This is a genomic window from Desulfosporosinus metallidurans (genome assembly GCF_001936615.1).
GTDB lineage: Bacteria > Bacillota > Desulfitobacteriia > Desulfitobacteriales > Desulfitobacteriaceae > Desulfosporosinus > Desulfosporosinus metallidurans.
The window spans coordinates 1-57,671 of the sequence record NZ_MLBF01000018.1 but is presented as its reverse complement, the minus strand read 5'-3'; the positions used below and the strand labels follow the sequence as shown (position 1 = coordinate 57,671).

Here is a 57,671-nt window from a genome sequence, read left to right as displayed (position 1 = left end):
TGACAATTAGCTGTTCAAGAAGGATTTGGCTTCTTTTAGTCGAATAATGCGGAAAGTACCTAAAATGCGGGAGGTCTCGCCAATGTTAATGGAGGAACAAGCCGTCTCAATCACCCTTAGCGAAATTTTGGACAATATGGATAACGCAATTATTGCTGTTAACCCCCAAGGTCTAATTATTTTTGCTAACCAAGCTGTATTTAAGATATTAAAAATCCCAGTGCAGGATATTATAGGTCAGCCTGTAAACACATATTTTCCTGGTACGAGGCTACTCAAGGTTCTTGAAAATGGAATTGCTGAGTTAGGGCAAAGGCTGACACTTAATGATACTGTTTTATTAAGTAACCGAACTCCGCTTTACGTAGATGGTGAATTGGTTGGAGCCGTGGCGGTATTTCAAGACATTACGATTCTTCAAAATTTTCTGGACAATTTAGTGATAGAGCATGAGAAAACTAAACAACTCCAACGTACCCTCGAAGTAGTCCTTAACACGGCTTATGATGGACTTATTGTGGTTAATAAAAAGGGCGTGGTCACGATGACAAATCAGGCTTTTGCCAGATTTTTTTTATCAATCTCCCGATGATATGATTGGCAAGCCTATTACCGAGATTTATGAAAACCCAAAATTCACAGACGTTCTTGAAACTGCCCAGCCAGTACACGGATACATCCATGATTTGAATGGACATGAAATTATTGCCAGCAGAGTTCCGATCATTCAGGATGGGAATATTGTCGGAGCAGTGGGAAAAGTTGTTTTCAAAGACGTCAATGAACTCTACGCCTTAACGAAAAAAGTTGATTCGCTGCGTTCTGAATTGGATTACTATAAAAATACCATGTTACAGAAAAATAGTTCCGCACTGGAGCTCTTAAAGGGGAAAAACCCCCTAATGGTTTCATTGGTTGATACCGCCCTTCGTGTAGCAAAATCAGGTTCTACAGTTTTATTAAGGGGAGAAAGTGGAACGGGAAAAGAACTATTTGCTCAATTGCTTCATTCCGAAAGCTTTCGTAGGCAAGGTCCTTTTATTAAGGTTAACTGTGCCGCTGTACCCGAAAATCTACTCGAATCTGAGTTATTCGGTTATGACGAAGGAGCCTTTACTGGCGCCATCAAAGGAGGCAAGCTTGGTAAATTTGAGCTGGCTGATGGAGGAACCTTGTTTCTGGACGAAATTGGAGATATGGAAATGGCCATGCAAGCCAAGTTATTGCGTGTTATCCAGGAACGGGAAATTGAACGCTTAGGAAGCAGCAAAGCTCGTAAAGTAGACGTGCGATTAGTGGCCGCGACCAACCGTGATCTCGAAGCCATGATTCGGGACAAACAATTCCGCGAAGACCTTTATTATCGTCTAAACGTTGTGACATTAACCATTCCACCGCTACGAGATAGGATGGATGACGTTGAAGGTTTAATTGATACATTCTTAAAGAAATTTAATCATCAGTTTGCGAAATCAGTAACTGAAATAAGCTCAGAATCGAAAAGTGTTCTGATGAAACATCTCTGGCCAGGCAATATTCGTGAACTTGAAAACGTCATTGAGAGGGCCTTCAACATGCTTGACGGCTCTGAAATTCAGCTTAAACACTTACCAAACTATTTGCAAATCTTAGCCGGCCATGAAACGCGTCCGTTTGTCGGAGGCGCGTTAGAAAATATTCTTAATAGAGTGGAAAAAGAGGCTCTTATCTATGCGCTTAATAATGCTAATGGAAATAAAGTTCAAGCAGCGAAAACGCTCGGTTTATCACGGGCTGGTTTATACAAGAAATTGATTAAGCATGGACTACATTAAACGCATGATTTAACTTGCAGAGCTATGCTTGCAAGTTTTTCACCTTTTTGGGAACCATAAACCCATAATGCGAAATTTCTTGTGTAAGTAAACATCTAGCAAGCAGGAATTTGTTTATATGCACAGAATAATGTTTATCATAAGCATTATTAAATGCATTGTCCGGATTAGTCCGGATTATTATGAGGAGGTTACTAAATGAGTTTACGAGTAGCTATTAACGGGTTTGGTAGAATTGGCCGACTTACTTTGCGTGCCGCGTTAAATCAATCTCTTCCCTTTGAAGTGGTTGCCATTAATGATTTGGGGAGTCCGGATTTATTAGCCCATTTATTCAAGTATGATTCAGTACACGGCATACTGCCTAACTCAGTGGAAATTGACGGTCGTACGATGATTATTGATGGGAAACGAATTGAAATTTTAGCTGAAAAGAATCCTCTGGATTTGCCCTGGAGTAAACTCGGGGTAGATCTTGTAATCGAGTCAACCGGTCGTTTCACGAAGCGTGACGCCGCTGCACAACATCTTACCGCAGGAGCCAAAAAAGTTGTCATTTCCGCTCCGGCTAAAAATGAAGATATCACCATCGTCATGGGGGTTAACGACGATAAATATGACCCGTCAAAGCACCACGTTATTTCTAATGCTTCCTGTACAACGAACTGCCTTGCTCCCGTAGCCAAAGTATTACTAGACGCTTTTGGGATTGAACAAGGAATGATGACAACGACCCACTCAGTCACAAATGATCAACGGATTTTGGATCTTGAACATTCAGACTGGCGTAGATCAAGAGCTGCCTATCAATCCATGATTCCAACAACCACGGGTGCAGCCAAAGCCGTCACCCTGGTCATACCAGAATTAGAAGGAAAAATGAATGGACTAGCTGTCAGGGTCCCTACGCCAAATGTATCTTTGGTTGATTTCGTAGCGAATTTAACCAAACCAACAACCAAAGAAGAGGTTAATAACACGTTACGCCAAGCGGCTGATGGAAAATTGAAGGGCTATCTTGAATATACAGAATTGCCTCTTGTGTCTCACGATTTTAATGGTAATCCAGCCAGTTCTATTGTGGACGGACTATCGACTATAATGCTTGGAGATCGCATGGTCAAAGTATTGGCTTGGTATGATAACGAATGGGGCTATTCAAATCGGATTTTAGATTTAGTGAAGCTTATTGTAACGAAGGGCTTGTAGGCTAGGAGGTAATGCACCATGAGAAGGACTAAAATTGTTTGTACAATTGGCCCGGCAAGTGAGTCCAAGGAAAAGGTTCAATCTCTTCTAGCAGCAGGTATGGATGTTGCGCGACTGAATTTTTCTCACGGTACTCACGAGGAACATGGTCGTAGAATTGCTGTACTAAAAGAGGAAGCTGCTAAAATTGGGAAGCATCTGGGGATTCTTCTCGATACTAAAGGGCCGGAAGTACGTACTGGAATGGTTCCTGAAGAGGGCATTACTCTTGAAAATGGCTCAGAATTTAGTCTAGACACAACTCTCGACCTTGGTAATCAACTGCGGGTTGGAATCACGTATACTAATTTGTGGAAGAGAGTCAACCAGGGTACCCATATTCTGATCGATGACGGTCAACTAGATTTAGAAGTGACATCCGTAGATAATGGAACTATTCGAACGATAATTAGAAATGGCGGAATCTTAAAGTCGCAAAAAGGGGTCAATGTACCAGGCGCTCTGATCGACTTGCCCGCTGTGACAGAAAAAGATATAGAGGATATTCGCTTTGGCATTTCTCAAGGAATTGACTTTATCGCAGCTTCCTTTACGCGTAAGGCCGCAGATGTTCTAGCCGTGCGTCGGGTTGTTGAAGAAATGGGAGCCGATGTCCACATTATTGCCAAAATCGAAAGCCAAGAAGGACTGACTAACTTAGACGCCATTCTTGAAGTCGCTGATGGTCTCATGGTTGCGCGCGGGGACCTTGGGGTTGAAATTCCGGTTGAAGAGGTTCCTATTAAACAGAAAGAAATGATTCGAAAGTGTAATGTATTGGGCAAACCTGTTATTGTCGCAACGCAAATGCTTGATTCGATGATCCGCCAACCTCGGCCAACTCGAGCGGAAGCAAGTGATGTTGCCAATGCGATCTGGGATGGAACGGATGCCATTATGTTATCGGGTGAAACAGCCGCTGGCCTTTTTCCAGTGGAAGCCGTTCGCATCATGGATAGAATTTCCCAAAGAACTGAACAAAACTATCTAAATAATCAAGCAACCCGACATTCTCAGCTTAACGTAGCCGAAGCAATTAGTTTTGCAAGTTATACAATAGCTAAAGATCTCGAAGCTGCTGCAATTCTTACCCCTACGCATTCAGGTTTGACCTCACGGATGATTTCTAAGTATCGGCCAATTGCCTTGATCGTCGCCGCAACTCCTTTTGCTTCCACAGCTAGGAAATTATCTCTGCAATGGGGTGTTCAACCCCTTCTTGTCCCGCAAAGTTCAGGAACGGATCAAATGTTATCCGTTGCTGTCAATACATCCTTAAATCAAAACTATATACATGCTGGTGATGTGGTGGTCATAACGGCGGGCGTTCCCATTGGTAAGGTTGGCTCCACGAATATGATCAAGGTTCAAATCATGGGAAATATTTTGGCTAAAGGGACTGGAATTGGGCGTAAGTCCTATTCTGGCTTTGCACGCAAAGTTCAAATTCCGGAGAAAGATACGTTCAATGATGGAGATATTCTTATTGCGCAGAGAACCGATGCGAACTTTGTACCCCTTATTGCGCGAGCAGGTGCGTTAGTCGTCGAAGAGGGTGGTTTAACCTCACACGCGGCCATTGCCGCCCTGCAATATGGGATTCCAGCGATCGTTGGTGCTCAAGAAGCTGTTTCCAAGGTATCGACTGGCCAGACTTTGACGGTTGATGCCCTGACCGGTGTCATGTATGAGGGCTCGATAAGTATTCTCTAGAAATAATGAGAGGAGGGAGATCGTGAGTTCTGAAAGGCAGGATGAGATTCATTGCTTACTCCAAGAACATGGGAACTTAACCGTGATAGAATTAGCGCAGCGGTTTAAGGTATCTGAAATGACAATTCGGCGTGATCTCAAGAACCTTGCTGCGTTAGGTTTAATTCAACGCGAACATGGACGAGCGATCTACCCTCCTGTAACTCCTATGGATACTTTGATAATGATGAGTATGGGAGAGGCTGAACGTGAAAAGGCCAGAATTGGCCATTTAGCAGCAACTCTAATCTCTGAAGGAGACTCCATAATTTTAGATGCCGGGACTACGACCTTAGCGGTAGCACAAGCGCTGACAACAAAATGCACTGTGATTACCAATTCTTTACCAATTGCCAGCGTTCTTGGTAATCGAGATGAAATCACATTACTCATGACCGGGGGAGAAGTACGACGTAACACCTTTGCACTTGTCGGACCGATGACACGATCCGTTTTTACAGGTTTTAATGCGGACAAATTGTTTTTAGGAGCTACTGGAGTGAACATCGAACGTGGTTTGTCTACTGCCAACATGTTAGAATCTGAAGTTAAACAAGCCATGCTCAAAGTAGCCAAAGAAGTTATCCTAGTTGCCCACAGTGCTAAAATAGGTCAAGTTTGTTTTCATACATTTGCTCATTGGGACAGCGTGCAAACACTCGTTACCGACTCCGGATTATCGGTATCCATTAAGGATGAACTAGCACTCATGGGCGTTAAAGTCTTACTCGCTTAGAGTCAAGGTCATGCTCTGTTCATTTGTTCAAGGCAATCGAGCTATGGTTTGAGTAAAAAATAAAGCGTACAGTATCTCTATCTACTGTGCGCTTTATTTTTTATGCTAGATTGCTAGAATTTAACGTTTAATCCGTTTACTTAGGGAGATCGAATGTGTCTTTCCTGTGACGTTTAAATCCTTTAAGTTGGTGCGTGAAACTCCCTGTATTCGTCATTTGATCGTCAATGGTATCCTTATCAATTGTACTATGAGCACGGTCATTTAAAACGTCAATCATTCCCGCTTCCTGTAACTCGCTAGCAATTTCAAAGAGCGAATCGCGTTTATTCTCTGGTAAACGATTTACAAACCGATTTATTTTTACAGGGGGGACAAGATTTCGGATTTTTACTCCTCCGTACTTCAAAATGCGTTCTGGCAAAGAGATCCTCCTCCTTGAATTAAACGTTTCTCATAACTTGAAGTTATTATTTGCTTATTCCGTGAAACAAATACATGAATCACATTATCTAAATCAATTCAAATTTAATGAAGGTATTTTTATTTTATTGTCGAATAGAAAGATATTAAGAGAAAGACAGTAAAAGTGCCGTCTGTTCTGACCATAATGGGTAAGAACAGACAGCACTTTTGCCTTTGAACGGAGGAAATATCCTTGTTAGTGACTGACGGTATACATAGGATTGAAGGGGTAAAGGGAGCGAATGTTTATCTTGTGACGGGTTCGCAACTATTGTTGATTGACACCGGGTTTCCTGGTCAAGAACACAGAATCTGTAATTATTTAAACTCAATTGGGATTGAACCCACAGCACTGAAAGGGATTGTTCTGACTCACCATGACGTCGATCATGTCGGAAGCGCCCTAAGAATGCAGCAACTTGCCAAATGCTCCATTTATGCGCATTCTTTAGAAATACCCTATATTCTTGGTCAAGTGAATCGTCCCGGCATTAAACGCTGGTTACCGATGGCCACCCGCCTGCTCTACGGAAAGCTGATTTCTCCTACAGAGCTGCATCCGTTAACGGGGATCGAATTTGAAGACTGGGAAATCATCCATACACCCGGTCATACGCCTGGCCATATTATTCTCTACCGTAATGGCGTCGCAATCGTAGGAGACCTCTTTCAGGGTGGAGAGATTCGCTTAGCTCCGAGTATTTTCACCTGGAACACAGATAAATTGCGAGAATCTGCCCAAACAGTCATTGAACGTCCTCTGCGCTGGATTTTACCCGGACACGGTCCTGCAACGCCTGCTTCAAGTCATTGGCTTGAGAAACTGCAGAACTCTCTAAGAAGGATCAGCGGTTAACCCTTTGTTTATATCTTATTGTATAGGAAGATTTTCGGTAATTATAACTTTGTTCAGAGTATCCTTGACTTGTCCGCGAATAAATGTTAAATACTCCTGGCGCAAGGCCTCTTGTTCATCTCGCTCCCATGCTTCAAGGCCATTGGACCTTTGTTTTCGTGCTAGCTCGTTTATTCGTTCGATAAGTACATTAATGGGTGGAGTGGTCAAAGTGAAAATTCTCCTCTCGTCATAGTCTGTTTGAAGGTCAACAATTTTTTACCACATTATAGCATATCAGCAAAAATAATGACAGATTTGTTCCTATGCTGATGAATGAATGCTATAATAAACGGAAAACGTCTAAATAAACGAATGGGGGATAGGATGAAAAAGTTAATATCACGTGTAACTATTCGGATCGAAGCATTCACTTTAAATTTTAAATTATGGAGTTCTAGACTTCTACATAGACTATCATGGAAATCACCTACATTTATTGTTGGAACGATTTCGTTTATTATGGTCATTGGAAGTGCCACAGTATACCTTAGTAGTACAGCTTCTGCTGCCTATCTTGTCGTCAACGGTCAAAAGACAGGAATCGTCGGGAGTGTCGAAATAGGTCAACATCTTGTCGATGAAATTTTGGCTAAACGCGGACAGGCCATTAATAAGGCTGCTAAAACGAATGACCATATTGAGTATCAACTAGTACGAGTCAAAAAGGCGGAACTCTTAGGGGAGATGTCCACTAAGATTGAACTGGAAAAAAAGCTTACCTCCTATATTGATGGGTATGCTTTAGACATCGCGGGAACTCAGATCGCTATTTTGCCTAACCAAGAAGATATTCAAAAAGTTCTTAAAACATATCAAGAATTCTATACGAATCCAAGTGACAATAACAAATTAACCTCAGTAGAATTTAGTGAATCCACTTCTACTAAACCTGTCGAAGCGCAACCAGATCAGGTCAAACTACCCGATCAAGTTTTGAAAGAGCTAAAAGATGGCAAGATAACCACAACAGAATACACGGTTCAAGCGAATGATTCTTGGTGGCTGATTGCTCGCAAAAACGATATGAAAACTAAAGAAGTTTTAGCCAGTAATCCGGGAATGACGGAAGATAGTAAACTTCAGGCAGGGCAGAAAATCAAACTTGTGTCGGTTACTCCGTATTTGACCGTCATGAGTAAGGGGATCTTAACCAGTACTGAAATTATCGCATTTGATGTAGTTACAAACACGGATACAAAACTTGCCAGAGGAGAATCAGTTGTTAAGGAACAAGGTAGTGATGGGGAAAAATTGGTGACTTACTCCTATCTCCAAAAGAATGGAAAGGACATAACCAAACAAGTCATTAACGAGAAAGTGATCAAATCACCCGTTTCCCAAGTGGTTGACAAAGGACCAAGTAGCACGCCAGTTTCTGTGGCTTATTCCATATCCAGAGGGTCAGGGAGCACTTCGGGGATTGTCTGGCCTTTGAGAGGTTCTATCAATTCGTATTACGGATCTCGCCATGGTAGCTTTCACACAGGAATTGATATTGGTGGGGATGTTGGTGATCCTTACACTGCCGCAGCCTCGGGAACAATCGTGGCCGCTGGATGGGGTGGAGGATACGGTAACATGATCCTCATTGACCATGGAAACGGTGTGATGACACGTTATGCACATTCATCACGACTACTAGTTTCTGTTGGCCAAAGCGTAAGTCGAGGGCAGACCATTGGCTTGGTTGGCACAACCGGGAACTCGACAGGCCCACATTTGCATTTTGAAGTTATTCTCAATGGGGATACTGTTAACCCCTTAAGCTACTTGCATTAAGATAAGAACGACCATCCGCTGAGATGTTTATTGAAGCAATAAACATCTCTTTAAAATAAGAATCAAGATAGTTATGCCAAGTTTAAGGAGGACCTTTAATGGGATTATCTTCAAAAACCAGTTTGCGAGTTCGATATGCTGAAACTGATCAGATGGGTATTGTTTATCACTCCAATTATCTGATATGGTTTGAAGTTGGAAGATCCGAACTTTTCCGGGAACTCAACCTTCCTTATACGTTATTTGAGGAACAAGGGTTAGGCTTGGCGGTCGTAGAGGCTAATTGCCGTTATCGGAAACCAACTCATTACGATGATGAGCTGGTTATTGTTACTGAAATTAAGAGCATTTCCTCGAAAACTGTAATCTTTTCATATCACGTCTATCGCCAAGAAACCCTTTTGGCAGAAGGAAAAACCGTACACGTATTTATTAACAAAGAGGGTCGTTCAACCGACGTACGTGAGTACGCCATCTGGCCACGTTTGCAATCCGTTCTTGAAAATCAAAAACTTGCTGACAATCGTCCTTAAGAGATACAAATCTATTGTGCTTCTTCCTGTGTTATGGTATTATGTATACATAATACAAGGAGAGAAGGGATTCTATGTTTCTTGTAACTTGGATTGAAGGCGAAGAAGTGAATTATCGACTCGTAAAGAAGCAAGAACTTCCAAAATTGATGACTACCCTAGGGCAACATGCGATCATCCAAAGATTAGCATCTTAATCTAAGGTCTATTTCATAAAAGCAGACAGGTATAACTTACGAACAAATACTGATAAAATGCCCATTCTAACGATGGGCATTTATTTTTTGAAGCATTTGGCAGGATAATCTTAGTTTGTCTCGAATAATACTAAGGTTGTATCGTCTTGAGGAGGTTACACCATGTCATTTATTGTTCTTGTTGATAGTGCGTCCGATATACCCTCTGAACGAGCAACTGCAGAAGGTATAGTAACCGTTCCTATGACTGTAACTATTGATGGTAAGACCTTGTTTGAAGGGGTCGACCTAAATACCAAAGATTTCTATGCGCAATTCGATGATTTCATAGAATTACCAAAAACATCCCAGCCCAATCCTAGCACTCTTTTGGAACATTATGAAAGAATCTTGTTTGAGGGACATGAAGTAGTGGCGATTCATCTCTCTTCAGCTTTAAGTTCCACTGTAGCGACCGCTCAAATGTTATGCTCTATGACCTCAGCTCCGGAACGTGTGCATATTATCGATAGTTTGGGAGCTTCATTTGGGTATGGGCTGCTCGCACTTTTCGCTCAACAAATCCTGAGATCAGCAATATCTTGGGAGGAAGCTGAAGCTAAAATACTCTTATTTCGCAAGAGTATGCGTTATGTTTTTACGTTGGATACGCTTGAATACCTCGTTAAAGGGGGAAGAGTGAGCAAAACGGCTGGGTTCATTGGTGGATTGTTGGATGTTAAACCTATCTTGCATATAACGCCGGATGGAAGAATAGAGCCATTTACCAAAGTTCGCTCCCGACGCGCAGCTATTCGCAAATTAGTTGACACAATGGAACAAGATATAACTTATCCTGAGCAACAAGTCATTGGGATCTCGCATTCGGCTTGTTTAGACGATGCAAATAGTCTGGCCGATGAAATTCGTCAGCGATTCAAGGTGAAAGATATCTGGATCAGCGAAATCGGTTGCGTTGTAGGAAGTCACACAGGTCCAGGAACTCTTGCACTTTTTTACCAAAGTGAATCACTATTGAAATAGGAGGATGCACTTCCTTGAAATTCATCACTGCCTTGATCATTGCCATTTTATTGTTTGTCAGTGTGACTCCCACAGCATTTGCTCAAGAAGCTTCCGCTGCAAAAGTTCCGCAGGTACACGGAGAGGGGGCTTACTTGATTGATGTACAGTCAGGGCAAACCCTTTTTATGAAAAATCCTGATGAGCCATTGGCTCCAGCAAGTACAACTAAAATAATGACTGGACTATTAGCGATTGAGCGTGGAAATTTGGATGACACTGTCACAGCGAGTTCTACTATGCTTAATAATAAGCTTGTCTATGGCACTCAAATTTACCTTGTGCCCGGTGAAAAAATGTTATTGAAAGATCTTTTGTATGCTATGTTTTTGAATTCCGCAAATGATGCCGCTGTTGCAATAGCTGAGCATATAGGAAACGACCTACCGAACTTTGTCAAAATGATGAATCAACGTGCTGTCGAAATTGGTGCCACACAGACCCATTTCCTTAACCCGAGCGGTCTAACGGAAACCGGACACGTCACAACGGCTCACGATCTCGCGCTTATAGCACGTGCCGCCTATCAAAATCCTCTGTTCGCACAATATGTCCGAACTAAATCTCATACCATTTCTAGATCAAGCTCGGATGTTCCGAAGTTAATGATTAATGAAAACAAGTTGCTCTGGAGAGATTCTGAGGTAGATGGCATTAAGACGGGCTATACGGCTGTAGCCCAGAACTGCCTTGTCGCTTCGGTGACAAGAGATGGACGTCAATTTATTGGAGTGATACTTAAGTCTCCTGGTCGTGAAATATACACTGATATGCAGGACATGTTTGACTATGGGTTTACTCAATTTAAAGATAGTGTCTATAAATCTTCTGGCTCGGTTATGTCAACGATATATGTGAATAATGAACCCGTGAATCTAATTCTGGATCGCCCTATTTATGTCACGCAAAAACTCAATGAACAAGCTCCTGTTTTAAATTTGCGACTAATTCCGAACTATACCAGTGCGCTTACCTCGGTAGAAGAGGGGCAAGTTGTTGCCCATGTCGAAATTTTGAACGGAGAAACACGTCTAGATAGTGTTCCCTTAAAAACTTCGCGAACAGTTCTGCCACAAGCTCCTAATAAAATTGTGCGTTCAAATCCTATGCCTTGGATTTCTGGTATAATAGGTATCGGAGTCTTTATAACACTCTTCAATAAAAAAAGATACGCCGCTCGCTATAGGAGCAGAGAAGCATTGCTACCGAGTAGAAGGGAGTCTAATTCGTGAATCAAGTTACGAGACTATTCTTCAGTCAGAGTTTGAAGTTCATTGCATTCTGGGTTATTGTTGGTGGCTTCATCTTTCTTATTGGGCATTATATCTATTTATTCTTGCCGTTCATCCTTGCGTTTATTATGACCGCGACTATTAATCCTCTGCGAAACTTTTTAATACGTAAAGTCCGTATCCCTCAAGGGCTTGCTGTTTTAACGGCAATGGTCGTTGAAATTGGGGGATTAGGTGTGATTATTGCTCTCTTGGTTATTCGCCTAATTCGAGAAATCCAAGATATTTATATACACTGGCCTCATTACAATCAATTGTTGCAACGTTTTCTTTCTCATTGGCTAACCAAAGTAGAAATTTATTATTTGCAACTACCGGGCTCCAATAATGAAACCATCAAAAATACCGTCAATAAATTCATTAACTCCATTCCCGCAGTGCTAGCCGATATATTATCGTTTGCCGCTAAAATTCCTGAAATCATTATCGTTATCGTCATTGCTCTTGTCGCTACTTTTTTTATGTCTAACAGCTCCAAGCGCTATCTCAACGAATTTTTGCATGTTTTCCCCCAAGAATGGCGTGAACACCTTAGTGAATTAGGACGGGATTTCTCGCGTGCCTTTGCGGGTTTTGTTAAGGCGGAATTTATAGTATTCCTGATTACTCTGTTTCTTTCCATCGCGGGGTTATTGATGTTCCACACCAAATATGCGATTATTTTAGGAACAATAACAGGGATTTTTGGGATACTGCCTGTTTTAGGAGTCGGCATTATCCTTATACCTTGGTCGATCATAGCCTTTATAAGTGGGCATAGCCTTTTGGGAATTGAACTTATACTTCTGACGACTCTGGTTACTATAGTTAGACATATTATTGAGCCTAAAATTCTGGGTGACAACGTAGGACTTGACCCACTCTTCGTTCTCATTAGTATGTACATTGGACTTGCTTCTACAGGTGTGATTGGATTAATCTTAGGTCCGTTTATTCTTATAGCTTATCAAGCTTTGCAAAAGGCCGGGGTTTTTCGCAATCTCTAAGGGAGAAGTAAGTTCTTAACAAAGCTGTTCAGACCTAGCTCTGACAGCTTTTGTTTGGCTTTTAAACGTTATTTACCGTATAATAAGCCATGAAGATTAAAAGGCATATTTAGGAGTTGACTTTTCTTGGAAAATGAGAAGAAGGTTGTTACGTTAACATACGGTTGTCAAATGTCTGAACGCGATGCCGAAACAATAGCAGAGATCGCCAGCCAAGCTGGATATTCGCGTTCAGAAGACCTTGCAACCGCAGACCTAGTGATTATTAATACCTGTTGTGTCAGAGAAAGTGCCGAAAATAGAATACTTGGAAAGATTGGAGAACTAAAGAAACTTAAAGAGAAAAATCCTAACTTAAAAATTGCCATCAGCGGTTGTATGGTCCAACAACCGGGTGCTTTAGAACGGTTGCAGAAACGAGCACCACACGTGGATATTTGGGCAGGAACTCATAATTTGCATAATTTTCCTTCCTTATTATCTCGAGCAGAACAAGGAAAAAAAGTTGCAGAAGTGTGGCAAGAACCCAAACTTACTTTAGAATCGACGCCACTCGCAGAGCAAGGCAAGTTGCAGGCGAACGTCAATATCATGTATGGGTGCGATAATTTTTGCTCCTATTGCATAGTTCCACACGTACGTGGCAGGGAAAGGAGTCGTAAACCCGAGGAAATTATTCAAGAAATTGAAAACCTTGTAGCAAGTGGATGTCGTGAAGTAACCTTATTAGGACAGAATGTGAATTCTTACGGCAAAGAGTTTTCACCTGCCTACGACTTCGCCGATTTGCTCCGTGCTGCGGATCAGATCCCACACCTACTGCGAATACGCTTTATCACCTCTCATCCTAAAGATTTATCCGATAAACTGATTGAAACGGTTGCTAAGGGTGAGAAACTATGTGAGCACTTCCATCTTCCGATTCAATCAGGCAGTAATTTGATTTTACAGCGCATGAATCGGAAATACACCAGGGAATACTATTTAAGCCGAGTGCAGAAAATCCGTGAACTCATACCAAATGCGAGTTTGACGACGGATATTATTGTGGGTTTTCCTGGTGAAACGGAAGAAGATTTCGAGCAAACGTTGACTATAATGAAATTAATCCATTATAGTCAAGCCTTCACCTTTATGTTTTCCAAACGTTCAGGAACTCTCGCCGCCACTATGGAAGATCAGATTGCTCTAGATGTAAAGAAGCGACGTTTGCAGAGGCTGATGAGTGTACAAAACCAAGAAAGCCAAGATTGGCGGCAACGTATGGTTGGGAAAACCTATGAAGTTCTTGTCGAAGGTCCCAGTAAAACGAATCCTACACGTTTAACAGGACGAACACGCGGGAACGAACTCGTGGTTTTTAAGGGCAATTCTAATCTTGCTGGATCGTTAGCAGACGTAACGATCATTGAAGCAGGAACTTGGACTTTAGTTGGTGAATTAGAAGAATCTTAATAAATCTATACCTAGAATAGGTTGCAGGAATTAGGCGTTCCATGTAGAATGTAGTATGTGGAGGTGTTAATAGTGAACAGTGAAATCATTGAAAAAGCTCAACTCCTAGCTGATGCGATTGCACGTAGTTCTGAACTTGCAGAATTACACAGCATGGAGGATGCTATGAGTGCAGATGAGTCTGCCCAACAATTAATTGCAGAGTTACAGAAAGCCCAAGAACGCTTCATGGAGATGCAGCAAAATGAAAATGGACCTTCTGAAATGGATAAAGATGCAGTTGATGAAATCGAAACCAAAGTAAGCTCGAATCCTGCCATTGTTGCTTATATGGAAGCACAAGACAAATTTACGGTCATGTTAGATAATGTCAATGCCATTCTAGCCAGTGCTATCGCTGGCTCTTCCGACGGTTGTTCCTGTGGGGATGATGGTTGTGACAGTGGTGGATGTAATAGTGGTGGCTGTGGCAGCGGCGGCTGCGGGTGCGGTGCACGCTAATCCAAGACGAAAAAGACGTTATCAAAAAGGGAAGGGCTAAATCTGTAGCTCTTCCCTTTTAGGATTTCGATGATTTGGGTTGAACTAATTCTTAGAAGGGGAGACTTCAAGGTATGACAACCCCGATGCTGAAACAATATCAAGGAATTAAAGCAAAAGCACCCGAGGCTATTCTTTTTTATCGACTCGGTGATTTTTATGAAATGTTTGGAGAGGATGCAGAGTTAGCTGCGCCCATTTTACAAATTGCCTTAACTGCTCGAGATGCAGGAGAAGGAAAACGTATACCCATGTGTGGTGTTCCTTATCACGCCTTGGATAGCTATTTATCAAAACTCGTCAATGCGGGGCATAAAGTTGCTATCTGTGAACAGGTTGAAGATCCAAAAAATGCTAAAGGGATTGTCAATCGAGATATTATTCGTGTTGTTTCTCCTGGTACGTTGACAGAATTGGTGTCAGAACGCGCTAACCGTTATTTAGCCAGTGTGTATTTTGCTCAACACTGGGGGCTTGCTTTTCTGGATTTGTCAACGGGCGAATTTACAATTTTTCAAACTCCAGAACTCGATAGTCTTCTTGCTGAACTGTCCCGGATTAACCCGGCGGAACTCATACTACCCCCTGACCTTAGTAAAAAGCCTAAGCTATGGATGGGCTATTATTGCACAGTGCGCGAACAAAAGACGTTTTGCGGTCAGGACTTGAAGAATCGCTTTTCAGAACAGCTTGCTTTGTTTACAGAATTCCCTGTAGCCACCCAAGCAGCTACGGCTCTATGGTCCTATGTCTTGGAAACGATACCAGGCTTAGATCCTACTCATATTATTTCAATAAAGACTTACCGTTCAGAGCAATGGATGTTTTTGGATCAATGGACACGTCGCAATCTTGAACTCACTGAATCCCTCCGTGATCAAGGGAAAAAAGGAACACTTCTGTCCGTTCTTGACGTAACCCAAACCGCTTTGGGGGGGAGACTCTTAAAACATTGGATTGACAAGCCCCTGTTGGTTCGTGACGTGATCGAAAGACGACTTAATTCGGTGGAAGAATTGACGACGGACTCCTTTCTCCGTAATGACTTGTATAAACTTCTTTCTCAAGTGTATGATCTTGAACGTCTGATGGGCAAGGTTTCTTATGGAACCGCTAACGCCAAGGACTTATTGTCCTTAGCGCAAACCTTAGCTCTTCTTCCTGAGCTTTGTAAGCTCCTAAACTCGAGTTCTGCAGAAACTCTTAAAAGTAATGCACCTCAACTAGAGGTAGAAGGGCTTGGGTCATTCGTTACTACATTGAATGATGCGCTTAATCCTACTCCTTCGTTATCCCCAAGAGACGGCAATATCATTAAAACCGGGTATTCCATAGAAGTGGACGAATTACGTTCTATTTCGACTGGCGGCAAAGAATGGGTCGCCCGGCTGGAGAATGCTGAACGTGAGCGTACTGGAATTCGGTCCTTGAAGATTGGGTATAATAAGGTTTTTGGTTATTATATCGAAATCACCCATACGAATGCCCATCTTATTCCTACTAACTATCAGCGTAAACAGACCCTATCCAATGCTGAGCGCTTCATCACACCAGAACTGAAAGAGTACGAACAGAAAATCATAGGGGCTGAGGAAAAACTTAAAGAGTTAGAATACGAACTTTTCATAGCTCTTCGGGAAACAGTTCGCACCTATACTAAACCCATTCTTCAGGTTGCTCACGTTTTAGCGGAACTTGATGTTTTTGTCAGTTTGGCAGAGGTCGCTGTCCGTCACCATTATGTCCGTCCTCAGATTAAAGATGATGGTCAAATTCTCATCACTGAAGGCCGACACCCAGTTGTGGAAGAAATGCTTGAACCCGGTGTATTTGTTCCCAATGATACGCATTTGACGAAGAGTCATCATTTAGCACTCATCACTGGGCCCAATATGGCAGGAAAATCAACGTATATGCGTCAAGTCGCCTTAATTGTCCTCATGGCCCATATTGGCTCCTTCGTTCCGGCAAAGAAGGCTTGCATCACTCAGGTTGACCGAATTTTTACGAGGGTTGGAGCATCGGACGATTTGGCAGCCGGGCAAAGTACGTTTATGGTTGAAATGAAAGAAGTCGCTCACATCTTAAATTATGCTACCGAGAAAAGCTTGATTATTTTAGACGAAATTGGACGGGGGACAGCAACCTTTGATGGACTTAGTATCGCCTGGGCAGTTACTGAGCACTTGGTTCAAAATCCAGCATTCAATCCTAAAACCCTCTTTGCTACGCATTATCATGAGCTTACGCATCTCCAAGATGATTTCCCGGGCTTATTCAACCTTCATGTCGGTGTAAAGGAACGGGGAGAAGACATCATTTTTTTACATAAGATCTTATCCGGCAAGGCAGACCGAAGTTATGGTATTCAAGTCGCGCGCCTTGCCGGACTCCCGCAAGGACTTCTTCAACGCGCTAAAACCCTACTTTTGGAATTAGAATCGACCGAGCCAACACATGCAATAAGTGATTCGCCCAATGTTGTTACTCAATTTTCGCTCTTTGATGTGCCCCAAACTCATCCGCTCTTGCAAGAAATTAACCAACTTCCGCTGGATGACATGACTGCACGTCAAGCCTTACAATATCTCTTTGATCTGCGTGAGCGCATTCAATCCTCGGAAACAATTTAGTTAGAGCCACTGCGAAGTCGAGGTATGTAGTTCGTATAAGGGGGGAGTAACTATGCCCAAACGAGTAGGTATCGATGTGGGAGGTACCTATACTGACGCCGTGTTTATTCATAATAACCAAATCGAACATACAGCCAAAGTGCCAACACGGTCCGAAAATTTAGTAGAAACACTCTTAGATGCCTTTGATGCATTAAAGATCCCTAATGAACAGGAGATCGAACAGATTTCAGTGAGCACCACCCTTGTAACGAATGCGATTCTTCAAAACCGAATTTCGAAGGTTGATTTGCTCTTGTTTTCTGCCAATGGGATGAAGCTAGATGCACTTCCTTGGCCAGTTAGCTATCGAGAACTCTCTGGGGAAATAGATTTTCGGGGAAGAGAGATTGAACCTCCTGATCGAAGGGAATGGGAAAAACTCCAATCACTTGGTGTTGGCGATCCTGGTTCACATGTCGCAATTGTAGGCAAATTCTCTCATAGGAACAGTCTTCATGAAGAAGACCTCGCTGCCTATCTAAGACAACGTAATCCTAGGTTGCAAATTGCCCTAGGACACGAGTGGGGACAAGCCAATTTTTATAGGCGTAGCCTGACCACGTATCTTAATTTAGGGGTATCCGATTTATATCATCAATTCGCTCAACAATTACAAACCGCAGTAACTGCTCGAAAAATTAAAGCGCCAATTTTTATTTTAAAAGCTGATGGCGGGATTTTACCACTTTCTAAGCTTCGCCCTATTAATTCCGTATATTCTGGACCAGCGGCAAGTGTCCTCGCCGCTTTGGCCCAAAATGAACCTACTTCTTCTTCGATTATTGTGGATATTGGCGGCACGACGACAGATTTAGGTATTAGCCTTTCAGGTATGCCTTTACTCAGTTCAAAGGGGGCCCAGATTGGTCCTTTTTCAACCCTTGTTCGTTCACTCGCGGTTCGTTCAATTCCCGTGGGTGGGGACTCCGTCATCCGAGCCACAGACCAGGGCTTTGTTCTTGAAAGTTACCGCCTTGGCCCAGCCTATTGTTTGGGTGGGAATGTAGCCACCCCGACAGATGCGATGCGTTACCTCGAACTTATAGACTATGGAGATGGGCGACTGGCTGAAGAAGCTTTGGCCTCAATCCTACCACAGGAACAACGTAAACCCCAATTCCTGCGTGAGCTTGCCACAGCGATTATCGATACGCTCGTCGAACGAATTACAAATGCTGTTGATTCTCTTAAGCGAGAGTGGAAAGAAGAGCCGGCATATAAAGTTTGGGAGGTTCTTCATCCCCAAGAAACTCAGACATTTCATACGTTGGTCAGTGGTGGAGGTGCTCGTGGAATAACAACGGCATTGGAAAAACGTCTTGGCAATCCTGTGCAGCTCGGAGCCTTTCCGGAAGTATCGAATGCTCTTGGAACGGCAATGGCCAGACCTACGTTCGATTGCACACTTCACCTTGACACGTACATGAAGCACTATCGGATCGAAGAAACTGGTGAACAGGGAAAATGGAAGGGATCTCTGAGGCCTTATAAGGAAGTGGACGGGTTTCTGGACACTCTTGCTCAGCAACAAGCTGCACACTATGGAATCAAACTACATGACTTAGAAAAAGAGACGTTCGATTTTTTTCCTATCGTGCAGAATTATAAAACCGTAGGTCAAATCGTCCGTGGGGCCGTTCATATGCGGCCTGGGGTAATGGGGAGGGTACAGGTATGAAACGTACCGGAATTTTGTTTTTCCCTGCCTTTGATTGGTCACTCGGAGACTCCCATCCGGAACGTGAAGAACGTCTTCTCTATACTCAGGAACAACTGTTTGAAGAGGGGATATTTGACTTACCACAAATCAAACAGTTTTCACCCTGTGTTGCTTCATTACAAGATGTGTTACGTGCTCAAGCTCTCTTTCCAACCCCGCAAGACCATACGGATAATTTAGATGCCCATCTTATCGCAGCAGGGAGTGCCATTTTACTCGGCGCAGCAAGGGTTCGAGGGGAGATTACGAATGGCTTTGTTCTTGCACGCCCGCCTGGACATCACTCCGGAGCTACGGTTTGGGGAAATCGGGGATTTTGCACGCTAAATAATGAAGCAATTTTAGTTAACCATTTGAGGGCCCATTTAGGAATTAAAAAGATCGCTATTGTGGATACCGATGTCCATCACGGAGACGGAACACAGGATATCTTTTTTCACGACCCAAATGTCCTCTTTATTTCCCTTCACCAAGACGGGCGCACACTTTATCCCGGAAGTGGTTTTGTCAATGAAAAGGGAGGTCCGAATGCTTGGGATCAAACCCTAAATATTCCTCTTCCGCCTGGGACGGGAGACGAAGGGTACCACTACGTTCTTGAAAACTGGGTGCTGCCGCGTTTGCAAGCCTTTGCCCCGGATCTGATCATTAACTCAGCGGGACAGGATAATCATTTTACAGACCCACTGGCCTCTATGAATCTAACTGCAGGGGGATACGGGCGAATTACAGAGCTTCTTCAACCAGATTTAGCGGTCTTAGAAGGAGGGTACTCGATTGAGGGAGCACTACCTTATGTTAATTTGGCTATTTTACTGGCGCTAGCCGGAGAAGATTACCACCATGTCCGTGAACCTCAGAAGCTAGCTCGTCCGAGTTTATCGTTAGCGGCGATAAAGCCGTATATTCAGGAACTAAAAAAACAGCACCAAACGATTAAACCCACCTTTACAATACAAAACATACCTTATTTCCCCAAAGGAGATTGGGTTTACAGTCCTCATCCTGTCTATTATGACACCGAAGGTTTCCAAGAAACTCGCCAGGATTACATCCGGCAATGTAAACATTGTGCTGGAACTGTGTATATTGAGAGCCGACGTTCTTCTTCTTCCATGAAGTCTGTATTAGTGCGAATTCCGTTTCAAGCCTGCCCAGAGTGTGAGCAAGCGGGTTATGATCTTTGGGAGCATCTTCAACAGCCTAGTAAGGATACTACAAGTGGATTATTGCAGAACCAACTCCACGACAAGCTATACGTTTGGCATAGGAAAGAAGGATTGAGGGAACTTTGACGCCCATAATTCATATTCTAGACTCGCACTCAGCAAATCAAATTGCCGCTGGAGAAGTCGTTGAACGCCCAGCATCAGTGGTCAAGGAGTTAGTTGAAAACGCCTTAGATGCTGGGGCTAAACACATTGACATAACCATTGAGGGAAACGGTGTACCGTTAATTCGGGTGCGAGATGACGGTTCTGGAATCGGGGTTTCGGATTTACCCTTGGCCGTCATTCGACATGCCACAAGTAAAATCAGTCAGATAGAAGACCTTGATCATCTGCGAACCCTCGGATTCAGAGGGGAAGCTCTCCCGAGTATTGCCTCAGTTTCTCATCTGGAAATTTCCTCCCGTCCTGCTCGAGAAGTGGTTGGATTAAGCCTTACGCTTAACGGTGGAGAGCAGGTGGAGTACAAGGAAGTAGGGTGTCCTGTCGGAACATCTGTGACGGTTCGCAATCTCTTTTTCAATACCCCTGCTCGTTTGAAGTTTTTGAAATCAACCCCCACGGAATTTGGCCTCATAAGCGACACGGTCGGACGAATTGCCCTTGCACACCCAGATATCGCATTTTCTTTGACCCATCCGCAACAAGTTGTTTTGCAAACTTCAGGACGCGGAGATTTGCGTGAAACAATCGGTGCAATTCTCGGTCATACAATCGCTCGACAACTTATTCCGCTCAAAGGACAACACGAAGATTGGCAGTTAGAAGGCTTTATCAGCCCACCGGACCTGGTCCGATCATCCAGGCAAGCCCAAACCTTTATGATTAACGGACGAATTGTCCGCTCACCGTTCTTAAGTCGTGCTCTAGAGGAAGGGTATCACACCCTCGTTCCAGTTAAACTTCATCCTGTCGCCGTGCTTCATCTTCTTGTTCCCCCTTCAGATTATGATGTGAATGTTCATCCAACCAAAATGGATGTGCGGTTTAAGAGTGAGCAAGCCTTAACACCGTTTATCAGTCGGGCAATTTATCAAGCACTCATTACAAGTAAACCTTTACCTTCGTTTAAAACGATACCCACCCCGTCGTTCCCTCCCAAATCATCTATGATTTCCTCGCCACCAGAATCACCCAGGGCAATTGTTCGTACACCAAAATCTAACGAGGTATTGAAAATTTCTGAGACTGCGGTGCCCCGGGAAGAAACTATCCGCATGGATGATCATGCCTATGAACCGAATACTCTGGACCTAAAACAATTAACGGATTCTATTCAGGGAAAGCCGGATATTGTTCAGCGTCAAGGATTTGCCCTAGCTCATCAAGAGAGCCCTGTCGATTCAGAAACACCAAATGATACGTTTACACAACTTGATCTATTAGATCAAGTTAATCCACAAGTTCGTGATGTTCTAACCCGAATCTGGCCCCTAGCACAGCTTTTTAATACTTATATCTTAGCGACCGATGGTGAAATTCTTCTTGTGATTGACCAACATGCTGCTCACGAACGGATCAACTATGAACGACTTTTAAAGGAGTTCAAGCAACGTGAACAGTCCAGCCAGGCTCTTCTAATTCCTCTTCCTATGGAGTTTACGCTTCAGGAAGAACAGGTATTATTGGAACATTTATGGCTTCTTAATGAAATGGGTTTTGTTTTGGAACAATTTGGCTCACAAACTTACTTATTGCGTGGAGTACCTGTTCAAACGGGAGATTTTCAGGCAGACAGTCTTCTACGTCAATTTATTGAAGAGGTTATACAGAAAAATTCGACACCCAGTTCAGAAAAATTGCTGGAGGAATGGATTTATCTGTTGGCCTGCAAAGAATCTATAAAAGCCCAAGATTCACTTTCCCTGCTCGAAATGGAACAACTGATTGCGCAACTAGGGCAAACTCATAATCCGTATACCTGTCCCCATGGGCGTCCAACTATGATCAAAATGACCCGCTCAGAATTAGAAAAACGCTTTTACCGCACCTAATTAACCAGAAGTTTGTGGGTACTTTGTCATGGGTATACTACTTGGAAATGGAGGTCTCATGTTAGAAGAAAGCCCTATCCTCATAAAAACAACTCATTTTGATGCAGAACTACGGGAAAGGTTGGACTGGTTTCTGCAGCAACCCGGATGCCACTGGATGCTCACTTGGAGTGGGGAAGGGGAGCCGCCTGAACTCACAATCACACGTCGTGGCGTTTTCTTGTCCTATGGAACAGAACAACTGTCCTTTCATCCGAGTATGGCCCTAATACGTCTGATAAATCTTCTGCGAGGTGGATCAGATCGTTATCTCGAAGCTACCCAATTAAAGGCCGGAGGATCTTTACTTGACGCTACGCTTGGTTTAGGAACGGATGCGCTGATCGGGGCATGGGCGGTCGGTGAAAAAGGTAGAGTACTCGCAATAGAGAAGTCGCCCATCCTCGCGGCTATGGTACAAGACGGATTGAATCACTTTAAAGAAATGATTCCGAACTCCAAGAGCAGGGATAAACAAGAAGCTTGGTTTGCTTTGGCACGAGTTTCTCCGCAAATTAAAGTTAGTTGGGGAGACAACCGAAACTATTTTAGCAACATCCCTACCCGCTCTGTTGATGTCGTCTATTTCGATCCCATGTTTCGCCAAACTTATGAGCATTCTCACTCAATCCAGCCCTTGCACCGATGGTCTGACCATAGCCCACTTGATCAAGCGACAGTTGTAGAAGCTTGTCGGATTGCTAGGCAGAGAGTCGTGCTTAAGGAGCGCAAAAACAGTCCAGAGTTCCGACGTCTTGGTTTTGACATTCTACTCGGAGGACAATACAGTCCTGTCGATTATGGTGTTATTTTAGTTTAATGGAGGATGGTTTGGTGTACCCACTTATTATTATCATTGGCCCGACCGGCGTTGGAAAGTCTGCACTTGGTTTAGAATTGGCCCAGAAAATGGGAGGAGAAATTATTTCCGGAGATTCTATCCAACTCTATCAGAAGCTTGATATTGGTTCAGCTAAACCCACCACAGCAGAACTCCAACTCGTCCAACATCATCTGATTGATTACTTAGATCCAACAGAACCTTTTTCAGCAGCTCAGTTTAAATTGCTGGCTACTTCCCTGATTGAAGAGATTAGGGGTCGAGGACATGTCCCAATTGTGGTTGGAGGAACAGGCCTTTATATTCGTTCTTTGCTCGATCCCTATGACTTCTCCCAACATGGCTCGGAAGAAATTCGCTCCAAATGGAAGGACTTTATTTCCTTACACGGAAACTTGGCGCTCCATGAGGAACTGAAAAAACGTGACCCTGAAACAGCAGAGCAGCTCCACCCCAACGACGTTTTTCGCATTATTCGGGCTCTTGAAGTGTGGGAATTAACGGGCAAAACCCTATCTAGTCAACGTCAATTTAGAGATGATCACTATCAAACGCTTGATCCCTCGATCCTCTATATTGGGCTTACTGCTTCACGCAATGTTCTCTATGAACGTATCAACCAACGCTGCGTCTCAATGCTTTCTCAGGGTTTAATTGAAGAAACCTTAACTCTCTTAAACAGCGGTTATGAGTCAACCTTAAAGCCTTTACAAAGCATTGGTTATCGCCACGCAATTTTATACTTAAAAGGGCTAGTGACGCAAGCAGAAATGCTGCGATTACTGCAAAGGGATACTCGTCATTTTGCAAAGCGCCAGATGACCTGGTTCAGGCGTGATCCTCGAATCAGATGGTATGATATAGAGAATGAAATGAACGTAATTCTTAAGGATATCGTAAGACTTGCAGAGAATACCAAATTCGTGTAGAATAGGTTAGAAGAATGTAAAAGAAATATAAGGTGATGGAGGGAAATTTATGAATAAATCGCCCATCAATTTACAAGATACCTTTTTAAATCAAGTGCGCAAGGAAAATCTTCCTGTAACCATTTTCTTGGTTAACGGGTTTCAGCTTAAGGGACTGATCAAAGGATTTGACAACTTTACGGTTGTTCTAGAATTTGATGGCAGACAACAGATGGTTTATAAACATGCAATTTCGACGGTCATGCCTATTCGCCCGATTAACTTAGCGGCCGCTAGCGCAGCCGAATCAAATGTTACACATGGTTAACACTCATTAATTATATGGATAAGTCCGAAAGCACGAAGAACTAAGTTCGGTATTATGCCGGACTTAGTTCTTTTACTTGAATTCCATACTCAACTATGATAACTTAAAGCTATATGCTTTTATCTTATGGAAAGAAAGGAACTCAATCCAACTATGGAAACTCGAAATTTAAGAAACATTGCAATTATCGCTCACGTTGATCATGGGAAGACAACTCTTGTTGACGCCATGTTGAAACAAAGTGGAACCTTTAGAGCAAACCAGCAAGTAATGGAACGCGTCATGGATTCCAATGATTTAGAGCGTGAACGTGGAATTACAATCCTTTCAAAAAACACTGCCGTACACTGGCAAGGTACCAAGATCAACATTATTGATACACCGGGGCATGCTGACTTCGGGGGCGAGGTTGAGCGCGTCTTACAGATGGTCAATGGAGTACTCCTCATCGTCGATTCCTTCGAAGGTCCCATGCCTCAAACCCGATTTGTTTTGCGGAAAGCCTTAGAACTAAAACTTGTTCCTATTGTAGTAATCAATAAAATAGACCGTCCTGATGCTCGCCCATCTGAAGTGGTCGACGAAGTCCTTGATCTTTTTATCGAGCTTGGTGCAGAAGACCACCAGTTGGACTTCCCAGTTGTCTATGCGTCCGCACGAGCTGGAATCGCAGGACTCTCATCTGATTCACTGGCAGACTCTTTGGTACCTCTATTCTCAGTCATTTTAGATCACATTCCTGCACCGGTTGTCGATCTCGAAGCACCCTTCCAGATGCTCGTGACCACACTGGATTACGATGATTATGTCGGCAAGATCGTGGTTGGTCGTATTGTTCGTGGGATAGTTCATCAAAACGAAAATGTGACGTTAATCAAGCGAGATGAGAGTTTCGAAAGGGTTAAAGTCGGGAAAGTTATGGTTTTTGAAGGGCTTAAACGAGAGGAAGTCCCCGAGGCTTCTGCTGGGGAAATCGTTGCGCTCACTGGGTTAACCAGTGCTAATATCGGGGAAACGGTTGCATGTGCTTTGAGTCCTGAAGCGTTACCAACGATTGAAGTCGATGAGCCTACTTTGTCGATGAATTTCATGGTCAATAATAGCCCTTTCGCCGGCCGCGAAGGCCATTTTGTGACTTCTAGGAAGATACGCGAGCGCCTATGGAAAGAAGTCGAGACAAATGTTAGCTTGAGGGTTGAAGAAACAGACTCTGCCGATTGTTTTCAAGTGTCCGGTAGGGGAGAGTTGCATCTCTCAATTCTGATTGAAAACATGCGCAGGGAAGGGTACGAACTTCAAGTTTCTAAACCCGAAGTCATTTATAAAATGATAGACGGCGTCAAATGCGAACCGATTGAGTTTTTGACCTGTGACCTTCATGAGAGTTCGCTGGGAGCCATCATGGAACTTCTTGGAAAACGCAAGGCGGAAATGGTAAATATGACGAACCTTTCTGAAACACAACTTCGCATAGAATTTAAAATTCCGGCTCGCGGCCTCATCGGTTTCCGTGGAGATTTCTTATCCCAAACACGGGGTGAAGGATTAATGAGTCACGTGTTCTTGGGTTATGAACCTTATAAAGGGGATATCCCAGGACGTAATCGTGGTGCACTTATAGCTTTTGAAGAGGGAGAAACAAACGCTTACGGCCTTTATTCTGCTCAGGAACGAGGTAACTTGTTTGTTGACCCTGGCCTTCATGTATATGCGGGTATGATTGTTGGAGAGAATAAGCGTGAACAAGATATTGAAGTTAACGTTTGTAAGAAAAAGCAGCTCACCAATATGCGTACAAGTTCGGCCGATGAAGCGTTGCGCCTTGATAAGCCCAGAGAATTTTCCTTGGAGCAATCGTTAGAATTTATTAACGATGATGAGTTAGTTGAAATAACCCCGAAAAGTGTCCGTCTGCGCAAGAAATTTTTAGATCATTCAGGTCGTGTTCGTTATTCTAAGACCTTAACAGGAAAATAATAACAGATTCATCCCAGGACACCTTTCATCTTTACGTGCGTATAGTAGTAAGGATGGGAGGTGCCTGTACTTATGACAATCCGTGTAACGTTTAGGCCGGACAATCACCAGCCTCCGGTCATTCAGACTCCCTTGCCCACAGAACATGCACATACTAGTACTCCTGCCACAGAGCAGGTAGGAGTAGGGCGAATACGCAAACATAATCTCTCTTCCATCGAAAAAGACAAGGAAAAAATCGCTGAAATCCTTGACGAATTAGAATCCTTTATCGGGTTAGTGACCGTAAAACGCCTCATTCGGGATTTACAAGCTTACGTGGAAATCCAAAAACGGAGAGCACAGGAAAAACTTATCGCTGAACCCCTCGTTCTCCATATGATTTTTCGAGGGAATCCTGGAACTGGTAAAACAACAGTGGCACGCTTGGTCGGGCGACTGTTTAAAGAGATGGGAGTCCTTCAAAAAGGGCATATCATAGAATGTGAGCGAGCAGACCTTGTCGGTGAATATATTGGGCATACCGCACAAAAAACCAGGGAACAACTAAAGAAGGCGTTAGGCGGTGTTCTTTTTATCGATGAAGCCTATTCATTAGCCCGCGGGGGAGAGAAGGATTTTGGCAAGGAAGCCATCGACGCTTTAGTGAAGGCCATGGAAGACAATAAAGATAACCTTGTGTTAATCTTAGCTGGATATCGCCAAGAAATGGAATGGTTTTTACAAACGAATCCTGGTCTTCGATCTCGCTTCCCCATACATATTGATTTTCCAGATTATACACTTGACGAATTGTTAGCCATCGGGAATTTGATGCTTAAGTCACGCCAATATGAGCTAACCCCTGAAGCGCAAGGAGCACTTCGTTTTCACCTGCAAAATTTGCTCAATACACATCCTTATGCGGGAAATGCCCGGCTCGTCCGTAACCTTATAGAAAAAACGGTAAGAAAACAGGCTGTTCGGTTATTTCAAAAGTCTAGCTCTAGCCGGGAAGAGTTAATACAAATCTTACCTGTTGATATTAGCCTAGAAGAGACCTAAGTTAGGTTCTGGTAGAATCTAACTTCTTCACTGTTTTGTCCCAATAGGGCATGAAAGTTGGCTAGGTGGATAGAGTAAGACTAATAAAAAACTTGAGATATGAGGTTATATATGGATATGGACATTTCCGGAGACTTGTCTGGAATTCGAGACAGTCAATTACAAGAACTTAAAAATCTATCTGAGTTTAAAACAGAGCGTTCAGAACTAATCCAGCCTAATATCCTTGAAGAGCTTTTGCGCCTTACACAACTCTGGAATCGAGAAATCGCAATCTATCTTTCCCGTCCTGGAATCTTGTTAGCGGCTGCCGTAGGACGTTCTGCCTCTGTAACCCTCCCACCGATAAAGGGAAGGTCTCTAGGAAAACATCTGCGTTGTATTCATACTCATCCCAATGGGGACTTCAGACTAAGCCAATTAGATCTTAGTGCGCTAACTTCTCTGCAGCTTGAAAGTATGTCGTCGGTTGGTGTACGTGACGGGAAACTGACAGGAATACAAATCGCCTATAGTTCTGGTGAGAACGATCCCTTTATTCTTAACATTAATTCTAAGAATTGGCAGTCATTTGACTATAACGAGTCCCTGTCAAACGTTTCAAAGGGTTTGACTAAAACAGTAACGGCACATAGTAAAGAGCGTGCTTTTCTTATTGCTTTAGAAGACAGTGACCAAGAAATCAATGAGGATTTGCTTGAACTACGAGAACTGGCTCGCTCGGCTGGTGTAGACGTTGTCGGCCAACTTGTGCAAAATCGCCGTTATGGTCAGTCGCGCAGCTATTTAGGGAGCGGGAAGCTTGAAGAATTAATTCACCATCTACAGGAAACCGAGGCCAACGTTGTGATCTGTGATGATGAACTATCTCCAACGCAGCTGCGAACCTTAGAGATGGAAACAGGGGTCAAAGTATTAGATCGAACGGGATTAATCTTAGACATTTTTGCACAGCGGGCTCAATCTCGCGAAGGAAAACTTCAAGTCGAATTGGCTCAACTTAAACATTTATTGCCCTATTTATCAGGTCAGGGACAGGCTCTTTCTCGTTTAGGTGCAGGAGTGGGCTCGCGAGGACCTGGAGAAACAAAATTGGAGCTTGATCGACGGAGAATGCGGGAGCGCATAACCCAACTGGAAAAGGAGTTAAAGCTTGTCCTTCAACATCGAGATGTGCAACGTCGTCAAAGAACGAGAAGTGGCCTACCCGCTATTGCTTTAGTGGGTTATACCAATGCGGGAAAAACCACATTTATGAAGATTGCTATGGAACAAGCTGGTACTCGGTCTGACATACCCATCGGGGAAAATAAATTATTTGCCACCTTAGACCCGATCGTCCGTCGTATAAGAGTGAATTCTACTATGGAAATTCTCCTCAGTGACACAGTTGGCTTTATACGAAAATTACCGACTCAATTACTTCGGGCATTTTTGGCGACGCTCGAAGAAGTGCAGCAAGCTGATATACTGTTACATGTTTTAGATGCGAGCCATCCGCAAGCATTTCAACATGCTGAGACTGTTCAACAGGTACTAAAGCAATTGGGATGCGCAGAAAAACCTATGATGACTCTGCTTAATAAGGCTGATAAAGTTCTTGTTGAAGAGGATTTGAAACAATTAGCTCAATCTCTTCCCTATCCAATTGAGATGTCCCTCATCCGTGGAGATTCATTAAAACCAGTTTGGAAAGTTTGTGACTCATTATTGACCTATTAAACGATTGAGGAGGAAATTGTTTGTACTCGAATCCCGAATGGCCAGAGTTGATAACTAAAGCTGTGGCCGAAGCTGAAGCTTCACTCATTCGTCAACTTCCTCTATTAGAGGAAGCTTCAATTAGAAACCACGAAAAAGTTCTAAACGCTTTTCGAGAAGAACGTGTTACAACGTATCATTTACAAGGAACAACGGGTTATGGCCTTGATGATCAAGGGCGTGAGGTCCTCGACAACGTGGTTGCGCGCATTTTAGGTGCGCAAGCTGCCCTTGTTCGAGGACAGTTTGTGTCGGGCACACATGCTATTGCAGCCGCCTTATTTGGAGTGTTACGCCCTGGAGATCAGGTTATTTCTGTCAGCGGTACCCCTTACGATACCCTGGAAGAAGTCATTGGTTTAAGGGGAGAAGGGCAAGGGAGTCTCATTGATTTTGGTATAGCCTATGATTCAATTCCTCTAGATTCTCAAGGTAAGATCCAATACGCTCTTCTCAGCGAGTGCATCAACGACAAAACACGTATGCTGATCGTTCAGCGTTCACGCGGCTATGCCTGGAGAAACTCACTGATGATAGCACAGCTCAAGGAACTCGTGGATTTCGTCAGAACCAACTATCCCCACCTCATCATCTTCGTCGATAATTGCTATGGAGAACTGGTCGAAAATCAAGAACCTGGTGATATCGGAGTAGATTTGATGGCGGGTTCGTTGATTAAAAATTTAGGCGGGAGTATAGCTCCAACAGGTGGGTATGTTGCCGGTCGTTCAGATTTGGTGAAACTCGCAGCCCAGCGTTTAACGGCACCAGGAATTGGTGGACATGTAGGAGCGTCCTTAGAATGGCAACGCTTGTTTTATCAAGGATTATTTTTAAGTCCTTTAACTGTTTCCGAATCCTTAAAGGGAGCTGTTTTTTCGGCAGCTTTTTGGCGCGCCCTAGGGTTTGCCGTACATCCTGAACCTGAAGCACCTAGAACGGATCTTATTCAAGCCATAAAACTTGGTTCCAGGGAAAAGATGATCGCCTTCTGTCAGGGCCTTCAGAAAGGTTCACCCATTGATTCCCATGTTTTGCCCATACCTTCCGGAATGCCAGGTTATGAAGACGAAATCATCATGGCTGGGGGGACGTTTATCCAAGGTGCAACCAGTGAATTTTCTGCAGACGGACCACTGCGTGAACCTTTTATTGTTTATCAACAAGGTGGTATATCCCATACTTATGTACAGATGGGCAATATTTTAGCAGCCTTAAATTTATGGCAGCAAGGACTATTGGGCTAACCCATCATGTTGACGAATTGTTCACTAAAACTATCCTCATTCCTTTGAAACATTGCCCCACTGTGTTAAGATAAATAGTGGGAAAGAAAGAGGTGAATTATGAAAGAGTCTGAGTCACCAAGTCCGAAGAGCACGTCTCGTTTTCTCCTAGAATTACTGGAAATAGTACTTATAGCCTTTGCACTTTCTTGGGTCTTGCGCACGTATGTTATTGAAGCACGCAAAATCCCTACGGGTTCAATGCTGCCGACGATACAGCTCGAAGATCGGGTCATTGTTGATAAGTTTTTCTTCAAACATTTTGACCACATTAGTCCTGGAGACATTATTGTCTTCCATCCACCACCGAGTGCTCATGCGACAGAAGACTTTATTAAACGGGTTGTTGGCTTGCCTGGAGATAAAGTAGAAATACGCAATCACACGACGTACGTGAACGATCAACCCCTTTATGAACCCTATATAGCGGATAAATCTAAAAATGATTTTGGACCGATCGTTGTTCCTAAAGATTCAGTTTTTGTAATGGGGGATAATCGCAATAATAGCGATGACTCTAGGATTTGGGGATTTTTACCTATGCAAAATATAACCGGGCGAACCCTTTTTCGTTATTGGCCTATTGACCATTTTGGTGCTCTTGCCCGTTAGGTGGGAGCTTTTTTTATTTTTCTGGCATATACTTTATATGTTAAAGGGTATCTACATTTTCCCGCTCCTATTTTCTACTTAGAAAGAGAATAGCATACATAATGGAGGGAATGATGTAGTTTTATTCTAACTACTTATTTGAGAGGGTGGGGTATTGTGGAAGATCGCAAACCAAGTGTGGTTCTAATGTTTGGTGGACGTTCAGGGGAACATGAGGTTTCTATAAATTCTGCTAAGTCCATTTTCAATGCCATTGACCGAAGTCGCTACAATGTGGAAACGATTGGGATTAATAAAAAAGGGCAATGGTTTTGGGGAGTTCTACCAGAGAAAGTACTCAGCGATGGGTTTCCAGGGGCGAAACAGGCTCAACAAATTACTCTGGTCATAGACCCTACAGCTCCTCATTTTATGGCCTTAGACGGTAGCCCACTCCCCAACCAAGGGAAGTTTGACCTCATTTTCCCAGTACTTCACGGACCATATGGAGAAGATGGGACTCTGCAGGGGTTACTTGAAATGGCCAATGTACCTTATGTAGGTTCTGGGGTATTAGGTTCCTCTCTGGGGATGGACAAAGATCGCATGAAAGCGGTTTTTAGAGAAAAGGAACTTCCATTGGCGCGTTATGTTACGCTTCTGCGTTCAGACATCTTAAATGGAGTGGACGCCTGTCTTAATGTTATTGAAGATAAGATAGGTTATCCGTGTTTTGTCAAGCCAGCAAATTTAGGGTCTAGTGTTGGTATTTCAAAAGCACACCATCGACAAGAGTTACAAGAGGCTTTGGCTGTAGCGGCAATATTTGATCGGAAAATTGTGGTCGAAGAAACTATTCTTGGACGAGAAATTGAGGTCTCCGTTTTAGGGAATGATACACCGCAAGCCTCAGTTCCCGGGGAGGTTTTACCCGCCCATGAGTTCTACACTTACGAAGCAAAGTATTCAGATATTGGCTCAAGTTTATTGATACCAGCTCCTTTTGAGGAATCCGTAATTACGAGTTTACAAGAAATGGCCATCAAGGCCTTCCAAGCCGTTGAGGCTTGTGGACTGAGTAGGGTTGATTTCTTTGTTACCCCACAAAATGAAATAGTCCTTAACGAGATTAATACCTTGCCTGGGTTTACGAAAATTTCAATGTACCCTAAACTTTGGGAGGCCTCAGGGATCCCTTATACTGAATTGATCGATCGTTTAATTGCCTTGGGTTTTGAGCGTTATAAAGATAAGCAGAACTGTAAAATTTCTCTTAATTGAGTTTTTACAATAAACGTAAAGGGAGCAGATGGCAAAGACCATCTGCTCCCTTTACGTTCCCTAGGCGCGTTGCTTTATTCAGATTATAAAGTTCTTACTAGTTTAACTCAACTTTCTTATGCATATCTTTGTTAAAGGCGGTGTTAAATTTAGTTAAATTTATTGGAGAGTACGGAATACACCGATTACCTTCCCCAAAATCGAAACATCCTGGGAATAAATCGGTTCCATCGCAGAATTTTCGGGTTGAAGTCGAATGAGTGTTCTTTCCTTATAGAAGCGTTTGACAGTAGCTTCTTCTCCAATTAAAGCAACAACAATTTCACCATTTCTCGCCTCATGCTGCTGACGAACGATAATTAGATCCCCATTTAAGATCCCTGCTTCAATCATGCTTTCCCCTTGAACACGAAGCATAAAAAGGTTATCCTGTGTGGCAAGATCAGCAGGTAAGGGGAAGGTGCCTTCCACGTTTTCAACAGCTAAGATAGGTTGTCCAGCTGTGACCCGACCAATTATTGGTACATGTACGACCTTTTTAATGTCGGGCATATTACTGGAACTATCCAAAATTTCAATCGCACGTGGTTTTGTTGGGTCGCGTCGGATATATCCTTTATCCTCCAACGTCTGAAGATGGCCATGAACAGTAGAGCTTGAGAGCAACCCTACAGCCTCACCTATTTCACGAACGGCAGGAGGATATCCCTTTTTGCTTATTTCCTCTTTGATGAAGTCTAGAATCATCGTTTGACGTTGAGATAAATCTGGGTACATACTTAATCTCACACCCCTATCTTTACAGGATTATTGTACCATCCCTTGAGTTAAAGTGCAAACAAATGTTCGTTAATATAATTTGAGATTATAGTACATAGGAGAGTGGGGAACTATGAAAAATCCCAAGAAATCTTTATCTAGGTTTAAACGAGGAGTTATACAGTTCAGCTTTCTCTTTCTTATGGCTCTAGCGGCCTGGAAGGGGCTTCACCGTCTGCCCTCCGTTGCGCCAGACGTCTATCCCTATTTAAGTACAATGTCGACCGAACTGGTTGAGCAGTGTATACTTGAAAATGGAAAATCACCTACAATTTCCTGGGAGGATCTTTTAGCAATACGCTCGTCGCTTTCGGAAAGAGATGCCCGACCGCTAATTGAGCAACTTCGTAATCATGTTCCTTTCTCTGATTTAAACTGGGTATCGCTACCACCGAGTCTGCTTAAAACCGTTCGACGTCATAGGGAAATTTTAAATCATTATACGTTTTATCACCCGAATACGTATAGATTTCCTGTGTCTGGAACGACGTGGTTTGAAAATAGTTTCGGTGCAGATCGTGAAGGGGGACTACGAAAGCATGAAGGGACCGATTTATTTGGAAAAGAAGGGACTCCCATTGTGAGTATCTGTGGGGGGAAAATCGAGCAATTAGGGTGGAATCGACTGGGGGGAGAGCGAGTGGGTGTGCGTGGTGACGACGGTAATTATTATTATTACGCACACTTACAATTCATCTCTCCATCACTCGTAAAAGGGAATCGAATCGAAGCAGGAGATTTCGTTGGAAGCATGGGGAATACTGGAGATGCAATAACAACACCAGACCACCTTCATTTTGGAATTGAATTGCCGAATGGACAATGGATCAATCCCTATCCTTTTTTGAAGGTATGGCAATATTGGTCCAATTTGTAAATTGGGGTAACCAACACCACGTTCTCGCTATAAACTTGCACCAAACTCTGAGATTCGTTATAATAACGTTGTTTGTACACAGTGCTTAATAATCTGGACACTTAGAGACAATCTGCTTTGTCTTTATCTTAGCAAAGAGGGGTTATTCTTTGAACTATTTTCCGCGACGTTTATCAGTGTTGAAACTCTTAATTTCATCCGTAATTGGAGGCATTTTACTACTTGCCGGATTTCACTATTTAACAACTTCCACTCTAGGTAAGGGCATTGATTTAGCTGAGGCTAATCCAAATACATCTAATACAAATGCACCGTCTCCAGAACTTTCAGCTGCGCAATCTGAAAGCTATGTGCTTATGGATCCACACACTTCTCAAATTCTAAGATCAAACAATGCCGATATACAACGTGCTCCGGCCAGTACTACAAAACTTCTCACTGGACTTATCGTGCTAAAAACTTTAAAAGAAACAGATATGGTGACCGTCGGCAAAGAAGTGTCTATTGATGGTTCTCGACTTGGGCTCAGCCCTGGAGATGAAATCTCTGTCCACGACCTTTTGACTGCGCTCTATGTGCATAGTGCCAATGATGCCGCAGCGGCTCTTGCGGTAAAAGTAAGTGGTTCTATCAGTGCCTTTGCCGAAGAAATGAACAATTATGCGGCTACTCTTGGGTGTCAACATAGCCATTTTACCAATCCTCACGGAATGCCTGACCCAGATCACTATACCACCGCCAATGATCTTAGCAAAATTGCTAGTCTATTTCTCAAGAATGAACAACTTATGAACTATGTCAAAGAACCACGTGCCCGTGTTCAATGGAAAGACGCTCGAGGAACTATGCATTACGCAGAAGTGCAAAACACGAATGAACTCCTTGGAGTCTATCCTGGAGACCAAGGGATAAAAACAGGTACTACCACAGAAGCGGGGGAGTGCCTTGTATCCTATGTCACAAGACCCGATGGGGATTTGTTACTCATCCTGTTAGGTAGCAAACAACGTTATAAGGACACTGTCAAATTATTAGATGAGGGTTGGGCTGAGCAACGTTCAAATGCTGCGCTGCGAGGTCTGGCTGAAGACCCTAGATCGCTACTTTCTGGGCCAGGAATTTTTTAACCTTAGCAGTGAATTAATTTATCTGGAGGGTAAAGAACTTGAAAAACCTTGGTGAACCATGCGTATTAGAAGATCGTTCCTGTACTGAATGCGGCGAATGTGATCTTTGTGATCTTGATCCAACAAAGCAATGTGATAATTGCTGCCAATGTATTAAAACTCCTGAGGGTGACTATGCGGAAATTGAGATCGATGATATTTTATTGAACACAGAAGATCAGAGCAAAAGTCATGCTAAAGGACATAGCAAAAAATATAAACTAAACAATAAAAATAAGTGATAAGCTGGGGATATTTTCAAGGCGCTTTTTGTGTGAACATAAACGATGAGGGACGTCACAAAAGTATGGAATAATACTAGTCTTGATTGGTAAAGAGGCAGGACATGGCCAAAGTGGTGGCACCAAACAACATGCCATATTAGGTTAATAGACCGTAAAAGCGACCAGTATGGTCGCTTTCGTGTTTTTGTATGGCTTTTGAAGAAAGTAAGTTATCTAAAATAACTTCAGGACAAACATAATTGACATTCCGATACCCAAGGTGGCAATAATATTACGGCTCTTATAAGCCACAATAGCAGCAACGATGCCCGCAATCATGTAGTGATTGTTTAAACTAATATCCAAATATCCCTTGGGTAAAAGTAATGACGGTACAATTAAGGCTGTCAATATGGCAACTGGGACATATTTTAACCATCTGTTTAACCAAGTTGGTACCCCTGTAAACCGGAACAATACGAGAGCACCGATTCTGGTAAAATAAGTAACTAAGGCCATCCCTATAATAATGTAAAAAACTTCACTACGCATGTTCGCTATCCCCCTCTAATAAGCCCCCTATTAAGCTGGCTGTAAGGCAGGCGATAATAATATACCACTTACCGGGTAAATACAGGGCAGCAAATACTGAAACCACTGCAGCCATACCGAATACAATTAAACTGATGCGGTCGGCCAACAGCGGTATCAGCAATACCAGAAAAGTTGCCGGCATGGCAAAATCAAGCCCCCAAGTTAAGGGATCGGAAATGTAGCCACCTAAAACTACCCCGGCTACAGTAGACAAAACCCAAACTAGATAAAGCACAGTACTCACGGTCAATTGATAGAGCACACTGTATTTGGCCTTGTGAATTCGGCTAATGGTCAGGGCATAGGCTTCATCGGTCAAAAGGAATGCCAGAAGTGCTTGAAGGGGAAACGGCAGTTTAATCATATAGGGCGCCAAGGATGATCCCATGATCAAGTGGCGCAAGTTTACCAGTAAGGTAGTAAGTATAATAATTCCCCAGCCCGTTATGCCTGCACCCAGCATGGTAATCCCAATGAACTGTGACGCACCGGCAAAAACAAAGACAGACATTAGAATAGTTTCTACGCCGGACATTTTTGCTGTAAGCCCCATTATCCCGCAGGTAATCCCAAAGGGCACTACTCCGAGCACCACTGGAGTGCACTCGCGGAGTGCCACCCATGCTTCTTCCGCTAGTTCGTTCTTACCTGAGAGGAGATTTGATAGCTGCATAATCATTCCACCTACTTCTAACCACCTACTTCTAATATTTCTTAAATCTTAACGAGTGGGGAAAACATTGTAAATATCCAATTGCATAGATATAATAAAAATTGGATACAAAATAAGGAGAAATGCTAAATGGACATATCCAAATATCTGAAATTAAATTCCATACTATGAGTGGAGTGTTGGAAATATCAAAGGAAGGTAGCCTATTGTCAATGATATTTCCCTCCAGAGAAGGAGAAAGATGCGAGGCTCCCGAGGCACTTGTTAAGGGTCTGGGCAAGAAGCCAATTGAAGTTTACAAGTCAAGAGACTATATGGCGGTTTGAAACTGAACAAGATATACTGAATCTGGAATTGAATATGGACGAACTGAAAAAACTGGATGCATTTGCTGTAAATGCTACAGCGAGGGGTAATAAAGTAGATTTTGTATCGAGATTTTTTGCCCCAAAGGCGGGAGTGGATGAAGACCCAGTAACGGGCTCTGCTCATTGTACGTTGGTCCCTTATTGGAAAAAGAAATTAGGCAAGAATGAGTTTGTGGTATTACAATTATCGGAAAGAGGAGGAAAGCTCTACTGTACTGATTTAGGTGAAACTGTAAGAATGTCTGGGGAAGCAGTGACTTATTTAGAAGGATATATCAATGTATAGATATATCTAATATGTGTGGAAGGGTATAATAAATTGGCTGAAGTAGACACTAAAAGGGGTTGTCTTGTGTTGGTATAGAAATGAGCTTAACAGATTATCAGTAAAGCCCGAAACTGAGGAATTCCAAAGGAAAATCAATGAAGTACTAATTACGAACTTTTGTGTCAAAAAGTCGGTGGAGTACAAAATACAAACTTTATATAAACTTTTGTGACACCCGTCAGATGACGAAGAAGAGGGAGAACTTTATATAATATATTGGGTCCGATAATAGATATTATGTAAAGTAGAGTATTTTATACCATGGGGGAGTAGTGCTATAATAGCCCAATAACTTGATTTTGCCAACATCAAGTTATTGGGCTATTATTTTTGAATGGGTTCTTCAAATTTTTGTAGAACCTGGTGCATCTCGAACATGTTGTTGAATTTGTTTTTTTACTCCTAACATCAATTGGTACGGTTTTATGTAGTTAGATTAATTTCTACCAAAACTATAAAGTGTTCGATAAGAGTTTGTTTACTCCTAACCAATCATAAAACCAGTCTCTAGGAGCCTCTATAAGGCTTTAACGATATGAGCCTAGTATGATTCCATCTAATCTACGAGACCCATGGCCATAGAGCTTAATAAATCGCTAAGGCCAAATTTCACGAATGAGACAATTCCAGGGCATTTCAATAGCAATGTTGCCCGATTAGTCGATGATGATTGGGACTTGTACAAGCGAAGATTTAACCTTTTTACTAAGGCCACTTCTGTCGCATTTCAACTATGCGTTAAAATACTCTTTAGTGCATAGTTGATTTTTGTAATTTTTTTTTAATAAAACATTTCGAGAATATCAAATACTTATACACTACCTTGTTTTTTGAGTTCATCGACGGAAGTTTGGATATAATCAAATTTCGTGCTTCACATTAAGCGTCTGGATAATACTGTATTTCTGTATCATCCCCTTCCCCCCATTTGCAATTTATTAAACTTCTTTTGTCACAAATAATCTATGTCCGCTCCATTACCTCAAACTAAATATACATGACCTATTTTGTAGTTCATGTATGGCCTCCCCTCTTCATCACTGTATTCAAATCAGCCTTCATGGGAAAAGCATCAACTTAGAGCTACACATGCTATGGATAGCACTAATGGATACGCTTCGTCTAAAAGATACCATAAGTATCTTAAGGTCAACTTTTTCACGATCAGTAAAAGTATACCAGGTCTGAGTGCTTGAGACATCATGAGTCTAGGGCATGAAGCTACGGCAAGCAGCCTGTACAATATTTTCCGTTGTACTATCCCGTGGAAAAAAACGAATTAGCTTGTTATCACGAGATTTAAGCGAAAATTCGTCTGGAATAAAGACACGGGTGTAGGAAGATTGATCTTCCTACACCCGTGTTTCAAGTTTGTCAGTCAGTCCGTCCGTCCGTCCTACTAGGTAGCTTCTGGTGCCTCTAAGCATTCCATCACCACCGCCCGAACTGTACTCTGACGCATCTGGGTAATGACCATTCGTTCGCATTCACCAGCTATGATATGGTAATGCCCATCATCACAACGGCGCACTACTAAAGGGTGGATGAGTCCATACTCTCGAATTGCCTTCTCACTACGTTCCATTTCCCGATTGCCTACCGAGATTGCGAGAACATTGTTACCCTGGATGGCTTTTACCGGGATTTCTTCAAGTTTACTACGCGATATATCCATCGCTACACCTCCTTAGCCTTAAATTAACAAGGAACTTGGTGCAGCGCTCTATTTTACAAAAATATTAGGCAAGTTTGCCTATACAAGAAAGTGATCGGTATCTGTAAAGTATTGATACGCTAACCAACTGCCGAATTCTGGCGGAGCCCTCAGCACAGGCTCAAGGAGTCCGATTAATTGTTCGGCCAACACGCACTTCAGCTTATCCAAATGTTTGCGAGGGACAACCCTAGAAGTGGTTGAACCCTAGTCATTGATGATCTGAGCCCCATACTGAATAAGGTAGGGCAAGATCGGATAAAGCTTTGGCAAAAACCGACAAAGGGTGGAGTGGCTGAAGGTTGTTAGCCCAAAGACTTTGATTACTTTTTGGGCGGTTGATCGCATACTTTCACCGCTGGAGAGATACCAGGCTACAGCATAAAGAGCCGAATTTTCCATCAGTATTTTTATATTACCGTCGTGGTCCCCAAGTTATTGAGCGCAAAAAGAAAAAAGACCACTTTGTGGTCTCTGATTGAATGAGCGTTGGGTGCCATTATGGCATCCTTTGAAATGAGCGAATCCAGTCTGACATAAGCTTTAATAACTCCGAATTTGATACACTTTTGAAATCGGTATAAATCCCAGTGACATCAATGCTTTGACTGTGGCAGAGGCTAAAGTGCTGGTGGAGATCCGTAATTTAAGGGATCTAACGAGATATAGGAAGAAACTCCTTCAGGAATTCATAAGGTTCTGCAAGACGCCAATATCAAAATGACAACCTATATTACCGATATCTTCGGTGTCTCTGGACGAAATATTTTAGAATGTCTTCTTACAATATATTGCTTACCAAGGAGCCATACAAGGAATTAGGCACAGAATATTTAGCAGAACGCGAACGCGAAAAGGAACAACGGGTTATTCGGCAGCTTCAATTAAAAGGATATCAAGTTTCGAATAAGGGATATTCAAATCCCAAAGTGGTTCTCGGGCATCCCTATGTGTCTTTGATACTTAATTTATAAAGAACGGACACGGATTTTAACGCCGGGGAGACTTATTTTCGTAAGAAAAACGCCCCAGTTTACCAAGACGTCACCCCGGCAGGTTATTGCGAGGGTAGAAATGATTTGCTCAAGCAGGAGGGACTGGGAAGAGTTGTTGCGATGTGCCCACCTCAATTTTTGGTTGCTAAAATCTCAAAACGATAAGTGGTTATGTAATCATCACAGAAAGGATAGCGGATTTTACCCTCTGCAGACAAGCTGTTGAGTATTCGGAAGATTTCTTCTCGACTGTTTTGTTCAGTTCCCATCCTGTCGAACCACCGTGGTAATTCATACTGTTCTTTTAGCAGAGAAGTATGATCTATAGTCAAGGGTAGTTCCTTTAATAATTGATGCCATAAACGTGGCGAATAAGAGCACTGGTGTGAACTATCTCTTAATAACTCAATACGATTAATTTCTTTTTCCGGTTCCTCCCCGTCAAAAACCGAGCAATCGAGAATGTAAAACTTGCCACCTGGCTTTAATACCCTACACATTTCCCTGAGGGCCCGTTTCACATCGGAAAAATGATGGACAGCAAACCTTGATGCAACAATGTCAAATCGACTGTCTGAAATATTAAAGTTATGGACATCTTCCGTCCTAAAAGCAATATTACTAATACTCTCTTGTTTTGACGCCATTTCCGCCTCAGCCAACATTTCTGGCGAAATATCAATTGCAACCACCCGGTTAACGTATTTAGCTAACGCAATCGCGGTATGCCCTCCCCCTGTTGCAATATCTAAAGCAATATCGTCTGAAGTAGGCTTTATAAGATTAATCATTCTTTCAAGATCCACTGGATTACCATGAGTAGTACTTAATCTATATTTCGAAGCTCTTTGTCCAAAGTTCTTCCGAACCTCATTCTGATTGCCCATTCTTATCCTCCTTGTAAGATAAGTACATATACTCACCCCCGGAGATACCAGTAACACGAAGTCTATATAAACTGCTACCGAGTCTACACTTGGTTTGATCAAGAATTTTCAACATTAAACTTTCGGGTTATTATTTATGGCCTTATACATGTGGAAATTCCATTTTTAAAATTTTAAGTACAATAACTATTCTTCTAAAAATTCCATAAAAGGTTTTTTCATACTAATAAGTGCATTTACCATAAGTTCTACTAAACCACCATACTGAACATTAAATTTGGACGTCGCCTCGTAGAACTCCAGAATGTCTCGAATAGCTCCTTTACAATTAGAACAAGGTGCGCATACATATTTAGGAGTGCAAACATCGTCCATACTACCCTGAAAGGCTCCAAGGATCTGGTTAAACTTCATGCGAGAACTAACTTTGTTTCTCCATTCAGAAAAATTAAGGGAATTCGTGATGGCGAACCCACCACCACCACCACAGCAGTAATTGTCGACTCCATGCGGTGTCATTTCCCTAAACTGAGGACAAATAACTTTTAGGACATTCCGTTGAGGTTCAACGATCCCCATTCCTCGAACATAATTACAAGGATCATGAAGCGTCACAGGAAAGTTATTTTTACTGTAATCTAACTTTAACCGTTTGCTCTCCACTAAATCCCAAAGAAGAGGCAGACAGCTTTCCACTGGAACTTTAGCATCGCCATTCACAATACGATCACCCACAATCATTGCAGCCTTATGGGCATGGCCACACTCCGCAATGACGATTCGGTTGACTCCTAAATCTTTGGCTACTTTCATCTGCATCGTGGCTAGCGTTTTTGCTTGAAAATCATCATACCAGATGCCGTAGTTAACATTGTCATAGCCTGCGATTTCACTACTGAGTGTCCAATTCAAACCTGCCTCTTCGAAGAGAATGGCAAAAGCAATTGGGTTTTCTGGCCAGGCCATATACTCGCCTGCATTATGGATCAGGAGGATATCGGCACCTTTTTTGTCCATCGGAAATTTGATCTTCAGGCCAAACTTCTCTTCAATATCTTCTTCTAAAAATTCTATCGTATCTAAGAAAGCAGGTTTGGTAACTCCCGTAGACGAACCTGTCTTTATCTGAAGCATTGTACCTTTTGTATGCAGAGGAAGTGGAGCAATGCCCATCTCTTGGCTGAAGATCTTACGAATCTCTTTCGCGAGAATGGAGTTATCTAAGCCCAGTGGACAGGTCTGAGCACAACGACGGCAAAGATTACAACGATAGGCTAATTCCCCCAGTCGAGCAATCGTTTCCCAGTTCACATCAATATCTGCTCCGACAGAACGGCCAAACAGCTTTCCACTTGTAGTAAAATACTTCTTGACAATCTTTCGAAGAACTTCAGAGCGGAAAATTGGACGGTATAACTCGTTGTTCCCTGACGCTTTGTAGATATGACAAGCAGCTGAACATGTATCACATTTTGCGCAATATTCAAATGACAATAAGAACGGTTCGAGTATTCCATTGTTGGCATCAGAAAAGCTCTTCTCTAAACCCTTGAGGAACTTCCGTACAAATTCATCTTCTTCCTCTTTCGTTTTTGGGCGGGTTAAGGTATCGAGACCAACGTAGCCATCTAACGAAGTACAAAATTTTTCCTTCCAGGCAGGCTTAGGATCCGTTAATGGGGGTTCCATTCCGGGTTTATCATAGGGCGGAAATAATGGCATTAGCTGTTCGGGATCAAGTTTGACCAGTTGCTCCTCCGATCGCCCCATATCCTTTGGACGTAAATCTTTTTGATTTATCATACTCAGCTCTCCTCTTTCCACAAAGTTAACTCAATTCGTATGATGATCGTATTTTATTTACCTCCCTTCTAACAGAAATAATCTCAGCCAGAATACTTTATAGCAATTTCGGATGGTGTTTGGGCGTTTATATTTAAACCAATTGGGGCTCTTAAACGTGCTAGATTTTGTGAAGTATAACCTGCCTCTTGCAATTTTCTCACAATAGTTGATACTTTTTTTGTACTGCCAAGCATATCCACATATTTGGTTGAGAATGTAATTACTACTGGTGAAATGGAAATAATTCAATGAAAATATTGTTTCTCCTCATCTACTAAACCTAATGCAACTTCTATTAATGCAGTGAGATGCATCATTTTCATACCAATCTTGTAATGCTTATTCATGTCAACAAACTGGTCCATACAGTTATGGCAAGGGATGCACCCAATTTTCGCACCTGTAGCCACTAATTGATCAACTTTAGGTTTGGCTTTAACCATACGCATTGCTTTAGTTTCAGCTACGGCACCCGCTCCCCCGCCAGCTCCACAACAAAGGTTATACTCCCTGTTAGGAAACATTTCGCGAAAATCCATTACAGTATTACTCAACACATAGCGCTGAGGCTCAACAATCCCCTCTTTACGAACCATATTACAGGGATCATGTAGGGTTACTGGGATTGTATTTCTGGTCTTATCTAGTTTTAATGTGCCGTCTTTAATCCAATCGGCATACAACTCGACTATGCTGCGTATAGGGAACTGTTTCCCTTTCCAGTAATCACGCGCAAACACTCTGGTCGATCGGAAAGCATGGCCACATTCTGTGACAATAATTTCCTTAGGATTTAGCCTCTCAGCTTCTTCAAACATCGGGCGTGAAATTGCATCGAATTCATCGTTTTTACCTGTGAACAAGCAAATATTAGTAGCATCCCAGCGCTTAGAGCTGATCGTAAAGTTTGCTTTGGCCGCGTGGAAAACATTTAAAATACTTTGCAGATCAGCTGGATAATGTTTAATCTCCCGAGCATTGAATCCAAAGAAGAAATCTGCATTAGGAACATCTAAAGGAATCTTATAAGTCGGATCTTTCAGATCTTCCTGCATCATTTCTTCAATCCATTCTAATGTCTCATCATAATCAATTTGTTCGACACCCATCTGGTTACCTGTCCGCATATGATCATCAGCAATAACTTGCAAATGACCAGGCGGCATTGCCACTTTTCCTCGAAAGGCTCTCGTGAGCGCGTTTATGTTCACTCCCATTGGGCATTCCACGGTACATCGATTACACATTGTACAATTCCAGTTCGCTCTTGAGAGTAATATTTTTGCCCTCTTTTTTATAGGACATAAGTTTTTCATACTAAGAAAAAAAGTAGGACTTTGATTCAAATGCCTGAAAAAAAGAATGCACCTCTTTTCCCAAATAAGTATCCTTTACAACAACCGAAATCCAGCTTTGTAATACATGTCCGCCACTTTTTGCCGCCAGTAGCGAAGCATTAATTGCTCTAAAGCACTTTGAGAATAATCCGGCGTCATATCAATGTTTCTTTGACAAACATCTTCCGAAACATATCGCCATGCACATGAATACCCTTATCGATATGTTCTGCAAACATCTGTGCCAAGAAGATTTATGATCGGATAGTTTCTGAAAGAGGTTTCAATGGCTCTAATTCCTCGACTGCTTTGTCGGACACAATCTAGCAAGGAGAACACTCTTCATCAGCACCCTTGAATATGTACTAAAGCGGATAATCATCCGCCTTTTACGGTTTTTTCACTTAATTAGCACTTGCTATTTGATGGTAATACAGTGTGCTGGGCAGCCCTCGGCAGCTTCTTTTGTGGCTTTCTCACACTCACTAGGGACTGGGTTTGTGTAAGCTACTGCTAACCCGTCAGCCCCCATCTTAAAAACCTCTGGACAGAATTCAGGGCATGATTCACACCCGATGCACTCATCTTGGTCTACTTCAGCAATCATAATGTATCCTCCTCAAAATTATTTTCTCTTTGAACAAAGCCATCACAAAGTTTGTAATCTTTTTTCTCGAATCATTATAAATACTCTGAACAGTTGTGCGTGTGATTTTCATTTGGTCGGCACACTCTGCCTCTTCCGGTCATGGATCCGCGCCCCATTTGACCTGTTCCATCTCTTCCTAGCATCTGAATTACCTCCTTATGGTTATTGGCATATGCCCTTTACAGTTTAAATTATACTATGATTTGAACATATGTCAATTATCATTTTTGATAATTTTCTGTCATTGATTGATTCTTCTTCTAGCACAAAAAACGCCAACTTCAGTGCTATTCTCAGCACCAAGCCGGCAGCCTATTTAATTATATTTGTATTCATTTTTCAGCTCAGCTTTGATAGCAAGCCCACTTTTAACACGAACTCAATGTCGCAGGAGATGCACCAACCTGCTACCTCATCAGCAAAGTATGGAATCAAATACAACTCAATTCCTTCATGACACACTCGGAGGCGATGGGCGCAAGGGGCTTAGTGTCACCACTATAATGTAGTAGGCTAGTTTGGATAAACTGAGGTAGCTTGCTGAAACTGAAATTGCCATTTTTTAACGAGAGCAAGACACCAAAGATAAAATCCGCCAGAATTAATCCGAGAACAGTTATTTTTCAGATTTAAAATTGCCTAAATCATAGTTTCATCCAAGGAAAGCACCTCGATATTAAAAGTTTTTAGACATAAATACCACTTTTAGCCAATATGCAAATTGCAAAGTGAACTCGTTCAGCTAAAGCTGAACATCGCTATTTCGGTGGGGGCCTGTTGAGGAATCTAAAAAAACGGTAACAATAAACTAATATGGTTACCGTTAAATCTACAGGAGTAATATCTTTTAATAAGTCAATTAAAAGTATACTATTTTATCTGCGCCGATTAATGTCTGAGCTGCCAGTGGCAGTTTAACCGGCATAATGAAGTCTTCCATTTGGGATGTGTCTTCAAGATTTTTGGAAATACCATCAATAACATTAAATGTAGCACATGAAACGATATTTATTCCCAATTGATCTTCAACAAAACGAGCCATTAATTCAAGATTATCTGGAAGCGCATCCTTAGTTACACCATCCAGCTGACTAGCGACTAATTCTTTAAGATCATCAGTTAATTTGAGGGTTGCTAGCTTGCCCTTTTTAGACATTTCTACTCCATAAGGTCCATAATATACAGTCACATTTTCAATCTTGGCAATATGCTTGGACATAAAAGCTACTACATAAGAAGCATACTGATTGTATGGCTTATCCATACCACTGTTAACTATGATTAATAGATTTTTAATATTTTCCATTTTTGTCCTCCTTCGAATATCTGATATTACTCCTTAGATAAATCTAAACCATCATTGAAAGGTTCTTTGAGCAGCAAGACCTACTCCGGCATCATATCAAACATCGTAAGCTGATCTCCTCATTTAATTTCCACATTCATCATGATGCTGATGCTCGTGACAAACAGAGCCGGTAGATTTAAGCGTACCCTTTAAATAGCTAGTTGCTGCAGCTTCAGCACTTCCTTGAGCACCTGTAATAACCTCAATACCTTTTTCGTTGAAGATGTTAATAGCGCTACCACCCATGCCCCCAGCAATAACAACATTAACTCCCATATCGTTTAAGAAATTAGGTAAAAAGCCAGGCTTATGTCCGGGGTTTGGTACGGATTTACTCTTAACAATTTGATTGTTTTCTGCTTCAAAAATATTGAAACTCTCACAATAACCAAAGTGTTCTGTAACCATTCCATTCATACTTGCCACTGCAATTTTCATTTACTTTTCCTCCATTTTTTCTAAAATATTTGCTATATTATCAAGCCAATCACCGTCAAAAAGTTCAATCAAACCTTTATCACAGGTTGTTGCAATTTTAGGATCAATTGGCATCTTGGCAAGAATATCTATGTTGAGTTTTTGAGCGATTTCCTCAATATGGCTATCACCAAATATTTTATATTCCTTATCGCAGTCCGGGCATTTGAAATATGCCATATTTTCTTACATCTGTCCAGAATTGCTTAACTGTACCAGCAATAATAGGGCCTCTCCAGATTACAGGGTCTGTGTCATTTTCCAAAAGAAGGTTAATCGACATAATATCGATGCCTGTTTTGCTTTTGATAGGTAATAGACCCAGTTCACTTGCTGTTGCTTTTTTATTTATTCCAAAGGTTTAGTGGACGGTCCTGTAACATCGGCATCCAGAATGGCAGTATTATGGCCTCTTCTGTTCATTGTAACAGCAAGCATCGATGTTACTAGCGATTTACCAACACCGCCTTTTCCGCTAACAATACCAATCACTTTTTTGATACTGCTCAGTTCATGTGGCTTTATGGAAAAATCTATTGGCTTTTCTTTCCTTTCGGCACAATCATCGCTGCAGGTGTTGCAATCTTGATTACAATTTTCACTCATCGGATTCTCTCCTTAACCTAACTTTTCATGAAATAGTATTTTGATAGTTTTATCAAAAATATCTTTTGTAGCGCGCCCTGCTTCGCAATCCATATCAACAATACTCTGCCCCTTATTGATTGAATTTACAGCGTCTGGGTCAAAGGGTATTCTTCCAGCAAAAGGGAGATTGAGTTTTTGGCAAAACGATTCGATTTTATCTGTATTTTCAATGTTAGTATCATATTTATTGATGCAAATGGCGATTCGCGTTTGGAATTTTTCTACGGTTTTAATGATGCGTTCCATATCACTGATTCCCGAAACAGACGGTTCAGCAACAATCAAAACCATATCAACACCACTAATCGAGGCGATCACCGGACATCCTATACCTGGCGATCCATCAATGATTGCAAGCTCAAAGTCTGTAAACACCGCCGACCTCATCTGCTTTTTTACCTCGGTTACCAGCATCCCGGAGTTGCCACTTCCCATTCTAAGTTGAGCAGTAGAAAATACCGTGTTATCTGAATACAACATTAATTCTCCGGCTAAGACTGGTTTTGTGAAAATGGCTCCCACAGGGCAAATAGCTTCGCAAACACCACAGCCTTCACAAGCATAGTCATCAACCTGATAATCAAGACCCACATGTATTGCATCGAAGCGGCAATTTTGTATGCACAAGTCACATTGCACACATAAATTCGGATTTATTACTGCCTTAGGCAATCCATAATAGTTTGATCGTTTGGCTTCCGACGACTGATTCATAACCAAATGCAAATTAGGGGCATCTACATCACAATCTGCATAGGCTCTAGCCTCAGCTAACTTAATAAATGCGCTGGCAATCGTTGTCTTCATTTACGGCAGCCATTACAAAGTTTTTCATTGACAGAAGGAACCTTGATCGAGATTTTTTCTGATTGAATATCCTCCGGCTTGAAAAACAGATGCCCGTTTGGCTCTTCAACGTCACAATCTATATAGATTGATTCCTTTGCTGACGCAGCCAGATTTACAGATATAAGTGTTTTCCCTGTGCCGCCCTTGCCGCTTAGCACAGCTATCTTCATACTATTTGCCTCCGTGACCATGAAATCCGGGATGAATATCTTCCAGCAAAGAGAGCTTTCCCTCATTCAAGGCATCAATATTATCCTTAATAGAATCATTGATCGTCTTATATAGTTTGATATTGGCTGCTTTAATGACCTCTGCAGCGTTCTCGCCACATCGTGGGGTTAGTAAAGCCCTAACATTGTTATCTACAATGGTCTGTGCTGCCTTGATCCCTGCACCACCTTTGGCTAGCTGCTGCGCTATTATCTAGAAATACACTTTCCTTTGATTCCGTATCATAAATAAGGAAATACGGTGCGCGTCCAAAGGATTGACATACACTCGTTTCCATGAATTTGTCGTCTACTGGCATCGCAATTTTCATTGGGAATCCTCCTTGATACGTGTTTTTATTGCTTCGTAATAATTATTGATTGCATTACGCAAGGCACTCACTCCTAGGTTAGAGCAATGTACCTTAGCTTCAGGGAGACCATCAAGAGCCTTGATAATATCCTCTTCTGAGATTTTTAAGGCATCGTCTAAGCTTTTTCCCTTAGCTAATACAGAAGTCATACTGGATGTGGCAATTGATGCACAACAACCAAAAACAAGAAAACTGATCTCTTTAATGCAATTATCCTGTACCTTGATAAATATAGTTAGTGCATCTCCGCATGAAGGATCTCCAAAGCTTCCCTCAGCATCGGCATCCGGCATACTATATGCATTTTGAGGACACATAAAGTGTTCTATCACTTTCTCAGAATAAATAATCACTCACCTCCGTTATCATCTTCCATAAAATCTCTGGCACATCTATGTCTGCGGCAACCACCACTACCACATGATTTTCCATGCCCTTCACAAAGCTTGTAATCTCCGCCCTCGATCCTAAGCATTTTTCCATATATTAGAGACTCTGCGAGTTTTTTTCTTGCATCATTATACATACGCTGAACGGTTGTGCGTGCGATATTCATTTGGTCGGCACACTCTTCCTGTGTAAACCCTTCTAAGTCAATCAGTCGTATCGTTTCATACTCATCAACAGTCATAGTCACAAAATACTCTTGATTAATCGAAGCGTTAAGTGGCCCAAATCGGTCGTTTTCCGGCAAGCAACACACTTTTCTCCATTTTCTTGGCCTTGGCATAATTCGTTCTCCTCTATTTGCGCCAAAAGTAACAGGAGCGTCCCCCTGCCACTTTTGCGGCCTTTTATAAGCTCTGTAATTGCTTGCTTATGCTATTAAGCTTGCTTTCAAGCAATTCTTTCTGCTCTTGCAGCAATTCTTTTTGTGTTTTGGATACTGTTGGATCTGCTGCAAAATTTCTTCCAAGACCTCTTCTGTGACCTAAGCCAGCACCATAGCCAATAGCATTTGATCCAGCACAAACTCCAAAGCCTCTTCCGCTCATGGCTCCACGTCCCATTGGACCAGTTCCATCTCTTCTTGACATGCTAACTACCTCCTCAGTTATTGACATATGCCCTTTTCGATTTAATAATATCCCAGTTTTGAACATATGTCAAATATTATTTTTGATAATTTTCTGTCTCAGATTGATTCTTCTTCTAGCACAAAAAACCGCCAACTTCATTGCCATTCTCAGCACCAAGTCGGCGGCCTATTTATATTATATTTGTATTCATTTTTCAGCTCAGATTTGATAGCAAAGCCCACTTTCAAACACAAACTCAAAGTCGCAGGAGACGCACCGATCACCCGCTACCTCATCACATATCCCCACACCCACGTTTTCCTAGACTACCCCGGCGGTGTTCGCACAGATATGTGCATCGAGCACGGTTAGGTGGTGAGGAGCGCAAGGGGCTTAGGGTACAACATACTTCTGCTCAGGGGGCTTATCTCAATTTCTTTAGTGTTCCATTAGATTTTCTCGGCAAAATCTCCCTTTTTAATAATCCCACCTGTAATATCTTTGCAAAATAAGCCTTCACTAGGCAAAAGGCTTACACCTAGTGTTCTGGTAACAATACTGGGATGATCCTCTTTGCCAATCTGCGTAACCTCTAAAACCACACTTGAACCCAATTTGAACCTACTACCAACGGACATAATGGAAAAGTTTAATCCATCTATCAAGATATTTTCTGCAAAATCACCAGGACCGGCATTCAACTGATGCTCTTTATTTGCCTTTTGAACACTTGCCCAGTTTAAACAAGTAATCTGCCGATTCCAGTCACCTGCGTGTCCGTCATTTTCAATCCCATAATTTTCTATAACATTGGCTTCCGGCACTTCTCTTTTAAGCTGTCCCCTTTAAGCGCTAATACAAATAGCATAGATCGTACCTTTACTCATCAATATCGCTCCTTAATTTCCGCATTTCATCATGGTGCTGATGCTCATGGCAAACAGATCCGGTTGATTGGAGCATTCCCTGCAAATACTGCTCTGCAACAGTATTCGCGGGGCCTTTTGCTCCGACTATTACTTCATATTATTAATTGACTTCCTGTTGCGAGATACCCGATTTTTTCACCCATAATCTCTTTCAAGATTTTATAGGATTCAAGTCCCGTACAATGGCAGGTGTAATACTTCGAACCTGTATTTTTGAGGTATTCTGTTATCAGTCTGACTATGGCGGGGTCCTCATGCTTATCTGCTGAACGGTTATATAAATGGAACCCTCTAATACCATGATCCGGTGAATCATTACCTGTAGCTCTAAGATGATCAATTATTTTCACGATTCCATTATGGGCGCACCCTGCCACCAGAAGTGTTTTACCGTCCTCTTTTATAATCAGGTTCTGCTCATGTGCAAAATCGTCCTGCACGAGTGATGACTCCAACTTCGTCAAAAGATCCTTGTTGCCTGACGGATTAAGTACAGTGCCTTTCACATTTGAGCACAATTCAAGTTCCTCATCAATGACTATCTGATTACCGACGAAGATAAAGCGATCATTTGGCATTAATCCTTCATCCAAACCAATTGAGGTTTTCTCGATAAAACGGACAGTCCAGAGTTAGTTTTTCCCAAAATCACAGGTTTACGCTAAATTTGGGAAATACCAATGATAACCAATTTAATAATACTCAGCATGGGCAATCCCTCTTCAGTGAGGAGTATGGGGAAATCAAACTTGAATGGAACTCCTCGCTTACACTTTTGCCTGAACAGCAATCTTAAGCTGCCATTTGTAGAAGCCCTACTTGGTTGGGATGGACTGTGAACGTGCCTGTTATTTAACCTTCGACACCCAACAAGTCTAAGGCCTAATAGACGGTAAGCAATTAAACCCCATTAAGCTTAATACTTCGCAATTTGGGTCTTTAACGAGGGTTTTTATATGTCTAATACCCCCTCTCCGGTTTTTCAAACCAATAAATAGTTGTTGGGTATAACCTACATAATTTCGGTAAAAAATCGGTATTTTCTGGGTAACAGAAGGAAAATATGATTTATATTATATGTAACAATTGTCGCTTACGGTGAACCGCCAAGCAGAGTAGAGCAACTCATGTCATCTCTCACATTGGGTAATACATTGCTTTTTATTACACACGACCCTATTTGAACCACAGTGATTGCACACAGGCCCGTGTTCCTCATAGGATGTTTTCGTTTCATTCCCACAGGAAATACATTTGAAATTACAGACATTTTTGGTGTAATGTCCGCCTCCGATAGTGATCGCTCTATTTTCTATGAGTGCTGTTACTACCTTCTTCCTTGCCTCATCGATAATATTTTGAAAGGTTTGTCTGGAAATCTGCATCCTAACAGCACACTCTTCTTGGTTGAGTTCTTCTATATCCTTTAGCCTCATTGCTTCTAATTCTTCAATTTTAAGTTGAACCTCTTCAATTTCCTCAAAGCAGCCACATTTTCCCTTTGGACATGGCGCAAAATATCTATTCTCGGGAATATACTCAACCCTTCTCCATTTAACTGGCCTAGGCATAGGATTCTCCTTTCGCTTGATCTGCTGTGATTATATCACAAATGAGAATAACATGGTTATTGTCAAATGCCAATAACCATGTTATTATTTTCATAAGTTCAGTAAACTTGGTTAAATCTATTAGTTGAAGGAGAAGTCTGTGATGGGCAAAAAGGTACTAATTGTTGGTGGAGTTGCTGGAGGAGCCAGCGCTGCAGCACGCTTGCGCCGTTTAGATGAAGAGATGGAAATCATTATTTTTGAGCGTGGAGAACATATTTCATACGCTAACTGCGGCTTACCGTATTATGTTAGCGGAGTCATCGCTGAACGGGATGCTCTTCTAGTGCAAACGCCTGAAGGTATGCGAAAACGCTTTGGAATTGATGTGCGAATCTATAGTGAGGTCACCCGCATTTTTCCTGAAGAAAAAGTCGTCGAAGTCCAAGAAGCCTATGGCAAGCTCTATCGAGAATCCTATGACCAATTGATACTTTCTCCAGGAGCAGCTCCGCTTCGTCCGCCGATTCCCGGGATCGACGATATTCAGGCCCTTGTCGTGCGTAATGTCACAGATATTGATCAGATTAAACGATATATCGATGAGCAGCAACCGCAAACAGCAGCCGTAGTAGGCGGCGGTTTTATTGGCTTGGAAATGGCTGAAAATCTCCAGGCAAGAGGAGTAACTACAACGATTATAGAAATGAGCAATCAGGTCATGGCTCCTCTGGATTATGAAATGGCCGCAATTCTCCATGAGCAAATTTTTAACAAAGGGGTCAACCTCATTTTGGAAGACGGGGTAAAATCCTTTGCTAAAAAGGAAAATAAGACCATCATTACGCTCCAAAGCGGCGAGCAAATTCAAGCTGATTTAACAATCTTAGCCATTGGTGTAAAACCTGAAATCAAATTAGCTAAGGAAGCCGGACTGACGATCGGGGACTTGGGTGGAATAAAAGTTAATGAAAGACTACAAACGTCAGACCCTAATATTTTCGCTGTTGGCGATGCCATTGAGGTAAAACACTTAATAACTGGACAAGCGGCGCTCTTACCACTAGCTGGACCTGCCAATAAGCAAGGCCGCATCGTTGCCGACGTTATTGCTGGGCGGGATAGCCAGTATAAAGGTACCCAGGGAACTTCTATTGCAAAAGTTTTTGATTTAGTGGCAGCGTCGACCGGCACGAATGAAAAAATGCTCAGCAAATTAGGAATTCCTTATGAAGTATCATTTACTCACTCCAGTTCCAATGCTGGGTATTATCCTGGATCAACAAGATTATCCATTAAACTTATCTTTGAACGAAGTGGCGGTCGAATCCTGGGTGCCCAAATAGTCGGATCTCAGGGTGTCGATAAACGAATCGATGACATCGCTGGGGTAATCCGTCGCCAAGGCACTGTATATGATCTCCAGGAACTCGAGCTGGCCTATGCTCCTCCCTTTTCATCGGCTAAAGATCCGGTTAACATGGCCGGCTACGTGGCAGAAAACATTATCAATAGAGATGTTCGTACTATCCATTGGCATGAACTAAAAAAAATTAATGCGAAAGATATATGTATCATCGATGTACGGACCGAAGAAGAACGAAAAGGTAAATTTATTCTTGGTTCGCTGCATATACCGATCGATGACCTTCGCAGCCGCTTATCGGAACTTCCCCAAAATAAGGATATCGTGGTTTACTGCGAGATCGGGTTACGCGGCTACTTAGCTTATCGAATTTTAACTCAACACGGATTTACCCAAGTTAAGAATTTAAGTGGAGGCTGGGTCACTTATTATCCAGCTGTTTTTGGATAAGGTTTTAACAATTTACCAGAAAAGAATCCTTAGATGCCATTTGTCAGACATTTCTGGGATTCTTTTTAATGTTAGCAAAGTTATTTGACTTTAATATTGGATTCGAGAGCAAGCTCACTCGAGCAGTGAGCCGTTTCGCTGAGTATTATTTCAATAAGTCGGTATAATCCCGCATTCGCAAGCGTCAATTGTTACTTCTAGCATCTAACCGATTGTTTGGCGTAAAGCTGTTGGGGACATCCTCTGATACCATGAGGTCAACCTTCGATTCAAAAAACATAACCTCTCTTTTTCGAAAGACTTAAACCTCAGATTCTAATATCTGGTGACTTTGCCGAATTGCATAGTACCTTCGGTATTTATCAAGCTAGCTCTTTGTGTACCCCTTTGCTCACATTTAGTACATTTTCTACATTTGTTAAACTCCCAAATTACGAACTTTTGGTTTTAGCTTCCCCTTTATATACTGTAACACCACCACGCTATTCGGACTTAGATCGCAGAAATAATCCATGGTAAAACTAAGCCTGCCAGAACGTTAAAGAACAACGTCCCGGCAGACTTATCTTCATCTTAACTTTTTTATTGGCCCCCTTTATGCTACAGCAGTCTGATAAATATCCACAGCAAAAATTGCCAACACTACTGGAAACAATTACATATAGCTTACTAATTTTGCAAAGTAGTTCTTTCTCATTTCTCCCTCTCTTTCTGTCTGATTTTAACAGAAAGTTAGGGCTGAGATAAACTTTAAAAACTCCGAATTTGATACACTTTTGTAATCGATATAAATACCAGTAAAATCGACTTGGTAGAGGCTAAAGTGCTGATCGGTTACCGTTAGAACATTACCATTATTGTCATACGTGTAGGAAACCGTTCCCGTTGGGTCAGTTAAGCTGGTTAAGCGTCCGGCATCATCGTACTGATAATTGGTTACCTGTCCCCGTCCATTTGTCTGTTCGGTTTTTAAGTTCAGTGCGTTATAGCCATAGGTCTTACTGCTGCCGATCGCCGTTGTCTCTTTGATTAACCTACCAATAAGATCATAGTCATAGACCGTCTCATTATTGTTGGGATCAATGGTCGTCTTAATATTTCCGCCAGCATCAAAGGTCTGTGTGCTTTGCCCTTGTAATGGGTCAACAACTGAGATCACTCTACCAAGTTGATCATAATTCAGAGAGGTTTTGTGGTTAAGGGCATCGATGGTAACCAAGCGGTTGAGACTGTCATAACTGATCGTTGTAACATTGCCAAGAGCATCGGTTACCGTCAATGGTTTGCCCGTGGCGTCATAAGTTGTTGAAACAATCTTATTACCTAAGGCATCGGTAATTCCTACGATATGGCCTTCATTGTCGTATTGTGTTGTTTCGGTATGACCAAGTGCGTCGGTTGTTTCAATCAAGCGACCGGATGCATCATAGGTCATGGTGGTCGCATTGCCTTTAGCATCGATCACCTTAGTAACGTGCCCTTCTCGTCATATTGATATTGTGTTTTATGATTGAGCGCATCGGTAACACTGCTTAGTTTTCCGTTGGCATCATAGGTATTCGTTGTAGTTTTTCCTAAGGCATTGGTTTCGGTGATCAACCTTCCTACGTTATTGTAAGCATAGGTTGTCGTTTGATTGGCCGCATCTGTTTCCGTTAAGACTTTGCCATTTTGATCATAGGTATAGGTTGTTGTACCTTTTCCTGGTTCAGTTTTAGTCAGGACATTTCCTTTTTTATCGTAGGTATAACTGGTCGTATTACCTGCGGGGTCTTGTACTGATACGACTCTTCCTGTTGGATCATAGGTTGTGAGCGTTGTAATTTCAGTTGTCCCATCATATACAATTTTATTGACAACTCGTTCTTCATTATCGTAGACATAACTCGTCTTATGCCCCATGGGATCCATCGACGGAAGTTTGGATTTAATCATATTTCCTGTTTAACATTAAGAGTCTGGATAATACTCTACTTGTGTATCATCCCCTTCCCCCCATTTGCAATTTATCAAACGACTTTTGTCACAAATAATCTGTGTCTACTCTATACCTCAGACTTAAATATTCATGACATATTTTGTAGTTCATGTATGGCTTCCCCTCTTCACCATTGTACGGTATAACCAGCTTTCATGTGATAATCATCAACTTAGAGCTACACATGCTATGGATAAAATGCGAAGCTCTGTTCTACGCTTCATAAGAATAATGCGACGTAGCGAATTAAGTTTTAATGCTACAAAAAAGCCACACCAATTTATTGTGCTGTTCTCCGTAATTTGAATGTTCGTCTCGACAATTCAAAGACACGCATATTAAACAATCGTTTTGGAGAAATCTGATGTGGCAATTTTATGCTTCTTAAATTTTATCGCGATTTAGTATTATTGAACCATTCAATCGTTGCTTTTCCATGCTCTTCAGGAATCTTGTTACTAACTTGTTCATGAAGCCATCCTAAAGTCTTATTGTTCAAATACTGTCTCATCTGGTCTTCTGCTTCTACCATTACAACTTTTATCAAGCAAGGACATTTTGTATATGTATCAGGTAAATTATTTTTATCTAACAATATCTCATTTTGTCTAATCTCTGCACATTGAAATAATGGAGTCGTCCCTTCTACCGCTTCAACTATATTCCAAAAGGTTATGCTTTCTGGAATACGTGCTAACTCATAGCCCCCATTAACACCTGGAATTGACTTCACAATCCCGGCTTTCCTTAATTTTGTATATACTTTTGATAAATAAGTTTCTGAAACTCCCTGAAATGTCGCTAAATCTTTAATTCCAACAGCCTTTCCTGATGGAATATCTACCATATATAATAAACAATGTAATGCATACTCTACTCCTATGGAAAATTGCAATACAATCCACCTCCTAAATAATAAAGTCCCCACATAATACTTAATTATTTTTTGTCGATATAACATGATTCAATAGTAGATAATAATTATCTTTAATATATATTGACTTTTTTATAAAGTCAATATATATTAAAGATAGATAATGCATATCGACGATATATCTTGTATCTTATTAAGATTTGTATTGTTAATTAATTTTTTTAGGGGGAAATATACAAATGCTTACAGAAAAGTTTTTTGATGATACTAAAAAAGGAAGGTGTAGTTTCAATAGTGTCATGGGGGATAGATGAACCGCATGTGGTTAACACTTGGAACTCATATTTAGAGGTAACATCTGATGAAAGAATTTTAATTCCTGCATATGCAATGCGTAGAACAGAAAAAAATGTAAATCAAAATAATAAAGTAAAGATCGCTTTGGGTAGTAAAGAAGTTTTGGGTTATAAAGATTACCAGGGAACAGGCTTCGTGATTGAAGGTACTGCAAAATACCTTGAGTCAGGTTCAGAATTCGATATGATGAAAGAAAAGTTCTCTTTTTTAACTAGAGTGTTAGAGATAACAGTTACATCAGCAAAGCAAATGCTTTAAATGTTGTTGTTTTCTGGTGTTGTATTTTCTTAAATAATTTTTAACCCAACTGACAAAAAAACCTTTGCGATATATTAC

The 57,671-nt window shown here is 42.0% G+C and carries 52 protein-coding genes and 7 pseudogenes; 32 read left to right on the top strand and 27 right to left on the bottom strand.

What is annotated here, in order from left to right; all coding sequences use genetic code 11:
* The first annotated feature begins 82 nt into the window (after window positions 1–82).
* From DSOL_RS12810 to DSOL_RS12795, 4 genes and pseudogenes are all read left to right on the top strand, one after another.
* Window positions 83–1,814, top strand: a pseudogene (locus DSOL_RS12810) (sigma-54 interaction domain-containing protein).
* Between the two features lie 198 nt (window positions 1,815–2,012).
* Window positions 2,013–3,023 (top strand): type I glyceraldehyde-3-phosphate dehydrogenase, encoded by a 1,011-nt coding sequence (gap, locus tag DSOL_RS12805; protein ID WP_075365240.1) that lies wholly within the window; start codon window positions 2,013–2,015, stop codon window positions 3,021–3,023.
* An 18-nt stretch (window positions 3,024–3,041) separates the two neighbouring features.
* Window positions 3,042–4,775 (top strand): pyruvate kinase, encoded by a 1,734-nt coding sequence (gene pyk, locus DSOL_RS12800; protein WP_075365239.1) that lies wholly within the window; start codon window positions 3,042–3,044, stop codon window positions 4,773–4,775.
* A gap of 22 nt (window positions 4,776–4,797) precedes the next feature.
* Window positions 4,798–5,550, top strand: coding sequence for a DeoR/GlpR family DNA-binding transcription regulator (locus DSOL_RS12795; protein WP_075365238.1), 753 nt, complete (start codon window positions 4,798–4,800; stop codon window positions 5,548–5,550).
* Window positions 5,551–5,686: 136 nt separating this feature from the next.
* Here the strand turns inward: DSOL_RS12795 and DSOL_RS12790 are convergent, their stop codons facing one another.
* Window positions 5,687–5,974, bottom strand: a complete 288-nt coding sequence (locus tag DSOL_RS12790; protein ID WP_075365237.1) for a hypothetical protein — start codon at window positions 5,972–5,974, stop codon at window positions 5,687–5,689.
* 240 nt (window positions 5,975–6,214) lie between these two features.
* Between DSOL_RS12790 and DSOL_RS12785 the strand changes: the two genes are divergently transcribed.
* Complete coding sequence (locus DSOL_RS12785; RefSeq protein ID WP_235838809.1) at window positions 6,215–6,871, top strand: MBL fold metallo-hydrolase; 657 nt, start codon at window positions 6,215–6,217, stop codon at window positions 6,869–6,871.
* Window positions 6,872–6,886: 15 nt separating this feature from the next.
* Here DSOL_RS12785 and DSOL_RS12780 read toward each other — a convergent pair whose 3' ends face one another.
* A complete protein-coding gene (locus DSOL_RS12780) occupies window positions 6,887–7,081 on the bottom strand; it encodes a DUF896 domain-containing protein (RefSeq protein WP_075365235.1) in 195 nt (64 codons plus the stop codon).
* Window positions 7,082–7,237: 156 nt separating this feature from the next.
* On the opposite strand from DSOL_RS12780, the gene DSOL_RS12775 reads away from it, so the two are divergent.
* The 21 genes and pseudogenes from DSOL_RS12775 (at window position 7,238) to DSOL_RS12680 (ending at window position 32,431) form a co-directional block, all read left to right on the top strand.
* Complete coding sequence (locus tag DSOL_RS12775; RefSeq protein ID WP_075365234.1) at window positions 7,238–8,692, top strand: peptidoglycan DD-metalloendopeptidase family protein; 1,455 nt, start codon at window positions 7,238–7,240, stop codon at window positions 8,690–8,692.
* A gap of 98 nt (window positions 8,693–8,790) precedes the next feature.
* The gene (locus DSOL_RS12770) at window positions 8,791–9,225 is read left to right on the top strand and encodes an acyl-CoA thioesterase (RefSeq protein WP_075365233.1); all 435 of its coding nucleotides are present in this window, start codon (window positions 8,791–8,793) and stop codon (window positions 9,223–9,225) included.
* A gap of 74 nt (window positions 9,226–9,299) precedes the next feature.
* Window positions 9,300–9,422 (top strand): hypothetical protein, encoded by a 123-nt coding sequence (locus DSOL_RS29530; protein WP_282433545.1) that lies wholly within the window; start codon window positions 9,300–9,302, stop codon window positions 9,420–9,422.
* Window positions 9,423–9,584: 162 nt separating this feature from the next.
* A complete protein-coding gene (locus tag DSOL_RS12765) occupies window positions 9,585–10,445 on the top strand; it encodes a DegV family protein (protein ID WP_075365232.1) in 861 nt (286 codons plus the stop codon).
* Between the two features lie 14 nt (window positions 10,446–10,459).
* Entirely contained in the window at window positions 10,460–11,716 is a 1,257-nt protein-coding gene (locus DSOL_RS12760) for a D-alanyl-D-alanine carboxypeptidase family protein (protein ID WP_075365231.1), read from the top strand.
* Entirely contained in the window at window positions 11,713–12,762 is a 1,050-nt protein-coding gene (ytvI, locus tag DSOL_RS12755) for a sporulation integral membrane protein YtvI (protein WP_075365230.1), read from the top strand. The genes DSOL_RS12760 and ytvI overlap by 4 nt, the downstream gene beginning before the upstream one ends.
* A gap of 126 nt (window positions 12,763–12,888) precedes the next feature.
* Complete coding sequence (gene miaB / locus DSOL_RS12750; RefSeq protein ID WP_075365229.1) at window positions 12,889–14,217, top strand: tRNA (N6-isopentenyl adenosine(37)-C2)-methylthiotransferase MiaB; 1,329 nt, start codon at window positions 12,889–12,891, stop codon at window positions 14,215–14,217.
* A gap of 72 nt (window positions 14,218–14,289) precedes the next feature.
* Window positions 14,290–14,718, top strand: coding sequence for a YlbF/YmcA family competence regulator (locus DSOL_RS12745; protein ID WP_075365228.1), 429 nt, complete (start codon window positions 14,290–14,292; stop codon window positions 14,716–14,718).
* Between the two features lie 113 nt (window positions 14,719–14,831).
* A complete protein-coding gene (mutS, locus tag DSOL_RS12740; protein WP_075365227.1) occupies window positions 14,832–17,390 on the top strand; it encodes a DNA mismatch repair protein MutS in 2,559 nt (852 codons plus the stop codon).
* A gap of 52 nt (window positions 17,391–17,442) precedes the next feature.
* Window positions 17,443–19,110 carry a hydantoinase/oxoprolinase family protein gene (locus DSOL_RS12735; protein ID WP_075365226.1) on the top strand — a complete coding sequence of 556 codons (1,668 nt, stop codon included), beginning with the start codon at window positions 17,443–17,445 and terminating at the stop codon, window positions 19,108–19,110.
* The gene (locus tag DSOL_RS12730; RefSeq protein ID WP_075365225.1) at window positions 19,107–20,447 is read left to right on the top strand and encodes a histone deacetylase family protein; all 1,341 of its coding nucleotides are present in this window, start codon (window positions 19,107–19,109) and stop codon (window positions 20,445–20,447) included. The genes DSOL_RS12735 and DSOL_RS12730 overlap by 4 nt, the downstream gene beginning before the upstream one ends.
* Window positions 20,444–22,375, top strand: a complete 1,932-nt coding sequence (mutL, locus tag DSOL_RS12725) for a DNA mismatch repair endonuclease MutL (protein WP_075365224.1) — start codon at window positions 20,444–20,446, stop codon at window positions 22,373–22,375. Before DSOL_RS12730 ends, mutL begins: the two co-directional genes overlap by 4 nt.
* A 58-nt stretch (window positions 22,376–22,433) precedes the next feature.
* Complete coding sequence (locus tag DSOL_RS12720) at window positions 22,434–23,234, top strand: class I SAM-dependent methyltransferase (protein WP_075365223.1); 801 nt, start codon at window positions 22,434–22,436, stop codon at window positions 23,232–23,234.
* A 14-nt stretch (window positions 23,235–23,248) separates the two neighbouring features.
* A pseudogene (gene miaA / locus DSOL_RS12715) lies at window positions 23,249–24,189 on the top strand (tRNA (adenosine(37)-N6)-dimethylallyltransferase MiaA).
* Between the two features lie 44 nt (window positions 24,190–24,233).
* Window positions 24,234–24,491, top strand: a complete 258-nt coding sequence (hfq, locus tag DSOL_RS12710) for an RNA chaperone Hfq (RefSeq protein WP_075365221.1) — start codon at window positions 24,234–24,236, stop codon at window positions 24,489–24,491.
* Between the two features lie 153 nt (window positions 24,492–24,644).
* Entirely contained in the window at window positions 24,645–26,468 is a 1,824-nt protein-coding gene (gene typA / locus DSOL_RS12705) for a translational GTPase TypA (RefSeq protein ID WP_075365220.1), read from the top strand.
* Window positions 26,469–26,540: 72 nt separating this feature from the next.
* Complete coding sequence (locus DSOL_RS12700) at window positions 26,541–27,512, top strand: AAA family ATPase (RefSeq protein WP_075365219.1); 972 nt, start codon at window positions 26,541–26,543, stop codon at window positions 27,510–27,512.
* 117 nt (window positions 27,513–27,629) lie between these two features.
* Window positions 27,630–29,234, top strand: a complete 1,605-nt coding sequence (gene hflX, locus DSOL_RS12695) for a GTPase HflX (protein WP_075365252.1) — start codon at window positions 27,630–27,632, stop codon at window positions 29,232–29,234.
* A 20-nt stretch (window positions 29,235–29,254) separates the two neighbouring features.
* Window positions 29,255–30,520 (top strand): methionine gamma-lyase family protein, encoded by a 1,266-nt coding sequence (locus DSOL_RS12690; RefSeq protein ID WP_075365218.1) that lies wholly within the window; start codon window positions 29,255–29,257, stop codon window positions 30,518–30,520.
* A gap of 99 nt (window positions 30,521–30,619) precedes the next feature.
* A complete protein-coding gene (lepB, locus tag DSOL_RS12685) occupies window positions 30,620–31,171 on the top strand; it encodes a signal peptidase I (protein WP_075365217.1) in 552 nt (183 codons plus the stop codon).
* Between the two features lie 156 nt (window positions 31,172–31,327).
* Window positions 31,328–32,431 carry a D-alanine--D-alanine ligase family protein gene (locus DSOL_RS12680; RefSeq protein ID WP_075365251.1) on the top strand — a complete coding sequence of 368 codons (1,104 nt, stop codon included), beginning with the start codon at window positions 31,328–31,330 and terminating at the stop codon, window positions 32,429–32,431.
* Between the two features lie 159 nt (window positions 32,432–32,590).
* On the opposite strand, the gene lexA is transcribed toward DSOL_RS12680, so the two are convergent.
* Window positions 32,591–33,208 (bottom strand): transcriptional repressor LexA, encoded by a 618-nt coding sequence (gene lexA, locus DSOL_RS12675; protein ID WP_075365216.1) that lies wholly within the window; start codon window positions 33,206–33,208, stop codon window positions 32,591–32,593.
* A 115-nt stretch (window positions 33,209–33,323) separates the two neighbouring features.
* On the opposite strand from lexA, the gene DSOL_RS12670 reads away from it, so the two are divergent.
* The 3 genes from DSOL_RS12670 (at window position 33,324) to DSOL_RS12660 (ending at window position 35,535) form a co-directional block, all read left to right on the top strand.
* The gene (locus DSOL_RS12670; protein ID WP_075365215.1) at window positions 33,324–34,127 is read left to right on the top strand and encodes a M23 family metallopeptidase; all 804 of its coding nucleotides are present in this window, start codon (window positions 33,324–33,326) and stop codon (window positions 34,125–34,127) included.
* Window positions 34,128–34,276: 149 nt separating this feature from the next.
* A complete protein-coding gene (locus DSOL_RS12665; protein ID WP_075365214.1) occupies window positions 34,277–35,254 on the top strand; it encodes a D-alanyl-D-alanine carboxypeptidase family protein in 978 nt (325 codons plus the stop codon).
* Between the two features lie 38 nt (window positions 35,255–35,292).
* Entirely contained in the window at window positions 35,293–35,535 is a 243-nt protein-coding gene (locus tag DSOL_RS12660) for a hypothetical protein (RefSeq protein WP_075365213.1), read from the top strand.
* A 216-nt stretch (window positions 35,536–35,751) separates the two neighbouring features.
* Here the strand turns inward: DSOL_RS12660 and DSOL_RS12655 are convergent, their stop codons facing one another.
* Together DSOL_RS12655 and DSOL_RS12650 are read right to left on the bottom strand one after the other, a co-directional pair.
* Window positions 35,752–36,069 (bottom strand): AzlD domain-containing protein, encoded by a 318-nt coding sequence (locus DSOL_RS12655; protein ID WP_075365212.1) that lies wholly within the window; start codon window positions 36,067–36,069, stop codon window positions 35,752–35,754.
* A complete protein-coding gene (locus DSOL_RS12650; protein ID WP_075365211.1) occupies window positions 36,062–36,784 on the bottom strand; it encodes an AzlC family ABC transporter permease in 723 nt (240 codons plus the stop codon). The genes DSOL_RS12655 and DSOL_RS12650 overlap by 8 nt, the downstream gene beginning before the upstream one ends.
* 288 nt (window positions 36,785–37,072) lie before the next feature.
* Here DSOL_RS12650 and DSOL_RS12645 point away from each other — a divergent pair, with 288 nt between their 5' ends.
* Entirely contained in the window at window positions 37,073–37,438 is a 366-nt protein-coding gene (locus DSOL_RS12645) for a PhzF family phenazine biosynthesis protein (protein WP_235838805.1), read from the top strand.
* 1,441 nt (window positions 37,439–38,879) lie between these two features.
* On the opposite strand, the gene DSOL_RS12640 is transcribed toward DSOL_RS12645, so the two are convergent.
* The 19 genes and pseudogenes from DSOL_RS12640 to DSOL_RS12545 form a co-directional block, all read right to left on the bottom strand.
* Window positions 38,880–39,155 (bottom strand): ParB N-terminal domain-containing protein, encoded by a 276-nt coding sequence (locus tag DSOL_RS12640; protein ID WP_075365210.1) that lies wholly within the window; start codon window positions 39,153–39,155, stop codon window positions 38,880–38,882.
* Between the two features lie 1,165 nt (window positions 39,156–40,320).
* On the bottom strand, window positions 40,321–41,076 hold the full coding sequence (locus DSOL_RS12625) for a class I SAM-dependent methyltransferase (protein WP_075365207.1): 756 nt from the start codon (window positions 41,074–41,076) through the stop codon (window positions 40,321–40,323).
* 186 nt (window positions 41,077–41,262) lie between these two features.
* The gene (locus DSOL_RS12620; protein WP_075365206.1) at window positions 41,263–42,879 is read right to left on the bottom strand and encodes a (Fe-S)-binding protein; all 1,617 of its coding nucleotides are present in this window, start codon (window positions 42,877–42,879) and stop codon (window positions 41,263–41,265) included.
* An 83-nt stretch (window positions 42,880–42,962) separates the two neighbouring features.
* The gene (locus DSOL_RS12615) at window positions 42,963–43,115 is read right to left on the bottom strand and encodes an XdhC family protein (protein WP_235838804.1); all 153 of its coding nucleotides are present in this window, start codon (window positions 43,113–43,115) and stop codon (window positions 42,963–42,965) included.
* Window positions 43,116–43,166: 51 nt separating this feature from the next.
* Window positions 43,167–44,180: pseudogene (locus DSOL_RS12610) on the bottom strand ((Fe-S)-binding protein); the annotation flags it as partial.
* 496 nt (window positions 44,181–44,676) lie between these two features.
* The gene (locus tag DSOL_RS12605; RefSeq protein ID WP_075365205.1) at window positions 44,677–44,865 is read right to left on the bottom strand and encodes a ferredoxin; all 189 of its coding nucleotides are present in this window, start codon (window positions 44,863–44,865) and stop codon (window positions 44,677–44,679) included.
* A 74-nt stretch (window positions 44,866–44,939) separates the two neighbouring features.
* Entirely contained in the window at window positions 44,940–45,050 is a 111-nt protein-coding gene (locus tag DSOL_RS27960; protein WP_170871505.1) for a DUF5320 domain-containing protein, read from the bottom strand.
* Between the two features lie 716 nt (window positions 45,051–45,766).
* Entirely contained in the window at window positions 45,767–46,213 is a 447-nt protein-coding gene (locus DSOL_RS12600; RefSeq protein WP_075365204.1) for a hypothetical protein, read from the bottom strand.
* Window positions 46,214–46,336: 123 nt separating this feature from the next.
* Entirely contained in the window at window positions 46,337–46,693 is a 357-nt protein-coding gene (locus DSOL_RS12595; protein ID WP_075365203.1) for a NifB/NifX family molybdenum-iron cluster-binding protein, read from the bottom strand.
* Window positions 46,694–47,338, bottom strand: a pseudogene (locus DSOL_RS12590) (P-loop NTPase).
* 12 nt (window positions 47,339–47,350) lie between these two features.
* Window positions 47,351–48,187, bottom strand: a complete 837-nt coding sequence (locus DSOL_RS12585) for a 4Fe-4S binding protein (RefSeq protein WP_075365202.1) — start codon at window positions 48,185–48,187, stop codon at window positions 47,351–47,353.
* Window positions 48,187–48,399, bottom strand: a pseudogene (locus DSOL_RS12580) (nucleotide-binding protein); the annotation flags it as partial. The gene DSOL_RS12585 and the pseudogene DSOL_RS12580, both read right to left, overlap by 1 nt.
* A gap of 1 nt (window position 48,400) precedes the next feature.
* Window positions 48,401–48,770, bottom strand: a pseudogene (locus DSOL_RS12575) (NifB/NifX family molybdenum-iron cluster-binding protein).
* On the bottom strand, window positions 48,767–49,165 hold the full coding sequence (locus DSOL_RS12570; RefSeq protein WP_075365200.1) for an iron-sulfur cluster assembly scaffold protein: 399 nt from the start codon (window positions 49,163–49,165) through the stop codon (window positions 48,767–48,769). Before DSOL_RS12570 ends, DSOL_RS12575 begins: the two are co-directional and overlap by 4 nt.
* Entirely contained in the window at window positions 49,162–49,542 is a 381-nt protein-coding gene (locus tag DSOL_RS12565) for a DUF134 domain-containing protein (RefSeq protein WP_075365199.1), read from the bottom strand. Before DSOL_RS12565 ends, DSOL_RS12570 begins: the two co-directional genes overlap by 4 nt.
* A 64-nt stretch (window positions 49,543–49,606) precedes the next feature.
* Entirely contained in the window at window positions 49,607–49,849 is a 243-nt protein-coding gene (locus DSOL_RS12560; RefSeq protein WP_075365198.1) for a DUF5320 domain-containing protein, read from the bottom strand.
* 431 nt (window positions 49,850–50,280) lie between these two features.
* Complete coding sequence (locus DSOL_RS12555) at window positions 50,281–50,655, bottom strand: MOSC domain-containing protein (RefSeq protein ID WP_083642532.1); 375 nt, start codon at window positions 50,653–50,655, stop codon at window positions 50,281–50,283.
* A gap of 197 nt (window positions 50,656–50,852) precedes the next feature.
* Window positions 50,853–51,338 carry an MBL fold metallo-hydrolase gene (locus DSOL_RS12550; RefSeq protein WP_075365197.1) on the bottom strand — a complete coding sequence of 162 codons (486 nt, stop codon included), beginning with the start codon at window positions 51,336–51,338 and terminating at the stop codon, window positions 50,853–50,855.
* 552 nt (window positions 51,339–51,890) lie between these two features.
* Entirely contained in the window at window positions 51,891–52,331 is a 441-nt protein-coding gene (locus DSOL_RS12545; protein ID WP_075365196.1) for a DUF134 domain-containing protein, read from the bottom strand.
* A gap of 142 nt (window positions 52,332–52,473) precedes the next feature.
* Between DSOL_RS12545 and DSOL_RS12540 the strand changes: the two genes are divergently transcribed.
* Complete coding sequence (locus DSOL_RS12540) at window positions 52,474–54,126, top strand: FAD-dependent oxidoreductase (RefSeq protein WP_075365195.1); 1,653 nt, start codon at window positions 52,474–52,476, stop codon at window positions 54,124–54,126.
* Window positions 54,127–54,847: 721 nt separating this feature from the next.
* On the opposite strand, the gene DSOL_RS12535 is transcribed toward DSOL_RS12540, so the two are convergent.
* The 3 genes from DSOL_RS12535 to DSOL_RS12525 all read right to left on the bottom strand — a co-directional run bounded on the left by DSOL_RS12535 (window position 54,848) and on the right by DSOL_RS12525 (window position 56,999).
* Window positions 54,848–55,591, bottom strand: coding sequence for an RHS repeat protein (locus DSOL_RS12535; RefSeq protein ID WP_075365194.1), 744 nt, complete (start codon window positions 55,589–55,591; stop codon window positions 54,848–54,850).
* On the bottom strand, window positions 55,588–56,061 hold the full coding sequence (locus DSOL_RS12530; protein ID WP_075365193.1) for an RHS repeat protein: 474 nt from the start codon (window positions 56,059–56,061) through the stop codon (window positions 55,588–55,590). The genes DSOL_RS12535 and DSOL_RS12530 overlap by 4 nt, the downstream gene beginning before the upstream one ends.
* Window positions 56,062–56,495: 434 nt before the next feature.
* Window positions 56,496–56,999: an RrF2 family transcriptional regulator gene (locus tag DSOL_RS12525; protein WP_075365192.1), complete on the bottom strand. Its 504-nt coding sequence runs from the start codon at window positions 56,997–56,999 to the stop codon at window positions 56,496–56,498.
* A 218-nt stretch (window positions 57,000–57,217) separates the two neighbouring features.
* On the opposite strand from DSOL_RS12525, the pseudogene DSOL_RS12520 reads away from it, so the two are divergent.
* A pseudogene (locus DSOL_RS12520) lies at window positions 57,218–57,593 on the top strand (pyridoxamine 5'-phosphate oxidase family protein).
* The last annotated feature ends 78 nt before the right edge of the window (window positions 57,594–57,671 follow it).

What these genes read in the sequence shown, in the direction of transcription:
- gap (WP_075365240.1), top strand. Translation starts at nt 2,013, where the DNA reads ATGAGTTTACGAGTAGCTATTAACGGGTTTGGTAGAATTGGCCGACTT.
- pyk (WP_075365239.1), top strand. Translation starts at nt 3,042, where the DNA reads ATGAGAAGGACTAAAATTGTTTGTACAATTGGCCCGGCAAGTGAGTCC.
- DSOL_RS12775 (WP_075365234.1), top strand. Translation starts at nt 7,238, where the DNA reads ATGAAAAAGTTAATATCACGTGTAACTATTCGGATCGAAGCATTCACT.
- DSOL_RS12770 (WP_075365233.1), top strand. Translation starts at nt 8,791, where the DNA reads ATGGGATTATCTTCAAAAACCAGTTTGCGAGTTCGATATGCTGAAACT.
- DSOL_RS29530 (WP_282433545.1), top strand. Translation starts at nt 9,300, where the DNA reads ATGTTTCTTGTAACTTGGATTGAAGGCGAAGAAGTGAATTATCGACTC.
- DSOL_RS12765 (WP_075365232.1), top strand. Translation starts at nt 9,585, where the DNA reads ATGTCATTTATTGTTCTTGTTGATAGTGCGTCCGATATACCCTCTGAA.
- mutS (WP_075365227.1), top strand. Translation starts at nt 14,832, where the DNA reads ATGACAACCCCGATGCTGAAACAATATCAAGGAATTAAAGCAAAAGCA.
- DSOL_RS12735 (WP_075365226.1), top strand. Translation starts at nt 17,443, where the DNA reads ATGCCCAAACGAGTAGGTATCGATGTGGGAGGTACCTATACTGACGCC.
- DSOL_RS12730 (WP_075365225.1), top strand. Translation starts at nt 19,107, where the DNA reads ATGAAACGTACCGGAATTTTGTTTTTCCCTGCCTTTGATTGGTCACTC.
- DSOL_RS12720 (WP_075365223.1), top strand. Translation starts at nt 22,434, where the DNA reads ATGTTAGAAGAAAGCCCTATCCTCATAAAAACAACTCATTTTGATGCA.
- hfq (WP_075365221.1), top strand. Translation starts at nt 24,234, where the DNA reads ATGAATAAATCGCCCATCAATTTACAAGATACCTTTTTAAATCAAGTG.
- typA (WP_075365220.1), top strand. Translation starts at nt 24,645, where the DNA reads ATGGAAACTCGAAATTTAAGAAACATTGCAATTATCGCTCACGTTGAT.
- DSOL_RS12700 (WP_075365219.1), top strand. Translation starts at nt 26,541, where the DNA reads ATGACAATCCGTGTAACGTTTAGGCCGGACAATCACCAGCCTCCGGTC.
- hflX (WP_075365252.1), top strand. Translation starts at nt 27,630, where the DNA reads ATGGACATTTCCGGAGACTTGTCTGGAATTCGAGACAGTCAATTACAA.
- lepB (WP_075365217.1), top strand. Translation starts at nt 30,620, where the DNA reads ATGAAAGAGTCTGAGTCACCAAGTCCGAAGAGCACGTCTCGTTTTCTC.
- lexA (WP_075365216.1), bottom strand. Translation starts at nt 33,208, where the DNA reads ATGTACCCAGATTTATCTCAACGTCAAACGATGATTCTAGACTTCATC.
- DSOL_RS12670 (WP_075365215.1), top strand. Translation starts at nt 33,324, where the DNA reads ATGAAAAATCCCAAGAAATCTTTATCTAGGTTTAAACGAGGAGTTATA.
- DSOL_RS12655 (WP_075365212.1), bottom strand. Translation starts at nt 36,069, where the DNA reads ATGCGTAGTGAAGTTTTTTACATTATTATAGGGATGGCCTTAGTTACT.
- DSOL_RS12650 (WP_075365211.1), bottom strand. Translation starts at nt 36,784, where the DNA reads ATGCAGCTATCAAATCTCCTCTCAGGTAAGAACGAACTAGCGGAAGAA.
- DSOL_RS12640 (WP_075365210.1), bottom strand. Translation starts at nt 39,155, where the DNA reads ATGGATATATCGCGTAGTAAACTTGAAGAAATCCCGGTAAAAGCCATC.
- DSOL_RS12625 (WP_075365207.1), bottom strand. Translation starts at nt 41,076, where the DNA reads ATGGGCAATCAGAATGAGGTTCGGAAGAACTTTGGACAAAGAGCTTCG.
- DSOL_RS12620 (WP_075365206.1), bottom strand. Translation starts at nt 42,879, where the DNA reads ATGATAAATCAAAAAGATTTACGTCCAAAGGATATGGGGCGATCGGAG.
- DSOL_RS12615 (WP_235838804.1), bottom strand. Translation starts at nt 43,115, where the DNA reads ATGCTTGGCAGTACAAAAAAAGTATCAACTATTGTGAGAAAATTGCAA.
- DSOL_RS12605 (WP_075365205.1), bottom strand. Translation starts at nt 44,865, where the DNA reads ATGATTGCTGAAGTAGACCAAGATGAGTGCATCGGGTGTGAATCATGC.
- DSOL_RS27960 (WP_170871505.1), bottom strand. Translation starts at nt 45,050, where the DNA reads ATGCTAGGAAGAGATGGAACAGGTCAAATGGGGCGCGGATCCATGACC.
- DSOL_RS12600 (WP_075365204.1), bottom strand. Translation starts at nt 46,213, where the DNA reads ATGGAAAATATTAAAAATCTATTAATCATAGTTAACAGTGGTATGGAT.
- DSOL_RS12595 (WP_075365203.1), bottom strand. Translation starts at nt 46,693, where the DNA reads ATGAAAATTGCAGTGGCAAGTATGAATGGAATGGTTACAGAACACTTT.
- DSOL_RS12585 (WP_075365202.1), bottom strand. Translation starts at nt 48,187, where the DNA reads ATGAAGACAACGATTGCCAGCGCATTTATTAAGTTAGCTGAGGCTAGA.
- DSOL_RS12565 (WP_075365199.1), bottom strand. Translation starts at nt 49,542, where the DNA reads ATGCCAAGGCCAAGAAAATGGAGAAAAGTGTGTTGCTTGCCGGAAAAC.
- DSOL_RS12560 (WP_075365198.1), bottom strand. Translation starts at nt 49,849, where the DNA reads ATGTCAAGAAGAGATGGAACTGGTCCAATGGGACGTGGAGCCATGAGC.
- DSOL_RS12550 (WP_075365197.1), bottom strand. Translation starts at nt 51,338, where the DNA reads ATGCCAAATGATCGCTTTATCTTCGTCGGTAATCAGATAGTCATTGAT.
- DSOL_RS12545 (WP_075365196.1), bottom strand. Translation starts at nt 52,331, where the DNA reads ATGCCTAGGCCAGTTAAATGGAGAAGGGTTGAGTATATTCCCGAGAAT.
- DSOL_RS12540 (WP_075365195.1), top strand. Translation starts at nt 52,474, where the DNA reads ATGGGCAAAAAGGTACTAATTGTTGGTGGAGTTGCTGGAGGAGCCAGC.
- DSOL_RS12530 (WP_075365193.1), bottom strand. Translation starts at nt 56,061, where the DNA reads ATGATTAAATCCAAACTTCCGTCGATGGATCCCATGGGGCATAAGACG.